General features: G+C 69.2%; 47 protein-coding genes and 1 pseudogene. 21 read left to right on the top strand and 27 right to left on the bottom strand.

Annotated features, from left to right (window positions below):
* Window positions 1-89 precede the first annotated feature (89 nt).
* Window positions 90-293: an antitoxin gene (locus AB0B82_RS27010; protein WP_360174237.1), complete on the bottom strand. Its 204-nt coding sequence runs from the start codon at window positions 291-293 to the stop codon at window positions 90-92.
* Window positions 294-466: 173 nt separating this feature from the next.
* Here AB0B82_RS27010 and AB0B82_RS27005 point away from each other — a divergent pair, with 173 nt between their 5' ends.
* Window positions 467-748 (top strand): hypothetical protein, encoded by a 282-nt coding sequence (locus tag AB0B82_RS27005; RefSeq protein WP_360174234.1) that lies wholly within the window; start codon window positions 467-469, stop codon window positions 746-748.
* The gene (locus tag AB0B82_RS27000; protein WP_360174231.1) at window positions 745-2,361 is read left to right on the top strand and encodes an amidase; all 1,617 of its coding nucleotides are present in this window, start codon (window positions 745-747) and stop codon (window positions 2,359-2,361) included. Before AB0B82_RS27005 ends, AB0B82_RS27000 begins: the two co-directional genes overlap by 4 nt.
* 194 nt (window positions 2,362-2,555) lie before the next feature.
* Here the strand turns inward: AB0B82_RS27000 and AB0B82_RS26995 are convergent.
* The 3 genes and pseudogenes from AB0B82_RS26995 to AB0B82_RS26985 all read right to left on the bottom strand — a co-directional run.
* Window positions 2,556-2,708: pseudogene (locus AB0B82_RS26995) on the bottom strand (isocitrate lyase/phosphoenolpyruvate mutase family protein); the annotation flags it as partial.
* Window positions 2,708-3,166: a nuclear transport factor 2 family protein gene (locus AB0B82_RS26990; protein WP_360174228.1), complete on the bottom strand. Its 459-nt coding sequence runs from the start codon at window positions 3,164-3,166 to the stop codon at window positions 2,708-2,710. The gene AB0B82_RS26990 and the pseudogene AB0B82_RS26995, both read right to left, overlap by 1 nt.
* Complete coding sequence (locus AB0B82_RS26985) at window positions 3,163-3,414, bottom strand: sigma-70 family RNA polymerase sigma factor (protein ID WP_360174225.1); 252 nt, start codon at window positions 3,412-3,414, stop codon at window positions 3,163-3,165. The genes AB0B82_RS26990 and AB0B82_RS26985 overlap by 4 nt, the downstream gene beginning before the upstream one ends.
* A gap of 87 nt (window positions 3,415-3,501) precedes the next feature.
* On the opposite strand from AB0B82_RS26985, the gene AB0B82_RS26980 reads away from it, so the two are divergent.
* Entirely contained in the window at window positions 3,502-3,627 is a 126-nt protein-coding gene (locus AB0B82_RS26980) for a hypothetical protein (RefSeq protein ID WP_360174222.1), read from the top strand.
* A gap of 10 nt (window positions 3,628-3,637) precedes the next feature.
* On the opposite strand, the gene AB0B82_RS26975 is transcribed toward AB0B82_RS26980, so the two are convergent.
* Together AB0B82_RS26975 and AB0B82_RS26970 are read right to left on the bottom strand one after the other, a co-directional pair.
* Entirely contained in the window at window positions 3,638-4,636 is a 999-nt protein-coding gene (locus AB0B82_RS26975) for a hydroxyacid dehydrogenase (RefSeq protein WP_360174219.1), read from the bottom strand.
* Between the two features lie 9 nt (window positions 4,637-4,645).
* Window positions 4,646-5,845: an MFS transporter gene (locus AB0B82_RS26970; RefSeq protein WP_360174216.1), complete on the bottom strand. Its 1,200-nt coding sequence runs from the start codon at window positions 5,843-5,845 to the stop codon at window positions 4,646-4,648.
* A gap of 321 nt (window positions 5,846-6,166) precedes the next feature.
* Here AB0B82_RS26970 and AB0B82_RS26965 point away from each other — a divergent pair, with 321 nt between their 5' ends.
* Entirely contained in the window at window positions 6,167-6,730 is a 564-nt protein-coding gene (locus AB0B82_RS26965; protein ID WP_360174213.1) for a helix-turn-helix domain-containing protein, read from the top strand.
* Here AB0B82_RS26965 and AB0B82_RS26960 read toward each other — a convergent pair.
* The 5 genes from AB0B82_RS26960 to AB0B82_RS26940 form a co-directional block, all read right to left on the bottom strand.
* Window positions 6,688-7,650 (bottom strand): AraC family transcriptional regulator, encoded by a 963-nt coding sequence (locus AB0B82_RS26960; protein ID WP_360174210.1) that lies wholly within the window; start codon window positions 7,648-7,650, stop codon window positions 6,688-6,690. The genes AB0B82_RS26965 and AB0B82_RS26960 overlap by 43 nt on opposite strands.
* Before the next feature lie 155 nt (window positions 7,651-7,805).
* Window positions 7,806-8,264 carry a MarR family transcriptional regulator gene (locus AB0B82_RS26955; protein ID WP_360174207.1) on the bottom strand — a complete coding sequence of 153 codons (459 nt, stop codon included), beginning with the start codon at window positions 8,262-8,264 and terminating at the stop codon, window positions 7,806-7,808.
* 48 nt (window positions 8,265-8,312) lie between these two features.
* Window positions 8,313-10,109, bottom strand: a complete 1,797-nt coding sequence (locus AB0B82_RS26950) for a bifunctional metallophosphatase/5'-nucleotidase (protein WP_360174204.1) — start codon at window positions 10,107-10,109, stop codon at window positions 8,313-8,315.
* A 129-nt stretch (window positions 10,110-10,238) separates the two neighbouring features.
* Entirely contained in the window at window positions 10,239-11,402 is a 1,164-nt protein-coding gene (locus AB0B82_RS26945) for an ROK family protein (protein ID WP_360174201.1), read from the bottom strand.
* A 42-nt stretch (window positions 11,403-11,444) separates the two neighbouring features.
* Window positions 11,445-12,287, bottom strand: a complete 843-nt coding sequence (locus tag AB0B82_RS26940; RefSeq protein WP_360174198.1) for a hemerythrin domain-containing protein — start codon at window positions 12,285-12,287, stop codon at window positions 11,445-11,447.
* A gap of 47 nt (window positions 12,288-12,334) precedes the next feature.
* Between AB0B82_RS26940 and AB0B82_RS26935 the strand changes: the two genes are divergently transcribed.
* The 6 genes from AB0B82_RS26935 to AB0B82_RS26910 all read left to right on the top strand — a co-directional run bounded on the left by AB0B82_RS26935 (window position 12,335) and on the right by AB0B82_RS26910 (window position 19,605).
* Complete coding sequence (locus AB0B82_RS26935) at window positions 12,335-15,721, top strand: beta-N-acetylglucosaminidase domain-containing protein (protein ID WP_360174195.1); 3,387 nt, start codon at window positions 12,335-12,337, stop codon at window positions 15,719-15,721.
* A gap of 80 nt (window positions 15,722-15,801) precedes the next feature.
* Window positions 15,802-16,110 (top strand): hypothetical protein, encoded by a 309-nt coding sequence (locus AB0B82_RS26930; protein WP_360174192.1) that lies wholly within the window; start codon window positions 15,802-15,804, stop codon window positions 16,108-16,110.
* Window positions 16,103-17,521, top strand: coding sequence for an ATP-binding protein (locus AB0B82_RS26925; protein ID WP_360174189.1), 1,419 nt, complete (start codon window positions 16,103-16,105; stop codon window positions 17,519-17,521). Before AB0B82_RS26930 ends, AB0B82_RS26925 begins: the two co-directional genes overlap by 8 nt.
* Window positions 17,506-18,165: a response regulator transcription factor gene (locus AB0B82_RS26920; RefSeq protein ID WP_360174186.1), complete on the top strand. Its 660-nt coding sequence runs from the start codon at window positions 17,506-17,508 to the stop codon at window positions 18,163-18,165. The genes AB0B82_RS26925 and AB0B82_RS26920 overlap by 16 nt, the downstream gene beginning before the upstream one ends.
* Window positions 18,166-18,253: 88 nt before the next feature.
* Window positions 18,254-18,844 carry a DUF4956 domain-containing protein gene (locus AB0B82_RS26915; RefSeq protein WP_360174183.1) on the top strand — a complete coding sequence of 197 codons (591 nt, stop codon included), beginning with the start codon at window positions 18,254-18,256 and terminating at the stop codon, window positions 18,842-18,844.
* Entirely contained in the window at window positions 18,841-19,605 is a 765-nt protein-coding gene (locus tag AB0B82_RS26910; RefSeq protein WP_360174180.1) for a polyphosphate polymerase domain-containing protein, read from the top strand. Before AB0B82_RS26915 ends, AB0B82_RS26910 begins: the two co-directional genes overlap by 4 nt.
* 27 nt (window positions 19,606-19,632) lie before the next feature.
* On the opposite strand, the gene AB0B82_RS26905 is transcribed toward AB0B82_RS26910, so the two are convergent.
* Complete coding sequence (locus AB0B82_RS26905; protein WP_360174177.1) at window positions 19,633-20,079, bottom strand: SRPBCC domain-containing protein; 447 nt, start codon at window positions 20,077-20,079, stop codon at window positions 19,633-19,635.
* Window positions 20,080-20,153: 74 nt separating this feature from the next.
* On the opposite strand from AB0B82_RS26905, the gene AB0B82_RS26900 reads away from it, so the two are divergent.
* From AB0B82_RS26900 to AB0B82_RS26890, 3 genes are all read left to right on the top strand, one after another.
* Complete coding sequence (locus tag AB0B82_RS26900) at window positions 20,154-21,326, top strand: alcohol dehydrogenase catalytic domain-containing protein (RefSeq protein ID WP_360174174.1); 1,173 nt, start codon at window positions 20,154-20,156, stop codon at window positions 21,324-21,326.
* A gap of 198 nt (window positions 21,327-21,524) precedes the next feature.
* Window positions 21,525-22,541, top strand: a complete 1,017-nt coding sequence (locus tag AB0B82_RS26895) for a DNA topoisomerase IB (RefSeq protein WP_360174171.1) — start codon at window positions 21,525-21,527, stop codon at window positions 22,539-22,541.
* 42 nt (window positions 22,542-22,583) lie between these two features.
* Window positions 22,584-23,018 carry an SRPBCC family protein gene (locus tag AB0B82_RS26890; RefSeq protein ID WP_360174168.1) on the top strand — a complete coding sequence of 145 codons (435 nt, stop codon included), beginning with the start codon at window positions 22,584-22,586 and terminating at the stop codon, window positions 23,016-23,018.
* Window positions 23,019-23,285: 267 nt separating this feature from the next.
* On the opposite strand, the gene AB0B82_RS26885 is transcribed toward AB0B82_RS26890, so the two are convergent.
* The gene (locus AB0B82_RS26885) at window positions 23,286-23,525 is read right to left on the bottom strand and encodes a hypothetical protein (protein ID WP_360174165.1); all 240 of its coding nucleotides are present in this window, start codon (window positions 23,523-23,525) and stop codon (window positions 23,286-23,288) included.
* A 179-nt stretch (window positions 23,526-23,704) separates the two neighbouring features.
* Here AB0B82_RS26885 and AB0B82_RS26880 point away from each other — a divergent pair, with 179 nt between their 5' ends.
* Entirely contained in the window at window positions 23,705-24,454 is a 750-nt protein-coding gene (locus AB0B82_RS26880) for an endonuclease/exonuclease/phosphatase family protein (protein WP_360174162.1), read from the top strand.
* Window positions 24,455-24,594: 140 nt separating this feature from the next.
* Here the strand turns inward: AB0B82_RS26880 and AB0B82_RS26875 are convergent, their stop codons facing one another.
* The gene (locus tag AB0B82_RS26875) at window positions 24,595-24,795 is read right to left on the bottom strand and encodes a CDGSH iron-sulfur domain-containing protein (RefSeq protein ID WP_360174159.1); all 201 of its coding nucleotides are present in this window, start codon (window positions 24,793-24,795) and stop codon (window positions 24,595-24,597) included.
* Window positions 24,796-24,849: 54 nt separating this feature from the next.
* On the opposite strand from AB0B82_RS26875, the gene AB0B82_RS26870 reads away from it, so the two are divergent.
* Window positions 24,850-25,830, top strand: coding sequence for an iron-containing redox enzyme family protein (locus AB0B82_RS26870; RefSeq protein WP_360174156.1), 981 nt, complete (start codon window positions 24,850-24,852; stop codon window positions 25,828-25,830).
* A gap of 158 nt (window positions 25,831-25,988) precedes the next feature.
* Window positions 25,989-26,312, top strand: a complete 324-nt coding sequence (locus AB0B82_RS26865; RefSeq protein ID WP_360174153.1) for a plasmid stabilization protein — start codon at window positions 25,989-25,991, stop codon at window positions 26,310-26,312.
* Window positions 26,313-26,366: 54 nt separating this feature from the next.
* On the opposite strand, the gene AB0B82_RS26860 is transcribed toward AB0B82_RS26865, so the two are convergent.
* Together AB0B82_RS26860 and AB0B82_RS26855 are read right to left on the bottom strand one after the other, a co-directional pair.
* A complete protein-coding gene (locus AB0B82_RS26860) occupies window positions 26,367-26,882 on the bottom strand; it encodes a hypothetical protein (protein WP_360174150.1) in 516 nt (171 codons plus the stop codon).
* A 35-nt stretch (window positions 26,883-26,917) separates the two neighbouring features.
* Complete coding sequence (locus tag AB0B82_RS26855; RefSeq protein ID WP_360174147.1) at window positions 26,918-27,877, bottom strand: hypothetical protein; 960 nt, start codon at window positions 27,875-27,877, stop codon at window positions 26,918-26,920.
* Between the two features lie 228 nt (window positions 27,878-28,105).
* Between AB0B82_RS26855 and AB0B82_RS26850 the strand changes: the two genes are divergently transcribed.
* Window positions 28,106-28,339, top strand: a complete 234-nt coding sequence (locus AB0B82_RS26850; RefSeq protein WP_360174144.1) for a hypothetical protein — start codon at window positions 28,106-28,108, stop codon at window positions 28,337-28,339.
* Between the two features lie 115 nt (window positions 28,340-28,454).
* On the opposite strand, the gene AB0B82_RS26845 is transcribed toward AB0B82_RS26850, so the two are convergent.
* From AB0B82_RS26845 to AB0B82_RS26835, 3 genes are all read right to left on the bottom strand, one after another.
* Window positions 28,455-29,258, bottom strand: a complete 804-nt coding sequence (locus AB0B82_RS26845) for an SRPBCC family protein (RefSeq protein ID WP_360174141.1) — start codon at window positions 29,256-29,258, stop codon at window positions 28,455-28,457.
* On the bottom strand, window positions 29,258-29,629 hold the full coding sequence (locus AB0B82_RS26840) for a metalloregulator ArsR/SmtB family transcription factor (protein ID WP_360174138.1): 372 nt from the start codon (window positions 29,627-29,629) through the stop codon (window positions 29,258-29,260). The genes AB0B82_RS26845 and AB0B82_RS26840 overlap by 1 nt, the downstream gene beginning before the upstream one ends.
* A 95-nt stretch (window positions 29,630-29,724) precedes the next feature.
* Window positions 29,725-29,943: a hypothetical protein gene (locus AB0B82_RS26835; RefSeq protein WP_360174136.1), complete on the bottom strand. Its 219-nt coding sequence runs from the start codon at window positions 29,941-29,943 to the stop codon at window positions 29,725-29,727.
* Window positions 29,944-30,196: 253 nt separating this feature from the next.
* On the opposite strand from AB0B82_RS26835, the gene AB0B82_RS26830 reads away from it, so the two are divergent.
* Entirely contained in the window at window positions 30,197-30,580 is a 384-nt protein-coding gene (locus AB0B82_RS26830; protein ID WP_360174133.1) for a TraR/DksA C4-type zinc finger protein, read from the top strand.
* Here the strand turns inward: AB0B82_RS26830 and AB0B82_RS26825 are convergent.
* Window positions 30,529-31,314, bottom strand: coding sequence for a GAF and ANTAR domain-containing protein (locus tag AB0B82_RS26825; protein WP_360174130.1), 786 nt, complete (start codon window positions 31,312-31,314; stop codon window positions 30,529-30,531). The two genes, AB0B82_RS26830 and AB0B82_RS26825, sit on opposite strands and share 52 nt — an antisense overlap.
* A gap of 50 nt (window positions 31,315-31,364) precedes the next feature.
* Between AB0B82_RS26825 and AB0B82_RS26820 the strand changes: the two genes are divergently transcribed.
* Complete coding sequence (locus AB0B82_RS26820) at window positions 31,365-31,790, top strand: hypothetical protein (protein WP_360174127.1); 426 nt, start codon at window positions 31,365-31,367, stop codon at window positions 31,788-31,790.
* Between the two features lie 19 nt (window positions 31,791-31,809).
* On the opposite strand, the gene AB0B82_RS26815 is transcribed toward AB0B82_RS26820, so the two are convergent.
* From AB0B82_RS26815 to AB0B82_RS26805, 3 genes are read right to left on the bottom strand one after another with little or no spacing between them, the layout of a single operon-like run.
* Window positions 31,810-32,844 (bottom strand): helix-turn-helix domain-containing protein, encoded by a 1,035-nt coding sequence (locus tag AB0B82_RS26815; RefSeq protein ID WP_360174125.1) that lies wholly within the window; start codon window positions 32,842-32,844, stop codon window positions 31,810-31,812.
* Window positions 32,837-34,339: a leucyl aminopeptidase gene (locus AB0B82_RS26810; protein ID WP_360174123.1), complete on the bottom strand. Its 1,503-nt coding sequence runs from the start codon at window positions 34,337-34,339 to the stop codon at window positions 32,837-32,839. Before AB0B82_RS26810 ends, AB0B82_RS26815 begins: the two co-directional genes overlap by 8 nt.
* On the bottom strand, window positions 34,326-35,261 hold the full coding sequence (locus tag AB0B82_RS26805; protein ID WP_360174120.1) for a DMT family transporter: 936 nt from the start codon (window positions 35,259-35,261) through the stop codon (window positions 34,326-34,328). The genes AB0B82_RS26810 and AB0B82_RS26805 overlap by 14 nt, the downstream gene beginning before the upstream one ends.
* Window positions 35,262-35,331: 70 nt before the next feature.
* Between AB0B82_RS26805 and AB0B82_RS26800 the strand changes: the two genes are divergently transcribed.
* On the top strand, window positions 35,332-36,258 hold the full coding sequence (locus tag AB0B82_RS26800) for a LysR family transcriptional regulator (RefSeq protein WP_360174117.1): 927 nt from the start codon (window positions 35,332-35,334) through the stop codon (window positions 36,256-36,258).
* Window positions 36,255-37,046 carry a CPBP family intramembrane glutamic endopeptidase gene (locus tag AB0B82_RS26795; protein ID WP_360174114.1) on the top strand — a complete coding sequence of 264 codons (792 nt, stop codon included), beginning with the start codon at window positions 36,255-36,257 and terminating at the stop codon, window positions 37,044-37,046. The genes AB0B82_RS26800 and AB0B82_RS26795 overlap by 4 nt, the downstream gene beginning before the upstream one ends.
* Here AB0B82_RS26795 and AB0B82_RS26790 read toward each other — a convergent pair.
* From AB0B82_RS26790 to AB0B82_RS26775, 4 genes are all read right to left on the bottom strand, one after another.
* The gene (locus tag AB0B82_RS26790; protein WP_360174111.1) at window positions 37,020-37,688 is read right to left on the bottom strand and encodes a LysE family translocator; all 669 of its coding nucleotides are present in this window, start codon (window positions 37,686-37,688) and stop codon (window positions 37,020-37,022) included. The two genes, AB0B82_RS26795 and AB0B82_RS26790, sit on opposite strands and share 27 nt — an antisense overlap.
* A 172-nt stretch (window positions 37,689-37,860) precedes the next feature.
* A complete protein-coding gene (locus tag AB0B82_RS26785) occupies window positions 37,861-38,682 on the bottom strand; it encodes a twin-arginine translocation signal domain-containing protein (RefSeq protein WP_360174109.1) in 822 nt (273 codons plus the stop codon).
* Window positions 38,683-38,874: 192 nt separating this feature from the next.
* Window positions 38,875-39,630 (bottom strand): hypothetical protein, encoded by a 756-nt coding sequence (locus AB0B82_RS26780; RefSeq protein ID WP_360174106.1) that lies wholly within the window; start codon window positions 39,628-39,630, stop codon window positions 38,875-38,877.
* A gap of 17 nt (window positions 39,631-39,647) precedes the next feature.
* On the bottom strand, window positions 39,648-40,148 hold the full coding sequence (locus AB0B82_RS26775; RefSeq protein ID WP_360174103.1) for a SigE family RNA polymerase sigma factor: 501 nt from the start codon (window positions 40,146-40,148) through the stop codon (window positions 39,648-39,650).
* Between the last annotated feature and the right edge of the window lie 538 nt (window positions 40,149-40,686).

Below are 40,686 nucleotides of genomic sequence, written 5' to 3'. Positions count from 1 at the left end.
GCCACTCCGACCTGCCGATGCTGTCGGCGGTCGGCAACCCGGTCGCGGTGTCGCCGGACGTGTCGATGTTCCGCGGCCGCCCCTCCGCGTCAGTTGATGTCGTCGTCCTGACCGTCCAGGCTGTCCAACCGGTCCTTGGCCATGTCGGTGCCCTGGGTGATCTTGTCGCCGTGCTCGCCGCCGGTCTTCTCGTTGGCAAATTCGCCGGCCTTGTCGAGGCCTTCGCTCACCTTGTCGCCGTGATCGTCGACCACGTCGCCGGCCTTGTCCTTCATGTTGTCGAACATACCCATCGCGGTGCTTCCCCGTTTCTCTCGATGGTTGCCTTCCACCCCCCGCCGTACCCGATCGCCCGGATTCCACACCCCACGCCCGCAATGTTCCGGTCATCCCGGCGAAACCTGCGAAGTAGTTGAACATGACATAAATGCCTGGTCAGGTTGCCGCCACGACCGGGAGGGGACTCGTGAGTCTCAGTCAACCCACCGACGCCGAACTGGACGTGATGATCCGGGCACGTCTGGCCTCCGTCGGAATCGATCTCGACCAGTTGCCGGCCGGGAGTACGCCGGACCCGGACACCGGGAGCCCGGGCCGCGACACGGCGCTCGCCGGGCTGCGCAGCTTCATGCGCAACACCGTGCTGCCGTTGAGCTCGTACGAGTTCGCCGCCGACGACCGGCTCGCGCAACAGGCCGCGCCGCCGAAGCTGTACCCGTCCATCGACGTCGCCCGGGAGGCCTGGTGAGCGCCGAAGACCTGATGCGCCCAAAGGGCAGCACGCCGCAGGACAACCAGGTCGACCGGCGTTCGTTCCTGTACCGCGCGAGTGCACTCGCCGCCGCCACGGCGGTCGGATCGGTCGCACTCCCGGCGGTCGCGCACGCAGCCCCGGCGTCCTCGAGTACGCCCGCGTTGGTCGACGTACCGGCCCGCTCGACGGACCTCAGCGAACTGACCATCGCCGAGGCCGCGACGCTGATCCGCAAAGGCAAACTGAAGCCCGAGGACCTGGTGAAGGCCTACCTGGAGCGGATCGAGGCGTTCGATCCGACGTACCAGGCGTTCAACCTGGTGCTGGCCGACCAGGCGCTTGCCCGGGCTCGCGCGCTCGGCCGCGCGCGGGGCAGTGCCCTGCACGGCATCCCGCTGGCGATCAAGGACAACTACTACACCCGCGACGTGACCACGACGGCCAACTCGTACCTGTTCGCGGACTTCGTGCCGCCGTACGACGCGACCGCCGTCCGGCGACTGACCACGGCCGGCGGCATCGTCCTCGGCAAGACCCAAATGGGGCCGTTGGCAACGACCCGGGCGACGACGCCGGACGGCCGGATCACGACCGTCAACGCCTGGACCCCGCACAACCCGAGCACCGATCCCGGCGGGTCGTCGTCGGGTTCGGCGACCGCGGTTGCGGCCCGGCTCGCGACGTCGGCCGTCGGAACGCAGACCGGCGGCTCGATCACGGCACCGTCGAACGCACAGAACCTGACCGGGCTGAAGCCCACCATGGGGCGGGTCTCGCTGCACGGCATCATCCCGCTCAGCTACACGCGCGACCACCCGGGACCGTTGGCGCGGGACGCGATGGACGCCGCGATCATGCTGACCGCGATGGCCGGTGAGGACCCGCAGGACCCAAGGACGCAAGGGCTTCCGCCGGTTCCCGACCTGGTCACCGCGGCCACGCCCGTCCGGCAGGGTCGACGCGTGCGTGCACGTTGGCGGACTCGGGTCGGCGTCATTCCGGGGTACACCAGCGGTACGTCGGAGACCGCCGCCGCCCGGAAGGCCGCGCTCGACGTGCTCGCGGGGATCGACGGGCTGTCGATCGTCGACGTGACCATGCCGGACGAGTGGGATCTGCTGACGAACTCGGCCTTCAACAACGTCCGCCTGCCGGAGCGGAGCGAGCCGTTCCTCCCGATGCTGCGCTCGGACCTGCGCGGGTTCGGTGTGTCCGTGAGCGGCTGGTTGCAGGGGGCGCTGCTCGGTGCCAGCGAGTTCCTGATCGGTCAGCGCGCGAAGGTCGTCCTGCTGGAGCGCGTACTGACCGATCTGTTCGAGCAGTGCGACGTGGTGGTGCAGACGTCGCCGACCCTCCTGCCGGAGCTGGCGTTGCCGATCGGGTTCACGTCGGGCGGCGTACCGATCGGCACGATCCTTGGCGGCAAGCCGTTCGGCGAGGACCGTCTGCTCGCCGTCGCTGCGGCCTACCAGTCCGTCACCGACTGGCACCACCGCCGCCCGGCGGACCCCGCGGAAGCACTCGCCGCCGGCCGTACGACGTCCCGCACCACCACCGTCGACCGCGGCCGCATCCGCGCCGAAGAGGTCCCGGACCTCATGCAGTGAACGGATTGCGGTCCGCTGCGAGCGCCGTGAGGGAGGTACGAGCGAAGGTCGCGTAAAGGTGGCGCTGGAACATCGGTCCGAAGCTGACCCGCGCGACCCGACGGGCCGCGTAGTCGGCGACCGAGTTGGCGCCCCACGATCCGGGCCGCGTGCGCCAGGACGTCGTCGACCGGCGCGTGCTCGCCGTCGTCGTACCCGAGGACCGCCGCCGTCGCGTTGCTGCTGGTCGCGACCGCGGCGAAGCCGGCTTCCTCGACCAGGTGGGCCGAGGCCGCGTCCCAGGCGTTCGGCACGACGAGCGGCGCGCCGGCGACGTGCAGCCCACGCAGAACGGTTGCTGAAGACATCAGGATCTCCCAGGAATCAAAGGCAGCCCGAAGGCCGGGAACAAAGCAGGATGGTGGAACGCGAGGACGGCCGTGATCGTGTCCCGGGCGCCGCTCAGCACCTTGATCGAGTGCGCGTGGAACTGCGCGTCGGCTCCGCGGATGTACAGCGCGAAGGCCGGCTGACCGTTCGCCGAGGTTTCGACCAGGACGCGCTGGTCGCGTCCCGCGCGAAGTTTGGCGTCGAGCAGGCGCAGTACGTCGTCCCGGCCGTGGAACCAGGTCGGGATCGGTGGCATCTCCCATCGGGCGTCGGTGCTGAACAGGCCTTCCAGGACCGCGAGATCCTTGGTCTCCATCGCCGACTGGAACTGATCCAGCAGGGCCCTCTGCAGCGGCTCGTCCGGTTCGCTCAGCTCGTCCTCACGTGGCCGCGCACGGGCGAGTTCGGCGCGGGCGCGCTGCAGTGAGCTGTTCACCGCGCACCCAGTGCGGACGGAATCACCCGCCGGCTGCTGTGCTGCAACAGGTTGAGGCAGACATTGGTGGCGATCCGGTACAACCAGGTCCGCACCGAGGACCGGTGCTCGAAGTCTGCGTGCCCGCGCCAGGCGCGCAGGTACGTGTCCTGGACGGCGTCCTCCGCGTCGTGCAGCGATCCGAGCATGCGGTAACAGTGTGCGACCAGCTCACCGCGGTACTGCGCGAACTCCTCCTCGAGATCCATCCGGCTCCTTCGACGACGGTCCTGTGCTGTTCAGGATTTCACTCACACCTGTACAGACCGCCGCCCCGAGCCGAACTCATCGCTGCGATGAGCAGCAGTGGTCTGCGGTGTGACATCGCGCTGACGATCGCGAACGCGACCGGCGCGGCCCAGCACCACCTCGACCCGCTGCACCGGCGCGCCCTCCACGCCGCATCGGTGTCGACCTGCTGAACCCGGCGCGTCACGCCATCTGCTGAAGGACCTTCTCGCTCAGTTCGTACCGCAGCGGTTGGCCGGCGGCGTACCGCGAGATCTCGTCGACCGTGATCTCGCCCATCGTGAAGTAGCACTCGACCGTGGCCGCGGCCTGGTGCGGCGTCAGCAGGACGTTCGGCAGGCCGCGGAACGGATCGTCGGGCGGCAGCGGTTCCACGTCGAAGACGTCGATCGCGGCATCGATCCGGCCGCTGCGCAACTCCGCGAGCAGCGCGGCGGTGTCCACCAGCCAGGAGCGGGCGGTGTTCACGAGGGCCGCGCCGTCCGGCATCAGCGCGAGCTCTCGCGCGCCGATCAGGTGATGGGTTTCGGGCAGCGTCGGTGCATGCAGCGCGACGACCCGGCTCGTGCGCAGCAGGTCGTCGAGCGAGCTCCGCCGTACGCCGAGCTCGGCCGCGCGCTCCGCGGTGAGGTACGGGTCGTAGACGACGACCTCGGCGGTCCCGAGGGCGACGAGCATCCGGATGTACTCGAGACCGGTGCGCGACGCCCCGACGACACCGATCCGCGACGACGAGAGCCCGTGCTGCGGAGGTACGGCGCCGCGCCACTCGCCGGCATGCATTCCGTGGTCGAACCGCTGGAGGCGATGCAGCATGCTCAACGTGAACGCCAGCGACACCTCCGCGACCGGCTCGGCCATCGCCTGCCCGGCCTGCGTGACCCGCAGCCCGCGCCGGAACACCTCCTCGGTGACGAAGTGCTTGACCGAGGACGCGCTGTGCGCGACCAGCCCGAGCCGATCCGCGTGATCGAGAACGGCGGCGGTCAGCGGCGTCGCGGCCCACTCGGTGATCAGCACGTCGGTCCCGGGCAGCACCGCCGTCAACCCGTCCGCCGTACCGGGATCGTTCAGCACGACGACCTCGCCGAGCGAGGCCAACCGCTCGCGGCTCTCCGGCGTGAACACCATGTCCTGGTACGACGGCCGCGCGGCCAGCACGATCCGCAGTTTTTCGGTCATCACCGTATTCTACGTTCGGGACCGCTGCATGACCACGACATGCAGTCCGACGGTGAGCGCGAGGATGCCGGCGGAGACGCCGAGCAGACCGTTCGGCGCGGCGCCTGCGGTCAGCGCGACACCGCCCAGGCCGCTGCCGAGCGCCGAGCCGAGTGAGATCGCGCTGCCGTTCAGCGCCATCACGATCGCGGCCGAGTCGGGTGCCATCGAGGCCAGCCGGGCCTGCTGCGGTACGGCCGCTCCGCCGTTGCCGACGCCGGCCGAGAAGAACCAGATCAGACCCCAGATCGCCGCCAGCAGCGCCGGCGCGAACATCAGCGCGACCATGCCCAGGACCGCGTTGAGCAGCAGCCCGACCAGCACGACGCTGAGCACGCGCAGAGCGGAGAACTTGTCCACCAGACGACCCGTCACCGCATTGCCGGCCATGCTCGAGACGCCGTACCCGAACATGATCAAGATGATCGCCCACTCGGCGTGGAAGTGCGGCCCGAGGATCAGCGTCGCGTACGTGAAGCAGACGTAGCTCGCGCAGAGAATGCCCGTGGTGACGAGCAAACCGGCTACCAGTCTGGGCTGCCCGAGCGGGCGGATGCGTTCGACGAGCGTCCCGCCGGGCAGGTGCAGGCGGGGCAGCCGCAGCAGGATGCCGAGCAGCGCGATCGTGCCGACCACCGCGACCAGGATCATCGGGAACCGCCAGCTCGACTGCCCGAGCAGCAGCCCGACCGGTACGCCGAGCGCGGTCGCGGTCATCCACCCGCCGAGCACGAACGACAGCGCTTTGCCGTGGTGCTGCACCGGCGTCAGCGCGATCACGTACCCGGTGACGGCCGCGTTCAGCAGGCTGCCGCCGAGCGCGGCGACGATCCGTCCGGTGAGCGCGATCGGGTAGTTCGCCGCGACGCCGACGAGCAGGTTGCCGAGCACGAAGACGCCGAGCGACAGCACGATCGTCGTACGGCGTTCCCACCGCGACGTCAGCGTGCCGAGCACCGGCCCGGCCAGCGCGGCGGTGAACGCGAACACCGACATCAGCTGCCCTGCGGCGGCCGGCGTGACGTCGAGGTCACCGGAGATCTGCGGCAGCAGACCGGCCAGCACGTACCCGTCGATCCCCATCGAGAATGTCGCGACCGCCAGCCAGATGAGCGGCCGGTACGAGAACTCCCGGCCCTCCGCCGTACCGGCGGCGCGCGTTTGCGTCATCTGCCCATCTCACCCCGAGCAACTCCTTCGCGGCAAGAGAAATCTGATCAAATCTGTCGAAAAACCCGCGCTCTCGATCAGCGATGGTCAGGTTTCAGCGTTCGCTGGCGACCAGGACGACGGCCGCGCATCCCTGGGCCGAATCTGCTCCCGACGGCCATCGGCCAACCCGTACGCCGGAACCCGAAACCGTGCGCCGGAACGCGCAACCGAGGCTGGCGTCCACGATCCGGACATGGATCAATCGAGCACAGAGCGTGATTTTCGCCGGCGGGACCGGTCAACGCCCCAGCCTCGCCGGCGACCTGGGGGAGGTGGGGAATGGAAGCCCTGGCCAAGGAGTACCGTGCCCGACTGGCCGAGCTGCTCGGGGAACCGTTGATGGTGGAGGACCCGCTGATCACGACCGCGCAGGCCGCGGCGTTGCTCGGGATCTCACCGCAGCGCGTCGCCGGACTGGTCCGCGCGGGCCATCTGCCCGCGCGGTCGCGGGCGCACCGCCGGTTGCGGCTGTCCGACGTCGTCCAGTCCGGGCTCGACCAGTGGATCTCGGTCGCGGAGGCCGGTGTGCTGCTCGGTCTCGGACCGACCGGCGTCCGGCGGCTGATCAGCGCCGGACTGCTGACCGCGCACGGCAAGGAGCTACCGCTGCGGCGCAACGACGTCGAGGTACTCGCCGTACTGCGCCGGGGCTGGTTGACGCTGTCGACCGCCGCGAGCGCGCTCGGAGTGAGCGTCGACGACATCCAGCACCTGCTGCGCACGCGCCGGCTCACGCACACCTGCGATGTCGCGCGGCCGGTGTACCGGCACGAGATCGCGACGATGCTGACCCAGCGCCGTCAGGTGTTGTCGCGCAGCGTCGCGCCGGGGGAGCGCCCGTAGGTCTCGCGGTAGTGCCGGGTGAACCACCCGGTCGACGTGAACCCCCAGCGCAGGGCGATGTCGGCCACGGTTTCACCCGGCACCGCGTCCTGCAGGTCGCGGTGCGCGCGCTCGAGGCGGACGCGGCGCAGGTACTCGCGTGGTGTGCAGTCAAAGGTCCGGCGGAACGCGTACTGCAGTGCCCGCGCCCCGGTCCCGGCGGCCGCGGCGATGTCCTCGACCGTGATCGGCCGGTCCGCGTTCGCCTCCACGAACGCGACCGCGCGGCGCACTGTCGCCGTACCGACCGTACCGGGCGACGGAACGTGCGACAGTTGCATGGTCGCGTTCGGGAAGACCGCCAGCATCGACGACGCGACGTAGTCGACGAGCTGTCCCGCGATCAGCGGGTTCTCCGCGACCGACGGTGCCGAGGCGAGCGTCCGGCGGGCGAACCCGGACAGGGTCTGCCAATGCGCGTTCATCGCGCGCGAGATCGGCCGCCCCTGCGTCGGCCAGAGCTCGTCCGGTACGACGCCGTAGTGGCGGGCGGCGGCGCGGGCGACATCGGCCTGACTGATCCGGACCACGATCAGCTCGAGCGGTTGCGAGTGGAAGTGCATCCCCTCCTTGATCGAGTACAGGAAGCTGTCGCCCGCGCTGAGCGCGTGCTCGTCGATGCCGAGCCGGCCCTTGATCAGCCAGACCGCGTTCAGGTCCCGCCACGGATCGGTGGCGGCCTCGAAGTGCATCTGCAACCGGCTCCGATCCGCGCCCACCGTTCCGACCTCGGCTGTACTCAGCGCGAGCGACCCGTTCTCGCGATTCCGCCCAACCAGCCGGGTCCGGTTCGGGTAGACCCTGTTGAGCAGCTGAACCGTCGCGTCGAGACCACTGCTCCGCACACTGTCCCGCCGCACTTCCACCGGCGTAGGTGTCATTCCGTAGTCATACACCGGCAATTACGAAACGAGACAGCCCCAAACCCAGGCCGGATCCCTGCCCGCCGGCCGCCTGCCAGGGCTGGCGATCAGTGCCGTCGATCAGTGCCGTCGATCAGGCGCGGCGATCAGGCGCGGCGATCAGCTCGCGGCGATCAGCTCGCGGCGAGCTTGTCGGTCGAGGCTTGGCCGGCCTCGGCACAGCGCTGCAGGAAACCCGCGATCAGGTCGAGCTCGGCCGGGGAGTAGTCGGCGCAGATCCGGTCGACGGCGCCGTTCATCCCGCGGTACAGCTGATACACCTCCGCCGAGCGCTCCTTCACCACGCTGACCGTGACCCGGCGGCGGTCCACTTGATCACGGTCCCGGACGATCCAACCGCCGCGCTCGAGCCGGTCGAGGATGCCGGTCATCGTGGCCGGATGGATGCCGGTGCGCCGGGCCAGGACGCTCGGGGTGAGCGCCCCGTCCCGGGCGAGGACGTCGAGGCAGTCCAGCTCGGCGTCCTTGAGCGAGAGCTGGTAGCCGACGTGATGGTTCAGCAGGGCGAGCTGGACCCGCAGCTCCCGCAACGCGGTCCTGATCACGGCACTGCGCGACGGCGCCTTCGGCATACTTCCGCTTTCGTATCATCCGGATCTCAGAGCATCTGTGACAGCAGCCTAACTCACCGGACGGGCGCGACCGAGCGGTGCGGGTGTGAGCACCGGGTGCGCGCGCAGGTACGCGATGAAGCCCTCGTGATCGCGGTCGTTGCGGACCGGGTCGGTGAATCCCGCGAAGACCGTCGTACCGTCGCCGCCGATCAGCGTGTACGCGAGCGCGGCGACCCGGTAGTCGCGGTTCAGGTCGAGCGGCTTCCCGTCGATCAGGATGGCGGCGGGGTCGACGCGCTGGCCGATCGGCTTCGAGGTGTCGTAGGTGTAGCTGACGTTGTGCGACACCGCGAACGGCGCGAACTTCTCCGTTCCGTCGGCCTGCGGTACCCATTGCGCCTCGAACGCAGCATGCAGCTGAGTGCCCGGCAGCGTCACGGTCAGGATCGGGTTGCCGTACCCGAAGGCGGCCCACGCCTCACCGAAGAGGACGACGCCGTCCTCGTCCGACGCGTTGGTGCCCTTGGCGTAGCGCAGGTCGCCGGTGAGCGCGTTCGACCCGGAGACCGGTTTGACGCTGATCAGCGCGAGGTCGGCACGGCCCGCGCGGCTTCGGTTGGCGTCCCAGTACGCGAAGTCCGCGGCCAGGTTGCCCATCGTGCTCTCGCCGGACGCGTTCAGCGTGCGGGTGAAGTCGGCGGTGATCCGGGCCAGCGGCGTCGCGTACCGCTTCTTGCCCTGCGCGGTCCAGTAGTCGGCAATGTACTGGACCTCCTCGTCCAGCGGGACGTCGCGGGTGTTCGCGTGGTTCGTCGACCGGGTCAGCTCGCGGATCACCTCGCCGGTGCGCGGATCGAGCTTGAGGTTGATCTCGTTGATCAGCGATCCGTGATTGCCGGCCTCGACGACCGGACGCGGTACGCCGTTCGGGTCCGGAACCATCATGTTGAAGCGGCAGTGCCAGTGCCCGGTAACGATCGCGCAGATGTCGGGTGAGGCGTTCGCCGCCAGCTGGAAGACCGGGCCGGACGGGTTCGTTCCCGCGTTGTAGTCGTTGCCGGCGACGCCGCCGTCGTGGATGTTGATGACGATCGCGTTGATGCCGCGGCGCTTGAGCTGCGCGGCGAGCTTGTTCGCCTGCTCAAGGTCGGACAACGACCGCAGACCAGGCTGGTACGACGTCGATCCGGTCTCGGTGCCGACCAGCGTCAGGTGGATGAACGCGATCGGCAGCTTCCGCCCGCGGCCCGCGTCGACCCATTCGATGTTGTACGGCGGGACGATCGGGCGGCCGGTGTCCGCGTGCACGATGTTCGCCGTGTAGAAGCGGAAATTCGCGCCCCGGAAGCGGTGACCGGTCGAGTCGACGAAGTTGTCGTCACGGCCGCTGACCGGGTACGGCTTGCCCTTTTCGATGTGGTCGACGAGGAACTCCACCGAGTGGTCGAGCTCGTGATTCCCGACCGTACTGAACTGCAGGCCGAGCGCGTTGAGAACCTCGATCGTCGGCTCGTTGGCGTGCGCGTCGACCTCGAACGGCCAGCCGTTGAAGTTGTCGCCGGAGGAGAAGAAGATCGAGTTCCGCTGCCCTTCGCGCAATCGTTTCAGGTGGGTGGCCAGGTACCCGGCGCCGCCGACGGTGACCTGAACCCCGCCCGCGCCGGTGATCACGCTGCCCTGGCTGGGCGTCGTCGGCTGCAGATAGCCGTGGAAGTCGGTGATGTTCAGGAGCTGGACGTCGACGTACTCCGAGGTGTCGTCGAGGGCGTGCGGGGTGGCGTAGGCGACGTCACCGACCGCGGTGGCGGTGGCGACCGCGCCGGTGGCGGTGAGGAACGTGCGGCGGCGGATCCGACTGGTCACGGCGAACCTGCTTCCTGGGCGGAGGGTGTGCACGGAACTGCGCATTATTGCCTCTTTCCGACATTAATAGCCGCGAGCGTGGCCGCCGTCAACGGCTCGGGACCGGTTTGGTCCTTGCGCCCGGTTGCTTCAGAGGCTGCGGGCGGCCAAGTCCGGCAGCGCACCGCGGGTGGCAGTGAGCAGCCGTGCGTCGACGGCGTCCTGCGCGTGACTGGCCGCGCCGAGCGCGACACACCAGGCGCCCAGCGACGACGCACGGAGTTCGGGCACGCGTGGGCACAGGCGTGCGAGTTCGGCAGCGAACGGCTCCAGCAGCACGTCCGCCGCCTGCGAGAACGCACCGCCGAGAACGAGAACTCGCGGGTCCACGATCGCGATCGCCGTCGCTGCCGCTCCAGCCATGCCGCGCGCGTACCTCCGTACTGCGGTCCGAGCCGCCCGATCACCGTCCCGCGCGGCCGCGAACGCGTGTTTCGCCTTGTCCACAACGGGAATCTCGTCGGAGACCACGGCATGCAGGTACTCGAGCGCCGGTTCCCACGAGACCCCGCGCAGCTGCGACATGTCCGCCGCGGCACCGAACGCCCCGCGCCGCAGGCGTCCCTCGAGCACCATCGCCAACCCCGTCCGGCGACCGGCGTGCAGGAACACCAGGTCGGCATCGGGAGACCCGAGCAGGACACCTCGTCGCTGTTCGGCGAGAGCGGCCAACTGGCTGTCGTTGTGGGCCACGACGACGGGGGCACCGAAGTGAGCGCTGAGGTCGGTGCCGGCCCAGTCCGGGATGGCATTGGCCTGGACGACCGTCCCGTCGGGATCGACCAGACCGGTGCTGCCGACCCCGATCGCCCACACCTGCTCGACCCGTACGTCGGCAGCCTTCGCGCAGTCCACCACGACGCGATCCGCGGTGCGCAGCCGCGAGCGCCGCGGCAGCTCCGGTAACACCGCCCGCCGGATCTCGGTGAGTACGCGGCCGTCGAGGTCGGTCAGGACGCCGCGCACGGAGTACGCCCCGATGTCGAGTCCGACGACGTACCCGGCCTCGGAGCGGAACCGATAGCTCCGCGCCGGACGGCCCCGGCCGCGGATCGCCGGACTCTCCTCAACCAGCCACCGTCGTGCGACCAGGCTGGTCAGGACCTCTTCGACCGCCGTCCGTCCGATGCCGCTCTGTGCCACGATCTGCGCGACGCGGGACTCCCCGGCACTGCGCACCGCGGCGAGCACCGCCCGCTCGTTGAGGTGGCGCAACCGCGTCTGGTCGCCACCGTCCGGCACCGAAGACCCCATGATCGGGTCAGCTTAACGACCTGCACCTGCCGTCGGCGCAGCTCAGCGACAGTCGTCGATGGACAGCGGCGCGAGGTCGGCCGCGGGCGTCCCTGCCCACAACGTCTCGCGCTTCCTCCGGTACGGACCGCCCATCAGGTTGAGCAGCACCCAGCGCGGGACGGCGGGAAGCACCGTGACCATGCGGTCGCGATCCCTGGTGGGCGCGTTGTCGAGCACCCAGTGCCCTTCCATCGCCAGTTCCTTCACCGGCTTGCCTTTGACGAAGGCGCGCTGGGTGAGCGCGTGCCATTCGCGGTGGGTCATGCTCTGCGCCACCACCGGCATCATTTCCTGCTCTTCCCGCGCCAGATGCGGCAGCAGCGGTTCCTTCAACCGGGCCACCGCGGCCAGCAGTTCTGAGGCATCGGCCGTCCCGGCACCGAAGCGGCTGCCGACCGATTCCAGCTCGTCCATCGGCTCCGCGATCTGCCGGTGATCGGCGTCCATCCGGTCCAGCAGTGCACCCGCGGCCGGGTTGCGGCGCCGCATCTCCGGCCAGACCTCGGCGTCCTCGCCGCTGTGGTGACGGTGCAGCGTGTGCATCATCCACGCGGTGTGCTCACCCAGTGCCTGCCGCCGGGTGTCGGTGAGCAGCGCCGGATCGGACGCGACAATCGTGGTTCGCTCGAGATCGCGACGCAGTGCGGAATGGATGATCCGCATGTCCTGGATGTCGGCCGGTCCGTCGGGACTCATCTCTTGCCTGCTTTCCCCAACCGCGCCACACCCCTGCAGCGCGAGCTTCTCGCAAGCTAGAACGACCGCTTGGCGCAGGTCCACCCCTTTTCCGGAATGTTCCGGAAATCTGTCGGAAGGTGAACTTCGTAAACCCTTGACGAGCACTTCTGCGCACTGGCTAACTATTTTCCACCGCCTGCCCGAGGAGACTCATGCGCTTGCTCCGGTCTGCTGTCAGCGTGCTCGCTTTGCTCGCCCCGATCGTTCTTCTGCCACAGCAAGCCGAGGCTGCCCCACCCGCAGCTCCCACGGTGTCGCCCGAGCCGCAAGAGCTCACGCAGCGGCCCGACGGCTTCCCGGTGACTCCGGTGGTGGGCTTGGTCCGGACCTCACGCGCCGACGCCGACGCCGAGCGCGTCGTCCGTCAGGCCCTGGCCGAAGCCGACGTGAAAACCGTCAGGACCACCAACGGCACGGACCCAGGTACGCCGGTCACCATTTGGCTCGGTCGTGAGTCCTCGGTGCTCACAGCGCTGAAGGTGAAGGACAGCACGGGCCTCCCGGTCGAGGGCTATGTCCTGGCTGCCGGCCGAGATGCCAAGGCTCGCGGTCACATCGTCCTGGACGGCGTCGACGGCGACGGTACGTTCTACGCCGCGCAGTCCTTCGCCCAGCTGATCCAGGACCGGCCGGGCCGCGACTGGATGCCAGGTGCCGCGATCCGCGACTGGCCGACGATGCGGTACCGCGGCTCGATCGAGGGCTTCTACGGCACGCCGTGGTCGCATGCCGATCGGCTCGGCGTGCTCAGCTACCTCGGCGCGCACCGCATGAACACCTATGAGTACGCACCGAAGGACGACCCGTACCACCGCGAGCAGTGGCGCGACCCGTACCCGGCGGACAAGCTGGCGCAGCTCGCCGAACTCGTCACCCGCGCCCGGCAGAACAAGGTCGACTTCACCTTCGCGCTCTCCCCGGGCCTCTCGATCTGCTATACGTCGGACGCCGACTTCCAGGCGTTGGTCGCGAAGTTCCAGGCGCTGTACGACGTCGGCGCGCGGTCGTTCAACGTGCCGCTCGACGACATCGACTACAACACCTGGCATTGCGACGAGGACCGCGCCGAGTACGGCACCGGAGGCGGCGCGGCCGGACGCGCGCAGAGCGACCTGCTCAACCGGGTACAGCGCGAATGGGTGGAGACCAAGCCGGACGTCGCGCCGCTGCAGATGGTGCCGACCGAGTACTACAACGTCAGCGAAACGCCGTACAAGAAGGCGTTGCGCGAGCAGCTGGACAGCGACGTGGTCGTGCACTGGACCGGTGTCGGCGTGGTGCCGCAGACGATCACGGCCACGCAGGCGGCGCAGGCCAAGGCGGTGTTCGGGCACAACATCTTGATCTGGGACAACTACCCGGTCAACGACTACGCGGCGGGCCGGCTGCTGCTCGCGCCGTACAGTGGGCGCGAGCCGGGCATCGCCGAGCACGTCGCCGGTGTCATCTCCAACCCGATGAACCAGGCCGTGGTCAGCCAGGTCGCGTTGTACTCGTTCGCCGAGCTGAGTTGGAACCCGGCGACGTACGACGAGCAGGCGTCCTGGTTGCGTGCGCTCGCCGAGCAGGCGGACGGTGACAAGGCGACGACCGCGGCGCTGCGGATCTTTGCCGACCTGAACACGTACGACGGAACGCTGCATCTGGACAGTGCGCCCGAGTTCGGCGCTGCCGTCGCGCAGTTCTGGCAGCGTTGGCGCGCGGGCGACCGCGCGCAGGCGATCGCCGGGCTGCGGCCCGTGGTCGCCGCGATCACGGCCGCGCCGGCGAAGATCCGGTCGGGTGTTGCCGATCCGGCCTTCACCGACGAGGCGGAGTCGTGGCTCAAGGCCACCGAGCTGTGGGGCCGCGCGATGGGTCGCGCGCTCGACCTGCTCGCGGCGCTCGACGCCGGCGATGCGGCCAAGGCCTGGACCATCCGCCAGGAGACGGCGGCGCTCGTCACGGAGGCGAAGGCGATCCGGGACGGCCGCCAACCGCACAGCGGGACCTACCCGCGGATCGGCGAGCGCGTTGTGGACGAGCTCATCACCGAGGTCGGCCGGGTCCACGACCGCTGGCTGGGCATCCAGGTCACCCGGACCGCGACGACGAACCTGGGCACGTACCAGGACAACGTCCCGGCCCGGATGATCGACAACGACCCGGAGACGTTCTTCTGGAGCAGCGGAGCGCCCGGTCCGGGGTCCGAGATCCGCGTCGACCTCGGGGCCCCGGCGCCGATCGGCGCGATCGAGCTTCTGATGGGTAAGGACGGCAGCCCGAACGACTTCATCCCGTCGGGGGTCCTGGAGTACTCGGTCGACGGTTCACAATGGACCGAGCTCACCCGCGCGACCACTGCCGAGGTGCGGGCGACCGCGTCTGAAGGCACCACCGCGCGCTACGTGCGGTACCGGTCGCTGACGACGAGCGACTTCTGGCTGGTGGTTCGCGAGTTCTCGGTCGAGGCGGTCGGTGGTCGGCAGACGACGCTCACCGCGAGCGGTACGCCGGCGCCCGCACCGGGATCGTCGTTCGGGCGAGCCGTGGACGGCAACCTCGACACCGCGTATGTGCCGAGCGCCGCGCCGCAGCCTGGGGATGCGCTGAGCGTTGGACTGTCCGCGCCGCGCGGTCTGGCTGGGGTCACCGTGCTGCAGTCGTCGTCGATCGGATCGGCTGACATCGAGGTCCAAGTCGGCGGTACCTGGCAGAAGGTCGGTTCGGTCGCGGCGGCGTACGCCCAGGTGCCCGTGCACGACCTGGAGGCCGAGGCGATTCGCCTGGTGTGGACGAGCGGTACGCCGGCGGTTGCGGAGATCGTTCCGCTGTGGAGTGACACGCCGCTCGCCGCGCTGCGGGTGGACGAGAAGCGCACCGACGTCATCCGCGGCGAGACCTCGACCTTCCAGGTGGGCGTCGCCGCCGAGCGCGGGACCGATGTGAGCGGCACCCTGCAGGTCGCCGCACCGCCCGGCTGGACGGCGGACCCATCGAGTACCGCGCTCACGGTCAAGCGCGGGTTCACGCAGTCCGTGAACGTTCAGCTCACCCCACCGGCCGATGCGGCACTCGGTGACGTGGACGTCCCGGTCACCTTCACCACCGGCACAACGACGTACGACGCCGTACTGCGGGTCGCCGTCCGGCCGCACACGAGCACGACCAACATCGCGCTCAACCGGCCGGTGGTTGCTTCGGGCATCGAACCGGGGACGTCGTTCACCGCCGGCCTGGCCGTCGACGGTGACACCTCGACGCGGTGGGCGTCCGGGTACGACGACGCGTCGTGGTTCACCGTCGACCTCGGTACGGCGACACAGCTCGGGAAGATCGTGCTGCGGTGGGAGACGGCGTACGGGACGGCGTACCGGATCGAGGTGTCCGGCGACGCGACCACCTGGACGCCCGCGGCCGAGGTGAGCGACGGCGACGGCGGCACCGACACGATCTGGCTGGACGCGAACGCGCGCCACGTGCGTCTGCAGGGTGTCGATCGGGCCACGGAGTACGGCTACTCGCTGTACGAGTTCGAGGTGTATCCGGTCCAGAGCTGACCGAGCTGCCCGCGGGTTCGATGAGAAATCTGTAATGTTCGGCTCATGCGGTTCTTCGGCGGGGATCGCAAACTTTGAGGATGCGGTCACCACGCGTGGTCTACGGGGTCGTCGCCGTCGTGCTGGCGGTGGCCGGATTCGTCCTGCCCCGGTACCTGGCCGGCCGGTCCGCGCCGGATCTCGGCGACACGGTCGTCGTCCCGGCCACGTCCACGACCGTGAGCCCGACGCCGACCCCGAGGCCGACCCCGACCGGCCCGCCCTCGAGCCCGACGAGATCGCCGACCGGATCGGGGGCTTCGCAGGTGTCGCCGCCACCGGCCCGGACGGCCGGAGTGGACGACGACGATCTCGACGACAGCTCGGACGACCCGGACGACGATGGCTGACCGCCGGCCGGTGGTCAGCGCCCGCCTGCGGATCATCGGCTGGATGGTCGCGGTCCTGACGCTGGCCTTCGCGGCGCTGGTCGTCCTCACCTGGCAGGTGCTCGCGGCCCGCGCGGACGGTTCGGCCGACCGTGAGCTCACCCACGAGGCGAACAAGTTCCGCGCCTTCGCGGCCTCGCCCGCCGCGGCATCCTTCCAGCGGCCGGAGGAACTGCTCGACCGTTGGCTGCAGAGCAACCTGCCCGACGACTCCGAGGCGCTGTTCACGATCGTCGACGGGAAGCCGTACCACCGTAGCCAGGGCAGTCCGCCGGCCCGACTCGACACCGACGCAGCGTTCGTCCAGCGCCTCAGCGGCGCGACCACACCGTCGTACGGCTGGGTCGACAGCAGCGCAGGCCGCGTGCGGTACGGCGTACTGCCGGTCCGGATCGGGACGCAGCCGGTGCGCGCACAGCTCGTGGTGCTCGAGTTCCGTGACCTGATCGCGGAGCCGTCGATGGCGGCGGCCCGAGCGCTGGTGATCGTCGCCGCGATCACGCTCGTACTCGCCGCGGGCGCCAGCTGGCTGGTCACCGGGCGGGTCCTGGCACCGATTCGCGACCTGCGGACGACCGCGGAGCGGATCAGCGAGACCGATCTGCGCCGCCGGATCGAGGTCGTGGGCAACGACGAGGTGGCGCAGCTGGCGCGGACGTTCAACACGATGCTCGACCGGCTGGAGGGTGCGTTCACCGCGCAGCGGGAGTTCGTGGACGACGCGGGGCACGAGCTGCGAACGCCGATCACCGTGATCCGCGGCCATCTGGAGCTGATGGGCGACGAACCACAGGACCGGGCCGAGACGACCGCGCTGGTGCTGGACGAGCTGTCCCGGATGAATCGGATCGTCGACGACTTGCTGGTGCTCGCGAAGAGCGACCGGCCCGGGTTCCTCGAGCTCGGCGAGGTGAACCTGACCGAGCTGGTGGTGGAGGTGGTGGCGAAGGCGCGCCCGCTGGCCGACCGGGCCTGGCGGGTCGCGGCAACCGCGGACGCGACGATCGTCGCCGACGACCAGCGGCTCACCCAGGCCCTGATGCAGCTGGTGTCGAACGCGGTTCGGCACACTGCGACCAGTGACCGGATCGAGGTGGGATCGGCCGTCAATGCCGACGGAAGCACGCTGCTGTGGGTGGCCGACTCCGGTCCGGGCGTGCCGCCGGAGGACCGGGAGCGGATCTTCGAGCGGTTCGCCCGCGGTACGGCGGCCGCCGGACAGCGCCGTACCGACGGAGCCGGACTGGGGCTGGCGATCGTCCGATCGATCGCGCGGGCGCACGGCGGCGAGGTGCGGCTGGCACCCGGACCCGGGGCGCGGTTCGAGTTGACGTTGCCGGTCCAGGAGGAGGAGCAGTGCACCGGATCCTGATTGCAGAGGACGAGGAGCGGATCGCGTCGTTCGTCGAGCGCGGCCTGCGTAGCAACGGGTTCGTCACCACGGTGGTCGGCGACGGCGAGACGGCGTACCAGGAAGGGGCCAGCGGCAACTACGACCTGCTGGTCCTGGACATCGGGCTGCCGCGCGTGGACGGGTTCACCGTGCTGCGGCGGTTGCGCGAGGCAAGGGTCTCGATGCCGGTGGTGATCCTGACCGCGCGGGACAGTGTGCGGGACACCGTGGCCGGTCTGGAAGGCGGTGCGGACGATTACATCGCCAAACCGTTTGCGTTCGAGGAGCTGCTGGCGCGGATCCGGCTGCGGTTGCGCAGCGAGGGGACGCCGGACGCGAACATCCTGCAGGTCGGCGATCTCAGCCTGGATCTGCGGACCCGGCGGGCCTTCGTCGACGGTGCGTCGATCGATCTGACCGCACGGGAGTTCCTGCTCGCGGAGGTGTTCTGCCGGCATCCCGACCAGGTGCTGTCGCGCGAACAGTTGCTGTCCCAGGTCTGGGGTTTCGACTTCGACCCGGGGTCGAACGTGGTCGACGTCTACATCCGGTACCTGCGCCGCAAGCTCGGTGCGGAACGGATCCAGACGGTGCGGGGGATGGGCTACCGGCTGCTTCCGTGAGAGGTCTCTCACGAACGGCTCAGCGAGCTCTCATCGGCGGGCGATTGGGTGGAGTCATCATCAAGTACTCAGCCCTGTTGGAGGAGCCATGCTCGGCCTCGGACTGTCGTTGCCCGTCGACCTGATCGCCATCGGCCTGCTTGCCTACGGCATCTACTTCCGGCGTTACCATCGCCGCGACCTGCTGCTCGCGTACGTCGCGCTGAACGTCGGCGTACTCGCGGTGACCGCGATGCTGGCCGGCAGCGGCGCCGGTGTCGGCCTCGGTCTGGGCCTGTTCGGCATCTTGTCGATCATCCGATTGCGCTCGGACTCGATCACCCAGGAAGAGGTCGCGTACTACTTCATCGCGCTCGCGCTCGGTCTGGTCAACGGGCTGCATCCCGGCCCGATCTGGATCGCGCCGCTGCTCAGCTTCCTGCTCGTCGGCCTGATGTACGTCGTCGACCATCCCCGGCTGACGCTGCGCTCGCGCCGGCAGAAGGTCGTCCTGGATCGGGCCTACCCGGACGTGCAGGCGATCGGCCCGGTGCTGGAGCGGTTGCTGCACGCCGACATCCGGTACTTCGTCGTCCTCGATCTGGATCTGGTCACCGACACCACGGTCGTCGACGTGCGGTACCGGACCCGCGCCGACCGGCCCGCCGAGGTCCGCGCGTTCCAGCGGTACGCGTCATGAGGACGCGCGCCGCGGTGACGGGCGTGCTCGCCGGGTTGCGGCCGATCTCGCTGGACGAGGTACTCGCCGAGGCGGCGTTGCAGGTCCGGGTGGACCGGAAGTATCTGGTTCCGATCGGGACGTTCGTCGAGTTGGTGGATCGGCTGCGGGAGCGGTTCGCCGTACTGGAGATCTCCGGGCGGCGCGCCTTCCGGTACGAATCGGTGTACTTCGACACGCCGTCGTACCGGTTGTACCGGCAGCACCTGCAGCGGCGCCGGTACCGGTACAAGGTGCGCACGCGGACGTACCTGGACAGCGGCGAGTGCAGCTTCGAGGTCAAGGTGAAGGGCAACCGCTCGGAGACGATCAAGGCCCGGCTGCCGTACGCCGCCGCGGATCGCGGGCGACTGACCGATCACGCCTGGCAGTTCCTCGCCGGGCAGCTCAGGACGACGTACGGCGTTCCGCCGGTCAGCGGCCTGGGCCCGTCGCTGGTCACGACGTACAGCCGCAGCACGCTGACCGATCCCTCGGCCCACGAGCGCATGACGTGCGACATCGACCTGCGGTTCTTCGACCGGCATCGCTCGATCGACGTCCTCCCAGACACGGTGCTCGTGGAGACCAAGACCGCCGGGCACTCCGGCGCCGCGGACCAGGTGCTCCGTGACCTGCGCATCCGCCCGATCCAGGTCAGCAAGTACTGCGTCGCCGCCGCCCTGCTGAATCCGTCCCTGCCCGCCAACCCCTGGCACCGCACCGTCCACCGCTTCTTCTGACGCGGCGGGGCACCCAACTGGGTCGGGTTACGAGCGCAGCGCGCGGAGACCACCGGCAGCGGTTCGCTCCAGGCGGGTCAGGGACTCGGTCCAGAGGCGGTCGTAGACAGGAAGCAGATCGCGGGGCAGGCCGCCGTGGGTGAGGATCAGGTGGCTGGCGTGATCAGACGGCACCACGTCCACCAGGACCGTGCTGGGGTGGTGCGGCGGGTGGTGGAAGGCCAGCTGGAAGTAGTGCGGCGGCGAGCACGTCGTGATCAACCCGGTGTGCTGGGTATGCGCACCGGTCGCGATCGTGAAACCGCCGTACTGCGTGTCGCTCAGGGTCGTCGGACCGAGCCAGGTGCTGACGAGTTCGGGCTGGGTGATCAGCTTCCAGAGGCGGTCAGCGTCACACTCCAGCGTGCGGATATAACGGAGTTGGGGCGCCCGAGCCGTGCGGGACGCCTTTCGGTCCTGCGAAATACGCGCCATACGCCACCAGTGCCCCCTGAGCCTGATCACTACGCGTCGGTTTCCCGGTGCGCCGACGGTGGCACCGGAGCGGTATGAAGGCACTCACCTGGCACGGCAAGCGGTCGATCGGCTTCGACGACGTCCCGGATCCGCGGATCGAGGAGCCGACCGACGCGATCGTGAAAGTGACCTCGAGCGGGATCTGCGGGTCCGACCTGCACCTGTACGAGGTGATGGGCCCGTTCCTGGAGCCCGGTGACATCCTCGGGCACGGGGTGATCGGCGTCGTCGAGGAGACCGGCTCGGAGGTGGGCGGTCTGAAGACCGGTGACCGGGTCGTCGTCCCGTTCCAGATCGCGTGCGGCACGTGTTTCATGTGCGGGCAGGGGCTGCAGACCCAGTGTGAGACCACCCAGGTGCGGGAGCACGGGATGGGTGCGGCCCTGTTCGGCTACACCAAGCTGTACGGGCAGGTGCCGGGCGGGCAGGCGGAGTACCTACGCGTGCCGCAGGCGCAGTACGGGCCGATCAAGGTCCCGGAAGGGCCGGCGGACGACCGGTTCGTCTACCTGTCCGACGTACTGCCGACGGCGTGGCAGGCGGTCGAGTACGCCGGACTCCCGGCTGACGGCACGCTGGTGGTGCTCGGCCTCGGTCCGATCGGCGACATGGCCTGCCGGATCGCCCAGCACCGCGGCCACCGGGTGATCGGGGTCGACCTGGTGCCCGAGCGGCTCGAGCGCGCGCAGAGGCACGGCGTCGAGACGCTGCAGTATTCCGGCAAGCTCGGCGACCAGGTCCGCGACCTGACCGATGGCCGCGGTCCCGACTCGGTGATCGACGCGGTCGGTATGGAGGCGCACGGCTCACCCGTCGGCAAGTTCGCCCAGCAGGCCGCCGGGCTGCTGCCGGACGCGATCCAGCGCCCGTTCATGCAGAAGGCCGGCATCGATCGGATGGCCGCGCTGCTGTCCGCGATCGACATCGTCCGCCGCGGCGGCACGATCTCGCTGTCCGGCGTGTACGGCGGGATGGCCGACCCGATGCCGATGCTGCAGATCTTCGACAAGCAGCTCCAGCTCCGGATGGGCCAGGCCAACGTCCGCCGCTGGACCAGCCAGATCCTCCCGCTGCTCACCGACGACGACCCACTCGACGTCGACACCTTCGCCACCCACCACCTGCCGTTGTCGGACGGGCCCGCGGCGTACCAGTCGTTCCAGCACAAGTCCGACGGCATGGTGAAGGTCCTGCTGAACCCCTGATGCGTCACCGGGGATGTGCGTCACAGGGGATCGCCTCGGGTACCGGCGGGGTACGGGCACGCGCCGGGGCGAGCCCCGCACAGTGGGTTTACCCACCGTGTTGTGGGTTCCGGACCTCTCTGAAGGGTGGGGAACCCACAACACGGTGGGTGAACCCACGGTCTGTGCCCGGCGGCAGATATCGGTGGAGGGGTGCAGATGCGGTTGCGACGGAGTCAGCCGGACAAGCCCGGGCTCACCCGGCGGCGGCGTGGGCGTGGGTTCAGCTATCTGGATGCCGACGGGAACGTTGTCGACGACACTGACGTGGTGGAGCGGATCCGGACCCTGGCGATCCCGCCCGCGTGGAAGGACGTGTGGATCTGCCCCTTTCCGAACGGTCACATTCAGGCGGTCGGGACCGACGAGGCCGGCCGGCGGCAGTACCTGTACCACGACGACTGGCGGACCGCGCAGGACGCGGACAAACACGACCGGGTGCGGCAGTTGGCGCGGAAGCTGCCCGCGTTTCGGGAGGCGGTGGACAAGGATTTGTGCTCGCGTGGTCTCGGTCGGGAGCGGGTCCTCGCGGTCGCGTTGCGGATGCTCGACTACGGCGTCTTCCGGACGGGCAATGCGCAGTACGCCGAGGAGCACGGCAGCCGTGGGGCCTCGACGTTGCTGCGGGACGACGTCCGCGTGCGCAAGGGCAAGCTGGTTTTCGACTTCCGCGCGAAGGGCGGTCAGCGCCGGACGCTCGAACTCGACGACGACAAGTTGGTGACCGCCGTACGGTCGCTGAAGCGGGCGCGGCACGGGCTCGAGCAGCTGCTCGTGTACCGGGAGGGGAGGGACTACCACGAGATCGACGCCGGTATGGTCAACGACCGCTTCCACGAGTTGGTCGGTGACGACTTCACGGTGAAGGACCTCCGCACCTGGACCGCGACCGTGTACGCCGCCGTCGAGCTGGCCCAAGCCGATCCGCCAACCACGAAGCGTGCCCTGAACGCCGCCGTGAAGGACATGCTCGAGGAGGTCTCCGACCACCTCGGCAACACGCCGTCGGTGGCGAAGGCGTCGTACGTCGACCCTCGCGTGATCGAGCAGTACGAACGCGGCCACACCATCGCCGACACCGTCCACCGCGTCGGTGACGACCTCTCCGACGAGGAAGTCCGAGCCGGCCTCGAACGCTCCGTCAGCAAGGTCCTCGACCGCGACACCCGCGGTTGACCTGGGTGATAGGGAAGGGCGGATCGGGGTACCGGGGACGACGTGAGTAAGAACGAGTGCTTGATCGAGGCCAAGGTCGAGGATGTTTTCCGGATCCTGGCCGACGGGTGGTCGTATGCCGCGTGGGTGGTCGGGGCGTCCCGGATCCGGGACGTGGATGCGACGTGGCCGGAGCCGGGGAGCAAGATCCACCACTCGGTGGGTGCCTGGCCGCTGCTGCTGAACGACACCACGACGTCACTGGAGTACGAACCGCTGCGCCGCTTGAAGCTGCTCGTCCGTGCCTGGCCGGCCGGGCACGGTGAGGTGGAGCTCGTGGCGACCGAGGTACCGGAGGGGTGCCGGCTCGTGATGACCGAGCAGGCGACCAACGGTCCGATCTCGATGCTGCCCGCACAGCTTCAGGACCTGGCGCTGCATCCGCGCAACGACGAGGCGCTGCGGCGGCTCAAGTTCATCGCGGAGCGGCGCAGTTGACGTCCCCGCGGTCCCCACGGCGAGTCGGGGCCGCGGGGACCTCCACGCACGCCCGAAGCAACCACCGTCGACCGGCTCCGGAATGCGTACGGTTTCGGTCAGCCCGTGCGAGAGGTGCGACACTGGCTAGGAGGGCGGTCGGACTTCGTAGGCCGGTTGAGCGCACACCCCCCACATGCTCCCGGTGTTGCACACGAGGCCGACCGCCTGGGGGGACAGTCTCAGCCGCCGATCCCAGGCGGCGATCCCGGCGGCGATCTTGGGCGGTCAGCCGTCGGCGGCCTCGGGGGAGACCGGCGCGACCGGCGGCACCGGCCGGCCGGACCCCTGCTCGCCGGGCATCAGCTCGGTAGGCGTTGGCTCTGCGGACGTGGGCTGGGTGGGCTGCGTGGGCTGTGGTCGCCTGAGGTGTGCCGGTCGTTGCCGGACCGGACCGCCGCCCAGCCGGCGGAATTTCCATTGCTGCTCGTCGTAGTCGTAGTAGGTGTCGACTCCGCCGATGGTCATGGATCCCCTCCCGTAGTTGATTGGTCACTCCACCGGTTCCCGCGCTGTCCCTGATCGAAAACCAGGCCTGCGCGCCCCAGCGAGTAGTTGGCCGGGGCGGCGCGTGCGGCCCGAAACGCTGGGTACCGGCAGATCTGAAACGACCCGGGGGAGACGAGGGCGACAGTGCCGTGAGATTCATGACATGGAACGTCTGGGGACGATTCGGGGACCGATGGTTGCGCCGGCAGCGCGCCATCGCGGAGACGGTCCGGGCGCAGCGCCCGGACTTCGTGGCTCTGCAGGAAACGTGGCACACCTGGCGGCAGTCGCAGACCGAGCTGCTCGGGTTCGAGCTCGGCATGTCGCCGGTGTTCGCGCCGTCGCGGATGCCGCGCGATCCCGATCCCGACGTACGGCTCGGACTCGGCATCCTCAGCCGCTTCCCGCTGCGCGAGGTGCAGCAGCACAGGCTGTCCGCGGACACCATCGCCCTCCGCGCCGAGATCCGCCTGGGCGAGAAGAGCCTGCACTTCGTCACGAGCTGCCTGGACTGGGAGGAGGACCACGAAGCGGAGCGCCGTGCACAGGCCGGCTGCTTGGCGGACCTGGTCCGCGAGCTCCGCTCGAACGGCGACGAGGTGGTCGTGGCCGGCGATTTCAACACCCCGCCGGACCGGTCCGAACTCGAACCGCTGCTGGCCGTACTCGACGACTGCTGGCAGCCGCGGTCCGCGGGCAGGCGCCACCTCGACGACGGCGCGACGTACAGTTCCCGCAACCCGTACCTGGGCGGTCGCGGCGAGTGGTTGGAGGACCACCGCATCGACTACATCCTGGTGAACGGCGGCCGTCCGGCGCAGCGCTCGCGGCTGGTCGGTTTCGACGAGGACCGCGGCCGCCCTCCGTCGGACCATTACGCAGTGGTCAGCGACGTCCGCGTGAGCTGAGCCTGGCGTGTGCACCGGCGAGATCCCCGCCCGTACTTCCAGGTATGCAGAAGTGCTGTTTCGACGCTGTTTGCCGCCGGTTTTGCCGGGTTCTGCATACCTGGAGGTACCGGCGACGATCCGACCGGAGGACGTCCTGATCATTCGGGGGACTGCGCCTGTTTCCGGCTGACCGGCAGCGTGTGCGTGCCGTCGCAGAGCGGCGGGATGCCGGACCGGCCGCAGCGGCACAGGGCGACCGTACGGCGGGTCGCGGGCAGCGCCTCGCCGTTCTCGTCCAGGATCTCGAAGTCGCCACGGACCAGCAGCGGCCCGTCCGGGTAGGCGCGGATTTCTGTCATGCCCTCGCGGTACCCAGTGATGAATCCCCGCATGGCCCGGGGCACCGGTTGAGCATGCAGCTACCAGCGCCGCGCGGACCGCTCACCGCCTGGCTCACCGACAACCTTCAGCGACGCGACGTCGTGAGCGGCGACATCGAGGTCGGCGTCCGCGATCGCCCCTACGCCGACGACGATCTGCAGCTGGCGCTGTGGATCGCCTACGAACTGCAGTACCGCGGCTTCGAGGACGTCGATCCCGAGCGGCAGTGGGACCCGGACATCATCGCGTTCCGTAGCCGGCTCGAACGTCCGTGGCTCGACTGGCTGCAGACGAACTGCCGGGTGCCCGCAGACGACCGGCCGGTCGCGGAGCAGCTGCGCGAGCTGATCAACACCACGGGCGGGCCCAAGTTCGCGCCGTACCTGCGCCGGCACGCGACGCGGGAGCAGTTCCGCGAGTTCGTGCTGAACCGGTCCGTGTACCAGTTGAAGGAGGCCGATCCGCACAGCTTCGGCATCCCGCGGCTGGACGGCCCGGCGAAGGCGGCCCTGGTCGAGATCGAGGCCGACGAGTACGGCGGCGGACGGGCGGACCGGATGCACTCGGAACTGTTCCGGACGACGATGCGGTGGCTCGACCTCGACGACACGTACGGTCGCTATGTGCCGGAGGTGCCGGCCGTCACGCTGGCGCTGTCGAATGTGATGTCGCTGTTCGCGATCCACTGCCGGTGGGTCGGGGCGTTGCTCGGGCACTTGGCCGCGTTCGAGATGACGTCGACGTTGCCGAACCGGCAGTACGCGACCGGAGCGATCCGGCTCGGCGCCTCCGAGGACCAGGCGCGGTACTTCACCGAGCACGTCGAGGCCGACGCGGTGCACGAACAGATCGCGGCGCACGACATGTGCGGGAGTTACGTGCAACAACATCCCGAGGCCGCCGGCGACGTACTGTTCGGCGCTTCGTGTGCGCTTGCCCTCGACAACTTGTTCGTCGAAGAACTCCTGACCCGCTGGGGCGCCCTGGACGCCCAGGTGGCCCGTTCGGGCTGACAGTCGGCCGGGTCGTGAGAAATGGTTGTGCGGGGGAACCAGGATCCACGACTCGGCGATGGTGGCGAGAGCCATTCGCCACGACTCGGCGAAGGGTCGACCGTGCGGCTTGGTGTGCGGAGGTTCGGGTACCGGAACGGTGAAAGGAGCGTGGCATCATGCCGGCAGGATCGAATCGGAAGCGTGAACGCCAGTACGAGCACATCAAGGCCGGGCTGAAGAAGCGCGGCCGGAGCGAGGACACCGCGGAGGAGATCGCGGCCCGGACCGTGAACAAGGAACGTGCTCGCTCGGGTGAGGCCAAGCAGAAGAGCCGCTCCTCGACGCACGACATCTCGTCCGGACGTCGTGGTGGGCTGCGTTCGCACAGCGGGTCGAAGGGGCGGACGAAGGAACAGCTGTACAACGAGGCCAAGCAGAAGAACATCAAAGGCAGGTCCACGATGACCAAAGCCGAACTCGAGAAGGCCGTCGGCCGCTAGCACCCCGCCGGCCGCCGTGGGCGTTCGCCTCCGCGAAGGCGAACGCCCACGCGTCTACTCCTTGGAGTGCTGCTCCAAGAGATGCAGCACGGGTACGCCGAGATGCCGGCGCGCCTGGGCGGACCAGTCGACGTGCAGCAGTTCGGCGATGACGTGCGGGCGGGTGACGACGACGACTTCCTGGCCGTTGCCGCGCGGAATGTAGTCCACGAGTTCGTCGACCGGGTGCCGGTGCGTGATGATGCCGTCCGCCTCCCGGTCGAGCGACTGGAGCCGCTCGACACTGCGGTTCAGTGCCGCCGTGGCCTGTGCGTCGGCGGCCTCCTGCGCATGCTTCGCCGCGCGTTCCACACCCTCGTCCGGCTGGAACGCGTACCGCTGGCTCGGCATACCGAACAGGTCCGTGCCGGCGAGGCCGGTCAGTGACGCCTCGACCTCCGCCTGCGCGTTCTCACTCGGAACCAGGACGTGGAACCGCACGGGGTCCTGCGTACCGGCGTACAGCTGCACCAGTTCCTCGGCGTCGGGGAGGCTGAGTTCCTCCTCGACGAGCACCATCACGTCGTACATCCCGCATCACCTCACCCGCCCGGTACCCAGCAGTGTTACTCGCCCACCAACTGGTCGTAGTGCGTGGTCATCAGGACGTGGCTGACGCCGTTGAACACGCCGCTCGGGATCCGGCCGTACGACGTGATCGCGGTCGCCGTACCGTTCGCCTTGCTCATCGCGTACAGGTACCCGGTCTTCGTGTCGTGGTCGACGCCCGTGACGAGCGATCCGCCCCGGGTGCCGCAGCCCTCCACGACGATCGACTCGTACGCCGCGAACCCGGACGAGCGGATCAGCCGCATGACCGGCTTCGCGCCCGGCGCGATCGGGATGTGCGCCGTCCACAGCGCGCCCGCGGTCGTGGTCATCAGCAGGGTGTCGTACGTCGCGGTCTCGCTCAGCACCGTCATCGCCTTGAAGCCGCGGAAGCCCGGGAGCGGGCCGAGTGACCGGAAGCTGCTGCCGACCATCTGGTAGCGGTACAGACTGCCGTTGGTGTTGAGGCCGTACAGGTAGGCGTGCCGCGGCTGCGCGACGCTGTAGTTGGACGTCGCGATGGCCTTGAACGACGTCCAGCCCGGGCCGACCTTCTTGAACGTCGGCACCGGCGGCTTGGACTCGTCGGCCGGCAGGTACGTCGTGTGCCGGTACAGGTTCCCGCCCTGCAGCAGCAGGCCGTAGTAGTAATACTGCGTACCGGCCGCGTTGACTGCGCCGTACCAGGTCGCGTTGGCGCGCGTACCGACGTACTTGAACGGTTCCCAGGTGGACGTCGCCGGCGGCTTGCCGACCGTGATGTCGATCTCACCCATGGTGCCGGCGGCGGTCGGCACGCCGACCCACGTCTCGCAGGCGCCGGCGGCCTTGGTCTGCAGGGACGACGGATGCGCGACCTTGTCCGAGAGGTACGGCTTCGGGTCGGCCTGTCCGGTGGCGACGGCCGGCGCGGAGACGGCGGCCGCGGCGATCAGCCCGGCACCGGCCAGCGCGAGCGCACAGCGCTGCAGCTTCATGGGATTGCCCTTCAGGGAGGTCTCGAAGCGTTCGAGATCATGCGGAAATGCCCAGCTCCGCGCCGGCCGGTGGCCGGTGAGCTGGGCAGCAACCCCCACATCGCTGCTGAGGGGTCCGGCGTTACAGGCGGGGTACCTGTCTCACAGGGATCGTCTGTGAGTTGAATCGGGCCGAAGTGAAACGCCGGGGTCTCGTTGCCCGATACACCATCAGGGGAGGGAGCCCGGATGTGTGACTGCTGCAGGCGGCTGCTCGCGTTGCTGCGCCTGATCGAGCACGGCGCGGTGCCGTGTGGTGTGCTCGGCGACGACGCCGTACTGGACGCGTGGTTCGGGCCGCGCTCCCCGGTGTTCCCGGCGGGCGCTCACCCGGCCGCCCCCGTCCCCGTCGAGTCGCATGCGGACGGTACTCGTAGACCAGGTACGAACGGAAGGGGAGGGCCGTGCACACTGCGCTACTGATCTCGATCGGTGTCCTGGTCTGTCTGGCCGCACTCAGGCTCTAGGTCGCCCACCGCCTCGGCGAACTACGCCCCAGCGAAGTCCGCCACGCCCGGCACTCCCGCCCGCGCTGATCTCAAGCCGGGTTGTCGCCCGTTCGGTGGCGAGGCGGGGTTTTCAGCAGATCCGCGGCCAGGTGGTCGAGGCGTTCGCGCCAGGCGGTCAGTGCTTCGTCGGGGCCGGTCAGCCCGGATTGGGTCAGGATCAGCCGGGCGCCGTGACCGGTGCCCTCGGTCAGCTCCCAGCGGATCGTGCTGCCGGCCTGTTCGTACTCCAGTGTCTTCGGCGCCGACTCGTCCGTGACGGCTCCCTCGCGGGGCAGCAACGGCCAGACCAGGTCCGCCGGGCGGGTGAGCTGCCGCTCGAAGCGGACCGCCCAGCCGTCCGCGGTCTGTTCGGCCGATCCCTCGTTGAGCCCGAACTGCTCGACGAACCGGTCGTGCAGTGGTCCGGTGTCCGGCGCCACCTCGATCGGTTTGCCGTCCAGGAGCAGTTCCATGCCGTCCAGGCAGAGCGTCCAGCCGGAGCTGAAACTCGCGGCACCGAACCGGTCGTCGAACGTGTGGCTCATCACCAGCAGGCAGCCGTCGTCGGTGGGCATGAGTTCCCAGCGCAGTACGTCGCCGTACCAGGTGATCGCGAACACGCGCGGCGGATCGAACTCGAGAACTTCCCCGTCGCCGCTCGCTGCACCGTCCATCGTGTACTGGACAGTGCCGCGGATCCGCGGTTGCAGCTCGACTGTCGCGGGGAACCACTGCGACAACTGCTCCGATTCGGTGAGCGCCCGCCAGACCTTCTGCACGGGGTGCCGTAACTGCCGCTCCATCCGCAGGACCGTGCGGTCTCCGACGGTTCGCAGCGTCTCGTTCGCCATCATCAGCCTTCCCTGTCGTCCGGACCGCCGGACCGTCCGTCGCGTTTCGCAGTACTGCGATCGGTGTCGTCCGGCATGGCGTCCAGGTGGGTTTCCAGGTCGTCGAGGGCGCGGTCCCAGAGCCGGCGGTACGGGTGCAGCCAGGCGTCCAGCTCACGCAGCGGCTCGAGGCGGAGCTCGTACCACCGGCGCTGCGCGTCCACCCGCACCTCGACCAGCCCGGCCTCGCGGAGCGCTCGCAGGTGCTTCGACACACCCGGCTGGCTGAGACCGAGTTCGACGGTCAGCTCGCCGACGAGGTGCGGACGGCGCCGGAGCAGATCCAGAATCTGCCGTCGCCGCGGCTCCGCGAGAACGTCGAACGGTGCGCTCATGCGTCGGAACATACCTCACCAGGAATATAACCACAAGTGCATATAATCTCTCGGGTACGAGGCCGCAGTGGTGACGACCGCGGCGGTGCGGCGGGTTACACCGGGGAAGGTTCTGTCGGGGGTGGCGGCGGCTCGGTGGGCTCGACCGGCTCGACCGGGTCCGGCCGGATCGGGGTCGGCGTGATGTCCGGGTCGGGATTCACCGGCGGGACCGGCGGGATCGGGTCCGGCGGAACGGTCTCCGGATCGATCACCAGGCCGGGGCCCGACGCGGCGATCGGTCGTGAGAGCGGGGCGGGGGTCGGGGTGTGCATCGGCGCCTCCTGTCGATCGGGATCTGTTCAGGCGGCTGTGCACGTTCGGTACCCAGACCGGGGTTTCGCACACGGAGCGCTCCCCGGTACCCACCCCGGCGGCCGGTGAGCGGTCAGCAAAATGTGCGGAATCGGCGGGCGGGGGCGTTGCGGCGATCCGGAAGCGGGTACCTGACGGCGGTGATCCGCTCAGTACGGAAGCCCTGGGGGTCGGCGGCTTCCGGCGGATCCCAGGGCTGACAGGAGGTCGTCGATGAATCAGGGGAGTCCTTCGCCGCAGCGGCCCTCGCTCGATGTCGAACTGTTCCGCGAGGAGCTAGGTCAGCAGCGGCAGTTCCGGCTCGAACAGCTGATCAGGCTGTCGTACGAGGCGACCGCACCCTGTCCGGAGGCGCAGGCGGAAGTGCGCGCCGTACTCACCGCCGGCGCGAAACAGGCCCTCGCCGAGATCGATGCCGCCTTGTTCCGGATCACCAAGGGACGCTTCGGCGTCTGCGAGATCTGCGGCGACGCCATCTCCGTGCACCAACTGGAGGCGATTCCCACCACGCGATTGTGTCTGCGCTGCGAGCATCGCCGCCGCGATCAGGCCCGGTCGCCTCGAACCCGCTCATCGGCGCGGCCCGCGCGCGGCTGACGCGCCTCGGCGGGGAGTTTGCGGGTCTCGATCAGGTGCTCGGCGACGTCGCGGAGTTTGGCGTTGGTGTCCTGCGAGTACCGGCGCAGTACGGCGAACGCCTGGTCCTCCTCGAGGTGGTAGCGCTCCATCAGGATGCCCATCGCCTGACCGACCAGTTTGCGGGCGTCGACCGCCTGGGCGAGGCTGGTTTCGCGGCGCGCACTGGCGACGGCGACCGAGGCGTGCCGGGCCAGGATCTGGCCGACCGCTTCCTCGTCGGGACCGAAGGCGTCCGGCTCGGTGTTGTACAGCCCCAGGGCGCCGACGGTGCCGGATGCGGTGGTCAGCGGCAGGTCCAGCACGCTGCGAACACCGAGGTCGAGCAATCGGGCAGCCCAGTCCGGCCAGCGGTCGTCGGTGGCCGTGTCGCGGACCAGAACGGTCGCGTGCTTGCGCATCGCGTCGACCAGCGGACCGTCGCCGCCGTCGAGCTGGAATCGGTAGATCTCGGCCACGAACGGATCGGTGACCGCGGGGATCTCCAGCCGTCCGCCGCTCACCACCAGGGCTACGCCGGCGTGTGAACAGTCGAGAGCCTGCAGCGCGAAACTCACCACCGCGTCAACGGTCTCGTCCACGCCGGCGGATTCGTGCAGGTCGACCGCGAGCTGAGCGAAGCGCTCGGCCGTCGAGTCACGGCGCGCCTCCTGGTGAGACGAGCCTGGTTCCGATCCGATCACTGCTGAATCCATGCTGTCAAGGTAGCTTGACGCTGACCGCTGCGTCAAGCTACCTTGACGCTATGGTGGGTGACACGGAACAGGCGCCGGGAACCGCGGACACCAGGAGCCTGGAAGAGTTGCTCGAGGTGCTGCGGATCAGCGATCGGCGGGAGTCCTACGAGCGTGACATCGAAGAAGAGCAAGCGGCAGGACGTTCGGTCGCGGTACTCGTGAAGTCCCTCTCGGAGCTTCCGGGCATCAGCGGCCTCGAAGCACTGCGCGCCAGTCGCCGGGTCGTCGAGATGCTGACCGGTGCCCGCTGGCACCTGATGCGGCAGGCGCGTGAGGAGGGCTCCAGCTGGACTGAGGTCGGCAAGGCGCTCGGCATGAGCAAGCAGGCCGCCTACGACTTCTACCGCCGCAAGCTGGAGCAGCAGGACACGTCGACCGAAGACTTCAACGCGCCCCGCAACCGGGCCGCGCTCGGCGACGACGCCAACGCCTGAGGTCACCGACGCCTGCGGGTCAGGGTTTCGGGGAGCTGCGGAAGGACCGCCGGTACGCCGTCGGGGACGTGAGCAGTTCCTGGGCGAAGCGTTGCCGTAGGGTCACCACGCTGCCGTGGCCGGTCTCGGTGGCGATGCGTTCGATCGAGAGGTCGGTCTCCTCGAGCAGTTCGCGGACCCGGGCGAGGCGCTGGTTGCTGAGCCATTTGATCGGCGTCGTCCCGGTCACCTCCCGGAAGCGGCGCGAGAAGTTCCGCGACGACATCAGCGCGATCGACGCGAGCTGCGCGAGGTCCAGGTCCATGTCCAGGTTGGCGAGCGCGTACTCCATCGCCTGCCCGACGCCGTCGTGCATGTTGGTCGGATCGGGGACCGGCGTGGTCACGAACTGCGCCTGCCCGCCGTCGCGATGCGGTGCCATCACCAGCTGTCTGGCCACGTGTCGAGCGACGCGGGCGCCGTGGTCGCGGCGGATGAGGTGCAGACTCAGATCGATGCCCGCCGCGGTGCCGGCCGAGGTGAGGATCTGCCCGTCGTCGATGTACAGCACGTCCGCATCGACCTCGACCTTCGGATACCGCGCCGCCAGCGCCCGCGCGTACTGCCAGTGCGTGGTGGCCCGCCGCCCGTCGAGCACACCCGCGGCCGCTAGCACGAACGCCCCGGAGCAGAACGACACCAGTCTTGCTCCACGCCGGTACGCGCGCCGCACCGCCTCGAGAGCCTCCGGCGCCGCGGGCCGCGCGTAGCTCTCGGCCTGCGGCAGTACGACGGTATCGGCCGACTCGACCGCGTCCAGACCGTGCGGGATCGTTGCCGCGAACAATCCGCCCATCGCGCGGACCTCACCAGGACGAGCGGTGCAGACCGTCACGTCGTACCAGTCGATGTCGAGTTCCGGGCGCGGCCGGGCGAACACCTCGATCGCCACGCCGAGCCCGAACACGGTGAAGTCGGCCGGAACCAGGACCGCCATCCGATGCGGCCGCACGGCCTGGAGGTTGGGTGTTGCCACCTGGGCCAGCGCGGGTTCAGGCATTACCAGCTCAGCCACGGCCGGCCACCTCCAGCAGCAAGGCAGCCAGCGTCCGGACCGGTACGCCGGTAGCGCCCGGACCGGTGTATCCCCAGGCAGAGCCTGTGTTCTGGCCCGGTCCGGCCATGTCGAGATGAGCCCAGGGGAGTCCGTCGGGGACGAACGCGGCCAGGAAATGCGCCGCCGCCAGCATCCCGCCGATCTTGTGGCCCGGACTGTTCTTCAGATCGGCGATCTGCGAGTCGATGCCGGCCCGGACGTCCTCCGCGAGCGGCATCGGCCACGCGCCCTCCCCGGTCGCCTGCGCGTGCCCGACCACCCGGTCCCGCAGCTCGGGCGTGCCGAGAACCGCGTACGTTCGATTGCCCAGGGCAACCTGTTGCGCTCCGGTCAGCGTCGACACCTCGATCAGGTGGTCCGGTTCGTCCTCGGCCGCGCGGACGATCGCCTCGCCGAGGATCAGCCGTCCCTCGGCGTCGGTGTTGATCACCTCGACGGTCTTCCCGCCGTACATCCGGATCACGTCGCCAGGGCGGTACGCGGATCCGGACGGCATGTTTTCGGCCATCGGTACGGTGGCGACGACGTCGAGGGGCAGTTGGAGCTTCGCCGCGAGGACGACGGTCGCGACGATCGCCGCCGCGCCGGCCATGTCCGCGCTCATCTCGTCCATGTTCTGCGCGGGCTTCAGCGAGATGCCGCCGGTGTCGAACGTGACGCCCTTGCCGACCAATGCGATCCGTGCCTTCGGGCGGTCGGCCCGGTACCGCAGCCGGACCAGCCAGGGCCGGCGGGTCGAACCCATGCCGACGGCAAGGATACCGTTGAAGCCCTGCGCTGCGAGGTCTTCATGATCCAGCGTCTCGACGTCCAGACCGTACTGCTTGCCGAGAGCAACCGTGCGGTCCGCGAAACTCTGCGGGAAGAGGTCGTTCGGCGGCAGGTTGACGAGGTCGCGAGCAAGTGTCACCGCCTCCGCCACCTCCTCGGCCCGTCGGAGTACTTCGGTGTGCCCGGCGCCCTCGGTGAGCAGGCCCAACCGGGCGAGCGGCGGCGTGGAGCTCTTGTAATCCGCGAAGCGGTAGGCCCCGAGCAGCGAGCCTTCAACGGTCGCGGCGAGGTCGAGCCGGGACAGCGTCGAGACCGCGTGGTCGACGCCGCTCAGTGCGCGGGCAGCCGCGCCGCTCGCCCGCCGTACCTGCTCCGCGGTGGGCGCATCGCCTTCGACCGTCCCCAGCCCGACGGCGAGGACGACACGGGCCTGTACGACGCCGCTCGACGGGATCCGTACGACCTCATCGGCCTTGCCGGTGCTTCCGCACGATCGCAACAGCTCGATCAGGCCGCCGCCGAACGCCTTGTCGACGTCCTCGGACTTCGGAGCCAGGACGGCGCCGTCGGGGGACTGGGCGACGCCGACGATCAGAACGTCCGCCGGGGCCGCGGCGGCGGACCCGGACAGCAACTCGACGCCGGTCCGGGTCGGCGCCTCGACGCCATCAACCTCTTGCACGACTGTTCTCCAACTTCTGGTTCTTGTTCGGTGACGTGGGATTCGGAGCGCCTCGGCGGCTGTGCAGGATCCCGCTGGCGTAGGCGACGCCGGCGATCGCGACGAGGCCGCCGGCGATCTCGACCGGCTGCGGTACCTCACCCAGCCAGACGAATCCGACGACTACGGCGATTGGCGGGACCAGGTACAGCGAACTGGTCGCCACCGTGACCGGCAGGCGAGCGACGGCGTACGCCCAACTGACGTAGCCGAGCGCGGACGGCGCGACGCCGAGCAGCACGGCCGCCGTGAGCGCTTCGGCGTCCGCGTGCGGGAGGTCGCTCAGCAGGCTCGGCGCGGCCGGTACCAGGAAGAGCGTCCCGGCCCAGGTCGCGTACGCCGTGACCTCGAGGCCGCTGTAGTGCCGCAGCAGCGGCTTGATCACGACGTGGTACACACCGAACGCGATCGCTGCGCAGACGACGATCAGCGCCGAGCTGTCGATGCCGGCTGATCCCTGATTGCCGAGGAGGGTGATGGCAGCGACACCGACGAGCGCTACCGCGGCGCCGATCACCTGCCGCCGCAGCAGGCGCTCACGGAGCAGTGCGACCGCCAGGACGGCGCTGTAGATCGGGTTCGTGACGACGATGAAGCTGGCCGTGCCCGCCGGTACGGTCACCTCGCCCCAGTTGAGCAACAGGTTGTACCCGGTGACGCCGGTCAGGCCGGCTGCCGCGATCAGCGGCAGGTGCCGCGCCGCGGGCCGACGCAGGCCGGCGAACGGCGCGACCACGGCCAGGCACAACGAGGCCACGGCCAGGCGCAGAACGGCGAGACCCCCGGGACCGAGACCGTCCAGGCCGACCCGGATCGCGGGGAACGCGGCGGCCCACAACACCACCGGCGTCAACAGGGCCAGGCGCGCGCGCAGGGAAGCCATGCCTGCAGTCTCCGGCCGATCGGACCGAAGATCGAGTTACATTTTCGGGGGGAATCGGTAAGCTGAGCTTATGTTGGATCTGCGTCGGTTACGCCTGCTGCACGCGCTCGCCACGCACGGTACGATCGCCGCCGCCGCGAAGGCCTGTCACCTGAGCGGACCGGCGGTCTCGCAGCAGTTGACGCAGTTGGAGCGCGAGGTCGGGGTCCCGGTCGTCGAGCGGGTCGGCCGGAGTGTTCGGCTGACCGACGCGGGGCACGTGCTGGTCGGTCATACCCGGATCGTGCTCGACCAACTCGCCGCCGCCGAGGCGGATCTGGTCGCCCTGGGGACCAGCGTCAGCGGAACGGTGCGGATCGCGGCCTTCTCGTCGGCAGTGGCGACCGTGGTGGCGGCCTCGCTGCAGTCGGTCCGCGCGGTCCACGGGCCCGCGCTGCAGTTCCAGATTGCGACCCTGGAGCCGACCGAGGGGCTGAAAGCGTTGCAGCGTGGTGATGCCGATCTGCTCGTCACGTATTCGTACGACTTGGAACCGCAGACACTGCCGCCGTGGAGCGAGGAGCGTCGTCTGCTTGCCGAACCGATCGTCTTGATGCTGCACGAAAACGACCCGCTGAACGACGGCACGACCGGCCCGGTGGAGCTCGCGCGACTGCAAGACCGGGACTGGGTCGTGCCGTCGCCCGGCAGCACCTGCCGCGCCATGATCGACAAGGCCTGTGCTGCTGCTGGTTTCGTGCCGCACACAGTTGCTTACAGCACCGATTTTCCCACGATGGCTGCGGTGGTCGCCGCCGGTGGCGGGGTCGCGCTGCTCCCGCGCGCGGCGGCCTTCCTGATGCCGGGCTGCGTCGTCCTGCGATCCATCGATCCGCCGACCTATCGGCAGGTGCTGGCGGTCACGCGGCGCGGCGGGGATCGGCACCCCGCGGTCCGCGTCGCGCTCGACCACCTCAGCCGCGCCGCCGGTCGGCAAGCATCTGGCGACGAACCGTGACGGTTCAGCGCGCGAGCGGTAGCGGGACTTTCACCGTGGTCCTGTTCCTGCTTTCGTTGCCGGTGTGGGTGCTGGCGAGCTTCGTCGAAGGGCCTGCCGGCGCGCCGATGGGCATTCCGCTGTCGGCGCTGCAGTTTCCGATGCCGTTGCTCGCGGCACTGATCCTCGAGCGTCGGGATCGCGGACCAGGCGCCGCACGACGCTTGTTTCGCACGCTTCTTCGGCTCCCACCGGCCGGCGTCCGCTGGTGGGCGATCGCAGTGCTTCTCATCCCCGGGCTCGTGCTCGGCGCCGGTGTGGTGCATCGGCTGGCCGGATCTCCGGGCGGTTCGCTCGGTGCTCCGCTCAGCGCCGTACCGCTGCTGTTCCTGCTCTTCCTGCCGGCCGGGTTGGCCGAGGAGCTCGGTTGGATGGGGTTCGCGTACGGGCGTTTCCGCGAGGACCGTGGACACCTGTACCGGGCGTTGGTGCTCGGGGTGATTTGGGCCGCATGGCATCTAGTGCCGCTGATGCAAGCGGGGCGAGCGGCCACGTGGATCCTGGCGTGGACCGTGGGCTCGGTCGCGTTGCGGGTGCTGATCGTCTGGATCTACCTCGACGGCGGCCGAACCGTGCTGTTGCCGGCGGTCATGCACACGATGGTGAACGTGTCGGAGTCGGTGTACCCAGACATGACCTCGCCGGGCTCAATGACGGCCGTGGCCGCGGGGTTCTCGGTCGCAGCGGTCCCGGCGGCCCGGCGGTTGGCCCGCCTCGGCGCGTCAGGCCGAGCGCAAACCCGCTGGTGAGGCGGCCGGGACGTTGTCGTCGACGGCCAGCTTCACGGCCAGCAGGCCGAGGACGGAACCCATGGCGAAGCGCTGCACCCGCAGCCAGCGCGGGCGATTCGCCAGGAAGGCGGCGATCGCGCCGGCAAGGATCACGATCACCGCGTTCACGCTGAGCGCGACGCCGATCTGGACCGCACCCAGGATCAAGCTCTGCAACCACACCCGCCCCGCGCCCGGATCCACGAACTGCGGGATCAACGCGATGTACAGCACCGCGATCTTCGGGTTCAGCAGGTTGGTCATGAGTCCCATCAGGAACAGCCGCCGCGTCCGGTCGACCGGCAGCTCGCCGACGGCGAACACGGATCGCCCACCCGGTCTGAGCGTCGTCCACGCCAGCCACAACAGGTACGCCGCTCCGAGCAGCTTCACCGTGGTGTACAACGCCGGCACAGCGAGAAACACCGCCGAGATCCCGAGCACCGCCGCCAGCAGGTAACACAGGAACCCGACGGCGACACCCGCAAGCGAGATCAACCCGGCGGCGCGTCCCTGCGACACACTGCGTGAGACGAGATAGATCATGTTCGGCCCCGGCGTCACCACCAGCCCGAACGCGATCACCGCCACACCGGCAACCGCCGTCCACGTCACCACCACCGCCGACCTCCCCGGCTCAAGGCATTCACCCTCGAAACCCTAGGTGTCCACCCCGTCCAGCAGAACCCTGACCACAGCCATATATCGATGGGTTCCTGCCAAACCGTGCCGGAGGCACCGACCTGGTTCGCGACGACGGTGGGCCGCGCCGGCACGGCCCACCGCCTCCTGCTCACCAGGTGGTCGCTGTTGATCCTTGCAGCAGACTCACGCGGCAGAACGTCAGCCAGTGGTTCTGTGAGGTCGTCAGCTTCCCACCGTAGTTGACCCGTTGCAGAACCTTCGCCGAGTTGCCGTCGGTCTCCGGCCCCCAGACGCCGTCGATCCCGGTAGGGATCTTCCAGATGTAGTTCAGCGCCGCCTGCACGAACTTGACCTGAGACGTCGTGCCGGTGGTGAAGGTCGACAAGCCGGAACCGGAGGCTTCGTTGTCGACGTGGACGTGGTTGTGATGCTCGGAGTTGTACAGGTAGTGCAGGACATACTTGAAGTGGTAGTTGAGCCCGGCGACACCGGCCCAGTACTCGCGCCGCACGACCTCGAGCGCGCTGCCGGTCTTGCTCTTCCACTCGTTGTAGCGGCAGTCGAATCCGTTGAACCTTCCGCCGGTGGTTCCGTTCGTGAACACGATGCGCTCGAAGTCGATGGCCCGCCCGTACTGATGCATGCCTGGCTTGTCGACGTGCACCCCGAGCAGGTGCAGCTGAAGCGGCCACTGCCAGGTGATCGGCGTTCGGCTGAAGTAAAACGAGAGCCAGTTGGCCAGCTGGGTGTGAAAGCCGGCGTTGTAGTGGAAAGAGGTCCGCGTTCCCTGGTAGTAGGTCGGTTCGCCCCAGATCGTGTACTGCGGGACCGTGTTGTGGGCTTGCGCCGTCCCGGGGATCAGCATCGTGCCGCCCACGGCGAGTCCGGCGCCCGCGCCGATTCCTTTCAGCAGGGTACGGCGCGACGGGCCGTGCGACTCGTGGTGCCCGGGCGGAAGAGACATGGACATGTGGCCTCCTTTGAAGGGAGCGAGCCGCTGGGGACGAGACGCTGTCCCCAGCGGTGCTCCTGTCAACGATGGCGGCCCCCATCAGCCGGCCACTGGCCACGCGCTTGCCATCGACCTGACAATCGCTGAAGGCGGTCGAACGCCCGAGGCCGTGCCCCCGCCGTCGGTTCGCTCCGAGCCACCCGGGCCGATCTACCGGCCGAGGTCCTTGCCGTAGCCGCGCGGCGGGAACACCCAGGCCTCGTTCTCAGCCAGGGCCCGAAGCTGGAGAAGGGACAGCAGCGGTTGCGGGCGCGTGGGAATCGCCTTCTTCATCGCGGTCGCATTGGCACTGCCGAGGTAGATCGACCGGCCGTCGGGATAGGTGATCAGCACGCTGTTGACGCTCACGTCGCCGCGAAGGCCGCTCTGGCTGGCGGTCACGGTCCTCCCGTCCGGCAGCACCACACAGGTCTGGGGCACCTTCTTGGGCTTGTCTGCGCACTCCGTGCGAACCTGGCCGTTCATCAGCTGCACCTCGACGTACGACGCTCCCTTGCCGTCGTTGGCGACGTACGACGCACCGATGAAGTTGTCGCCGTACGTCCGCGGCTGCGTCAACCTGTAGGTGGACGGCAACAGCCGGCGCAGAGTCTCCAGCGTCTGCTGAGGCGTGGCCGGCTTGGCGGCAGGGCTCGGTGTGGTGGTGACCTGGACTGCCGGCAGCCCCATCCCGGCGACCTGGCTCTCGTTCGCCGGCTTCGGACCGAACAGCTGGAGGCCACCGGTGACGATCCCGGCGGTGGCGAGAACCGCAACGGCCGCAGTGGCGCCGGAGAGTGCGGTCCGGCGGCGGCGCAGTGTCCGGCCGCGGGCGAGACCGCGCTCGACGAGGTCGGTGGCCTCGGGTTCGAGATGTTCGGTGGCCCGGCGCATCAGGTCGGGCAGGGTCTGGTCGAGGTTGTTCACGGGGATGCTCCCAGGATTCAGTGGGTGGTGAGGAGGACGGCGTCGTCGCCGAGGACGGCGCGCAGACGGGTCAGGGCGCGGTTGGTCCGCGTCCTGATCGCGCCGGGGTTCTTGCCGAGATCGCTCGCGACCTGTTCGACGCTGCGATCTTCGAAGAACCGCAGCACCAGCACCGCACGATCGAGCGGCGGCAACTCGGCCAGCGCCTGTTGCAGCGACAGCCGCAACTCCGGGTCACCCGGTCGCTCGGCGCGTTCCGGCATCGCGGCGATCGGTTGCTCCGACCAACTACGCCGCCGGCGCGCCGAGATGTACGTCCGGGTCAGCACAGTGTTCGCGTACGCCGACAAGTTGTCGACGTGCTGCAGCCGCTTCCAGGACCGGTACAGCTTGCCCAGCGTCTCCTGCACGAGGTCCTCGGCGTGATGACTGTCACCCGCCAGCAACCACGCGGTTCGGTACAGCTGCGAGATCCGCGCCCGGGCGAACTCCTCGAAGTCCTGCGCTGCCTCACTCATCCAACCCTCTTCCGTCGTCTCACCCCTACGACGCCCCAACCCCTCGTTCGTGTTACATCCCCGCGTGCAAGGCCGGGTTGATGAAGGCTGGGTGATGTGGCGTAGGGGCTGTTGTAGCCGTGGAGCTGTGGAGGGTTTTCTGCGGCGGGGCAAAATCCTCCACTGTCACGCGGAAAATCCTCCTAGCAGCGTTTTCCGCCGTGCAGGTGTGGTGTGAACCCGGCGAACAGTGCCGATCGGCGTACCTGCGGCGGCGCGGGTCGAGGTTCTGCGGCCGTGGCGGGGTGGATCATGCGCACCAACACGATGGGGTAACTGCGCGTCGCGGGGGTTTTCTGCTGGTACACGTGCAGACAACCCCAACACGAGCGGATACCCGGCTGTTGTGACCGATCTGTGGGCAGGGCTGGGTGACCGAGTCGGCGCCCGCGCTGGAGGCCCGTGCTGCACGCCCGCGCTGTACGACCGCGCGCGTTCCCGCGCGGTGGGTTCACCCATCGTGTTGTGGGTTCCTGACCCGTGTGAAGGGTGCGGAACC

It is taken from the genome of Kribbella sp. NPDC048915 (genome assembly GCF_040649595.1).
Taxonomy (GTDB): domain Bacteria; phylum Actinomycetota; class Actinomycetes; order Propionibacteriales; family Kribbellaceae; genus Kribbella.
This window is presented reverse-complemented; position numbering and strand designations above follow the sequence as displayed.

Coding starts and splice junctions, on each gene's coding strand:
- AB0B82_RS26825 (WP_360174130.1), bottom strand. CDS start 31,314: ATGGATTCAGCAGTGATCGGATCGGAACCAGGCTCGTCTCACCAGGAG.
- AB0B82_RS26820 (WP_360174127.1), top strand. CDS start 31,365: ATGGTGGGTGACACGGAACAGGCGCCGGGAACCGCGGACACCAGGAGC.
- AB0B82_RS26855 (WP_360174147.1), bottom strand. CDS start 27,877: ATGAAGCTGCAGCGCTGTGCGCTCGCGCTGGCCGGTGCCGGGCTGATC.
- AB0B82_RS26925 (WP_360174189.1), top strand. CDS start 16,103: ATGGCTGACCGCCGGCCGGTGGTCAGCGCCCGCCTGCGGATCATCGGC.
- AB0B82_RS27010 (WP_360174237.1), bottom strand. CDS start 293: ATGGGTATGTTCGACAACATGAAGGACAAGGCCGGCGACGTGGTCGAC.
- AB0B82_RS26960 (WP_360174210.1), bottom strand. CDS start 7,650: ATGACACCTACGCCGGTGGAAGTGCGGCGGGACAGTGTGCGGAGCAGT.
- AB0B82_RS26805 (WP_360174120.1), bottom strand. CDS start 35,261: ATGGCTTCCCTGCGCGCGCGCCTGGCCCTGTTGACGCCGGTGGTGTTG.
- AB0B82_RS26875 (WP_360174159.1), bottom strand. CDS start 24,795: ATGACAGAAATCCGCGCCTACCCGGACGGGCCGCTGCTGGTCCGTGGC.
- AB0B82_RS26870 (WP_360174156.1), top strand. CDS start 24,850: ATGCAGCTACCAGCGCCGCGCGGACCGCTCACCGCCTGGCTCACCGAC.
- AB0B82_RS26930 (WP_360174192.1), top strand. CDS start 15,802: ATGCGGTCACCACGCGTGGTCTACGGGGTCGTCGCCGTCGTGCTGGCG.
- AB0B82_RS26840 (WP_360174138.1), bottom strand. CDS start 29,629: ATGAGCGCACCGTTCGACGTTCTCGCGGAGCCGCGGCGACGGCAGATT.
- AB0B82_RS26860 (WP_360174150.1), bottom strand. CDS start 26,882: ATGTACGACGTGATGGTGCTCGTCGAGGAGGAACTCAGCCTCCCCGAC.
- AB0B82_RS26975 (WP_360174219.1), bottom strand. CDS start 4,636: ATGACCGAAAAACTGCGGATCGTGCTGGCCGCGCGGCCGTCGTACCAG.
- AB0B82_RS26830 (WP_360174133.1), top strand. CDS start 30,197: ATGAATCAGGGGAGTCCTTCGCCGCAGCGGCCCTCGCTCGATGTCGAA.
- AB0B82_RS26980 (WP_360174222.1), top strand. CDS start 3,502: ATGAGCAGCAGTGGTCTGCGGTGTGACATCGCGCTGACGATCGCGAAC.
- AB0B82_RS26785 (WP_360174109.1), bottom strand. CDS start 38,682: ATGTCCATGTCTCTTCCGCCCGGGCACCACGAGTCGCACGGCCCGTCG.
- AB0B82_RS26945 (WP_360174201.1), bottom strand. CDS start 11,402: ATGGGGTCTTCGGTGCCGGACGGTGGCGACCAGACGCGGTTGCGCCAC.
- AB0B82_RS26835 (WP_360174136.1), bottom strand. CDS start 29,943: ATGCACACCCCGACCCCCGCCCCGCTCTCACGACCGATCGCCGCGTCG.
- AB0B82_RS26970 (WP_360174216.1), bottom strand. CDS start 5,845: ATGACGCAAACGCGCGCCGCCGGTACGGCGGAGGGCCGGGAGTTCTCG.
- AB0B82_RS26775 (WP_360174103.1), bottom strand. CDS start 40,148: ATGAGTGAGGCAGCGCAGGACTTCGAGGAGTTCGCCCGGGCGCGGATC.
- AB0B82_RS26800 (WP_360174117.1), top strand. CDS start 35,332: ATGTTGGATCTGCGTCGGTTACGCCTGCTGCACGCGCTCGCCACGCAC.
- AB0B82_RS26885 (WP_360174165.1), bottom strand. CDS start 23,525: ATGACCATCGGCGGAGTCGACACCTACTACGACTACGACGAGCAGCAA.
- AB0B82_RS26910 (WP_360174180.1), top strand. CDS start 18,841: ATGAGGACGCGCGCCGCGGTGACGGGCGTGCTCGCCGGGTTGCGGCCG.
- AB0B82_RS26865 (WP_360174153.1), top strand. CDS start 25,989: ATGCCGGCAGGATCGAATCGGAAGCGTGAACGCCAGTACGAGCACATC.
- AB0B82_RS26850 (WP_360174144.1), top strand. CDS start 28,106: ATGTGTGACTGCTGCAGGCGGCTGCTCGCGTTGCTGCGCCTGATCGAG.
- AB0B82_RS26845 (WP_360174141.1), bottom strand. CDS start 29,258: ATGATGGCGAACGAGACGCTGCGAACCGTCGGAGACCGCACGGTCCTG.
- AB0B82_RS26965 (WP_360174213.1), top strand. CDS start 6,167: ATGGAAGCCCTGGCCAAGGAGTACCGTGCCCGACTGGCCGAGCTGCTC.
- AB0B82_RS26955 (WP_360174207.1), bottom strand. CDS start 8,264: ATGCCGAAGGCGCCGTCGCGCAGTGCCGTGATCAGGACCGCGTTGCGG.
- AB0B82_RS26905 (WP_360174177.1), bottom strand. CDS start 20,079: ATGGCGCGTATTTCGCAGGACCGAAAGGCGTCCCGCACGGCTCGGGCG.
- AB0B82_RS26895 (WP_360174171.1), top strand. CDS start 21,525: ATGCGGTTGCGACGGAGTCAGCCGGACAAGCCCGGGCTCACCCGGCGG.
- AB0B82_RS26935 (WP_360174195.1), top strand. CDS start 12,335: ATGCGCTTGCTCCGGTCTGCTGTCAGCGTGCTCGCTTTGCTCGCCCCG.
- AB0B82_RS26880 (WP_360174162.1), top strand. CDS start 23,705: ATGACATGGAACGTCTGGGGACGATTCGGGGACCGATGGTTGCGCCGG.
- AB0B82_RS26915 (WP_360174183.1), top strand. CDS start 18,254: ATGCTCGGCCTCGGACTGTCGTTGCCCGTCGACCTGATCGCCATCGGC.
- AB0B82_RS26900 (WP_360174174.1), top strand. CDS start 20,154: ATGAAGGCACTCACCTGGCACGGCAAGCGGTCGATCGGCTTCGACGAC.
- AB0B82_RS26985 (WP_360174225.1), bottom strand. CDS start 3,414: ATGGATCTCGAGGAGGAGTTCGCGCAGTACCGCGGTGAGCTGGTCGCA.